Origin of the sequence: Nonomuraea antimicrobica (genome assembly GCF_039536965.1) — a bacterium.
In the GTDB taxonomy this organism is placed as follows: Bacteria; Actinomycetota; Actinomycetes; order Streptosporangiales; family Streptosporangiaceae; genus Nonomuraea; species Nonomuraea antimicrobica.
On record NZ_BAAAZP010000141.1, the window covers coordinates 1 to 56316 of the forward strand.

Genomic DNA, 56316 nt, shown 5'->3' on the forward strand with positions numbered 1-56316 from the left:
GGCCCGTACGGCGCGATGGGCCGCCTGCGCGCACCCGTTCAGGTCCTGCTCGCGGGTGCCCGCGTGCTGCGGGCGCTCCGCGACCACCGCGCCCAGCGCCAGCGCCGCCGCCGCGTGGGCCAGGTTCGTGCCACCCGCCCCGCGGGCCGCCGCGATCATCCGCTCCTGCACGACGTACGCGTCGGACGGTCTCGCGAACGCCCCATCGTACGTGCCCCCCACCGCCACCAGCCGCGGTCGCGCCGCCGGCATCCCGGCCGGCCGGCTCCCCTGCCGCCCCCTGGCCGTCATCACGGACAGACAGCCCAGCAGGAACGTGATCACGAACACGTTCATGTCATCCCCTCCCACCGCATCGCTCGCGGCACACGCGTCCCAGTACACGCTCTGACACAGGGACGCGGCTGACGGCCGTTCGGTCGTCCTGGCGGTTGACGGCCGAACGGCCGTCATGCCGCCCCGGCCGGGGACGGACAGGGTTCGGTCAGGACGGTGAACACCGCAGCCGAGTCGGCCCGAGGACAAAACAGCCATGGGACCCATGACGCCATCCACCGCAACGTCCGAAACACGCGCGAAGCCCCGCGAAACCGGGCTTCGTTCCTTCGTACGCAGGTGTCCCTGCGTTATCGTGAGACCCGTCTTGTGCTCTCATCGCGTGCGGACGGCTCATGGCTCACACCGGCCCCGGCCCCGGCCCCGGCTCCACGAGATACGACTCGGCCACCCGGCAACTGGACAGGGCCGTCGCCCGTACGGGGGCGGGCGCGCGCGGCGCGGTGGGCTCGGTGGCGGTCGTGGCGGCGTTGTCCGGAGCCGTCCCGCCGGTCTCCCTCGCCTGGCTGGCGCCCATGCTGCTGGTCCACCTCGGGTGGACGGCGCTGCACGTCCGCGTGTTCCTGCGCGAGCAGGGGCTGCCGCACTGGCTGGTGGCCGGTGATGTGGCCATCACCGTCGCGCTGTGCCTGGCACAGGCGCACCTCGTGCCTCCCGACTCGCTCGTCACGGGGTCGAGCTGGGTGGCGGGACTCGTCACGATGACCGTCGTCATGGCAGGAGTCGCCTGGCGGCCGAAGGTGGCCGTGCCCGTCGGGCTCGCGGTGGCCGGGGCGTTCGCGTCGGGCGTATGGCTGGCCGCACCCACCCAGAACGTGGCGGGCACCCTCGGCATCCACCTCGTCCAGTTGCTCGCGATCGTGCTGCTGATGACGCTGCTGCGCCGTTCGGCCGCCTCGGCCGACGCCTTCCTGCGCCAGAGAGCGCGCGCCGACATCTCGCTCATGGTCGAACGGCTGCGCCGCGAGGACGAGTTGCGCCAGGTCGGCAGCGTCCACGAGACCTTCCTGCACACGCTGACCATGGTGGGCCAGGGCACGTACGACGCCCCGTCGCCCACCCTGCGCGCCCAGGTGGCCACCGACCTGGCCGCGCTGGAGAGGCTGCGTGACCTGCCGCACCTCGCCTCCGCCTCCATCGCCCTCGACGCGCTGCTCGACGAGGTGGCCGGCCGGGCCACCGGCCTGGACGTACGCCGCCGGCTGACCCCCGAGACCGTGCCGGGCGAGGTGGCCGAACGGTTCGCCCGCGCCGTCACCGAGGCCCTGGCGAACGTCGCGCTGCACGCCGGCGTACGCGAGGCCGAACTCGTCTCCGTCAGGCGCGACGGCGAGATCCTGGTCGAGGTGGCCGACGCCGGCCGCGGCTTCGACCAGCACCGATTACCGCCCGACCGGTTCGGTGTGCGCGGCTCGATCCTCGACACCATGCGCTCCCTGCCGAACGGCGGCGCCCAGATCTCCTCCGGCGACCGGGGCACCCGGGTGAGCCTGTGGTGGCGTCCATGACCGAGGAGATCGAGCAGATCGCGCAGCGCTACGCCCGCTACACCGCGCTCGGCGCCGTGGTCATCGCGGGCGTGTGGCACCTCGGCTACGACCTGACCGTCACCCTCACCGGCTGGGGCTCCTTCCGCTGGCCGCTGCTGGCGATGGCGGCCTGGGTGGTCTACTCCGCGATCTTCGCGGTCGGCGCGCTGTCACTGGCGCGCACGTCCTGCGGGCCGGGCAGGATAAGAGAGCTGGCACTCGCCGCGCTGGCCGTGGACGTCGCGGTGATCGTGGCCTGCCGTCCAGGGGAGCTGCTCGGCATCAGCGACTGGGGATGGGGCTCGGTCGGCTGGCTCGGCGTCATGCTGACCTGGAACCGGCCGCGCTGGCGGGCCGAGATCATCGCCTTCCTGACCGCCAACGCCGCCATCATGCTCGTCGCGATGGCGGTCTCCGGCTCGCTCGACCGCGTCTCCATCGCCAAGTACCTGGTCGTCATCGCCGGGGGCGTCACCATGCAGCTCGGCTACATGGCCGGCTGTCACATGCTGCGCACCCGCGCCGAGGAGACCGTGCTGCTGGCCCGCAGGCTGGCCGCCGACGACGCCTGGCGCGAGTCCGCCCAGCGCATCCACACCGACCGGCTGCGCCGCTACGAGGCCATCCGCGGCGTGGCCGAGTCGTTGCTCCAGCGGCTCGCCGACGGCGCCGACCCCGGCGACCCGCGCGTACGCGAGGACTGTACGGCCGGGGCCATGCGGCTGCGCCGGCTCATCACCGAGCGGGAGGACGTGCCCGACGAGCTGGTGTCCGTGCTGCGCGAGCGCATCGACGCGGCCGAGCGCCGCCAGGTCCTCGTCACCGCGCCGCCCTTCGGCGAACGGCTGCCCGCGCTGCCCGACGGCGTACGCGAGGATCTGCTCAGGGCGCCCGTACGGGCCCTGGACGGGGCCAGGTCGCGGGCCAGGGTGACCGTGTCCGCGATGTCCACCATGGTGAGCGTGGCCGTCGTGGCCGACAACGACGACCTGCCCATCAGCCCGACCCCCGTACGGGAGCCCAGCGGGGTCGTCGTCAGCTACCAGCGGCTGGGAGGTGAGGTGTGGGTCAACAGCATCTGGCAGGGCCCGTGACCGTCGCGCTGGTGGAGGACCACCAGGTGGTCGTGGACGGCGTACGGTCGTGGTTCGGGCCGCCGAGCCCCGTCGTACTCGTCGCGCAGGGCCCCACCATCGAGTCGGTCCGCGACGCCTGCGCCGACGTGCTGCTGCTCGACCTCAACCTCAACGGCACCATGGTCATGGACCGGGTCGCCGAGCTGTGCGCGGGCGGCCAGCGGGTGATCGTCTTCTCGGAGCACGAGGAGCCCGAGATCGTCCGGGCCGTGCTGGACGCCGGGGCCTCCGCCTTCATCGGCAAGGGCCGGGCCACCAGGGAGTCGTGCCTGGAGACCATCCTGGAGGTGGCCGCCGACCGGCCTTCGGTGACGCCTCCGATGGCCCAGGCCATCGCCACCGCAGAGGGCCCACACCGGCCGCAGCTCTCCGACAAGGAACGGGCGGCGCTGCTCTACTGGTTCCAGTCGATGTCGAAGGCGTCGGTGGCGGCGCGCATGGGGATCAAGGAACGTACGGTCCGGCAGTACATCGACCGGGCGCGCGTCAAGTACGCGGCGGCCGGACGGCCCGCACCCACCAAGGAGAAGCTGCTCATCTGCGCGATCCAGGACGGGCTGGTACGCCCGGACGAGGTGACCGTCTACACGTCGCTGGCCGCCAAGAGCCCGCCCGAGCCGGGCTGAGCCCCCTGGACCTCGGCACTCCCAGCAGGAGGGGGCCGGCAGAGCCGGGGTCCAGGTCACTCTGCGAGCTGGCCGGGGTCGAAGCTCACGGGGAAGGGCATGGTCAGGTTGGCGACGGTGCCGGCCTTGTAGACGGTCGGCGGCCCGTATTCGTCGGCATCCTCGTCGCCGAGTTCGTAGACGTAGAGGGCCGGCCCTTCGTCGGGCTCGATCCGCAAGTAAACGGGGATGCCTGCCCTCGCATACACCTCGGCCTTGAGCTGCTCGTCACGCATCTTGGTGCTCGGGCTGCCCACTTCCACCGTGAGCAGGATGTCCTGCGGAGCGAGCATGAGATTCATGCTCCTGCCGATCTCTCTCGGCACGACAACAAGGTCGGGAATGTAATAGTCCTTGTCCGTCGCCCGCAGGTTGACAGTCGTGAGGGTCACCAGGTGCGGTGGTGCCGCACTTTGCAGAATGATCAGCAGGTTCGTGATCATTAGCTGGTGCAGGGGGGTGGGGGAAGGACTCACCAGTAGGCTCCCGTTGAAGAGCTCGTAGCGGTTCCCGTCGTCGGGGAAGTTGAGCAGGTCGTCGACAGTGAACGGCGGCCGGCCGGGAAGAACCGTGCGCTCGGTGTCGGTCGGTTCGATCGTTGCCATTGCGGTCACCCACTCAGTATCGGGAGTCACGCCCTCGCCCACATGCTACTTCCCCAAATCCGATCACTTTAAGTTTCTTCCCTATCACGCTCCGGAATTATGGTGAATGCCCGAGTCGAAACGTTCACCGCGGAATGAACCGACTCGCACGTCACGGCGACGGGCCTGGGTGCGCCGGTCCCCGGGGGACGCCTCGGCACATCGTTGCGGGCAGGCTGGGGGCGCTGCGGGCGAGGTTCCGGGGGTTGGTGCCGGGGAAGGGCTTTGTTGTGCGGGTGCGTACCGTGTGAGGCATGTTCAAGCTGAGTCAGGACATCGACGCCGAGCGGTGTGACCGCGCCCGCGCCCAATTCGCCGCCGACAGCTCGCGGCTAGCCGAGGTGATGGACAAATAATGACATTTCCTACTTTCATATCGAGCCAGACCGAGCCCCGCGCCCGCGGCAAGGAGTTCGGCACGCACCTGCGCAAGCGCGTCGCCGCCAACTTCGCCGGTTACACCGACCTGTTCAGGGTCGCCGGTGCCAGGCCCGCGCAGGTGCGCGCGTGGGGCGAGCGGGCGCTGGAACGCAGCGCCGCCTGGGCTCCCCATCTGGCCGACGAGATGGCCGGGATCGCGGCGGGCGCCGGGCTGCAGCCGTGGCAGGTGGCCGTGGTCAACGCGCGCACCGAGATCCTGGCGGCCATCGACTTCGTCGGCCACGGTGAATGCTCGACCTCGGTGGTGCTGCCCGACACCGGCCCGCCGCGTACGGTGCAGACCTGGGACTGGCACGACCACCTGCGCGACGCGCCCCTGCTGTGGGAGTACGAGCCGGACCCGGGCCGCGTGGTGCGCACGTTCACCGAGGCGGGGGCGCTGGCCAAGATCGGCGTCAGTACGGCGGGTCTGGGCGTGCACTACAACATCCTGCGCCACGAGTCCGACACCGCCGACCTCGGCGTGCCCGTGCACCTGATCGCCCGCCGCATCCTCGACGAGGCCGCCACCGTCGAGGACGCGGCCGGGATCGCCCGCTCGGCCACGGTCTCGGCCTCCACAGTGATCACGGTCGTCACCACGTCGGAGGCGGCCTCCATCGAGATCTCCCCGGCCGGAGTGGCCGTCATCCCGCCCGACTCCGAGGGCGTCCTGCAGCACTGCAACCACTTCCTGGACGAGCGGCTGGAGGCGGGGGTCCGGCACGCCAGCGGCCGCCCTGGCACCTACGACCGCCTGCGCCACCTGCGTGACCACGTCGCCGGCCTGAGCGCCCCCGACCTCCACACGCGGGCCCTGGCCCTGCTCGGCCACGCCCCTGAAGACGCTCCCGTGTGCGCCCACCCCGACCTCACCCAGCCACTCAACCAGCGGTGGGAGACGCTGGCCACGATCAGCCTCGACCTGCCGGCCGGGCGGCTGCGGGTGCACCAGGGCGGGCCGTGCCAGGTCACCGAGTCGACCTGGCAGACGTTCTGAGGCGTGGTCAGCGGAGGGTCAGGGTGGAGAGCGGCCGGCCCTTGTGGTCGAGGAGGTCGGCGTGCAGACCCCGGCGTCCGGGGCGCCAGGCGAGCACCTGCATGCCGTGCTCCGGCACCGTGATCTCCCGTTCCCTGATCCGCACCGCCCCCACCTCCGCCGAGAGCCGTACGAGGCCGTAGGCGACCCATCGGAACGGCCGGCGCAGCCACGGCACCGGGCTGGCGTTGAAGCGGGACCGCTCCCCGGCGCGTACGTGCCCGTTGAGCAGGGCCGCCTCCGGGCGCGGGAGTAACACGTCCGCGCCCGGCGGGTCGACCGGCGTGGTGGCGCCGCTGCGCAGGCTCCAGGTCCCGCCCCGCCGCGGTGACAGCAGCCACACGTCCAGCCAGAACCGCCCGACGTCGTCCAGCCGGGCGAAGGCCGCGGCGGCCAGCCGTTCGCCGACGTAGAGGGAGAGCGGGGTGCAGCGGTGCCGCCCGCCGAGCGTCTCCGGCAGCGCCTTGGGCAAGCCGTGCTCGATGAGCCGCAGGCTCTCGGCGGCAGGGGTGTAACCGAGGTATTCAGCGCGGTCCACGGGTCTCATCGTCGACACCTCGCCTTCCGGAACGGACCGGCGTGGCCTGCGGTCACCTGGTCGCCGACTCCGTTGTCGGCGCCGCCCACACGGGTCGCGCCGCCTGTGCCGACCGCGCCGCCGATCCGCACAGGGCCACCTCGGGATAGTACGGCGGCTCGGGGTCCCCGGCGATGCCGTGGAGGACGAACTTCGGCTTACGGTCCGCTGAAAAGGCCGGGCGGAGCACGCGCGCGGGAGCCGTGAGAGGTCACGCGGGGATCGCGGCTCAGGGCGTCCGGCGGATTCGGTCGGCCAGTTCCACCACCGCGCCGACCAGCTCCCGGCCGTCCAGCAGCGCCAGGTCGTTGTGCCCGGCACCGGCCACCTCCACGGTCGTGGCGTCGGCGGCCTCGGCGACCGCGCGGCTCAGGCGGGGCGGGACGATCGTGTCACCGGTGCCGTACACGACGACCACCGGCGCGCGTACCCGGCCCACCTCGCGGGCGACGGGGAAGCGGTCGCGCAGCAGCAGCCGTACGGGGAGGAAGGGGTAGGCGACCTGGCCCGCGTCGGCCAGGTCGGTGAACGGCGAACGCAGCACGAGCCCGCCGGGCGGGCGCTCCAGCGCGAGCCGGGTCGCCACCGCCGCGCCGAGGCTCTCGCCGAAGTAGATCACGTGTCGGCTGCGGACCTGGTCGCGGGCGGCCAGGGCGTCGAGGAGCAGGCCCTCCTCGGTGGGGCTGCCCGGGTTGCCGCCGTAGCCGCGGTAGTCGACGAGCAGCACCCCCAGCCCGTACGATGCCAGCGCACGGGCCAGCGGCGCGCGGTGCGACCGGTTGCCCGCGTTGCCGCCCGTGACCAGCACGGTCACGTCGAGCCGGCCGGGCACGTACCAGGCGGCCAGCCGCAGCCCGTCGCGCGTCGTGAACGAGAGGTCGCGCGCCCCCGGCAGCACGGCGGCGGCCGGTGGCACCGGCTCGCGGTCGGGCAGGTAGATGAGCCGCCGCTGGAACACCCACAGCAGCCCCACCAGCAGGATCAACACCGCGACCACGACCAGGGCGGTGCGCGCGAGCGTCGTCACGCCGCCCACGGTACGCGACCCCCCGGACCCGGGCGCGAGAGGTCAGACGAGGGCACCCGCCTGGACGACGTGGCGTTTGTGCGCGGCCAGCAGCCTGTTGCGTAGCAGCCCGTTGCGCGGCAGCAGGCTCACGCGGCACCACCGGCGGCCGGCCGTCCCGTGACCGGGCGGGTCACAACCAGCTTGCCCGCACGCTGGTGCCCGCCGGGCCCTCGGGGGACTGGGCGCGTACGGTGTCGAGCAGGCGGCCGACCGTTTCGACGATCTCCGGGGCCCGCTCGCGCAGCCCCGCCACGTCGGCCGGGCTGACCTCGTCACGCTGCACCCCGGCCCGGTCGAGCACCCCCTCCAGGTCCGCCAGGTGCTCCGCCAGCCACTTCAGCGGCTCCTGCGACAGGCCCTTGTCGAACACCCGCCGGCCCGGCTCCCACCCGTCGAGCCCGGGGTGGTGGTGGGTGCGGTCGAAGCTGCCCGGCGTCCCCTCGACCGACTCCAGCAGGTCCACCCGCCAGAGCGGCCGGTCGACGGCGATGGGGCGGGCCGAGTAGATCGAGCCCTTCAGCTCTCCCGCCTCCAGATAGCGCAGCTCCAGCCGTACTCCTCGCTCGGCGCCCTCCTGGCCGGGCAGCGGCTCCGGGTCGACGAAGTAGATGTCGCTCACGGCCACGCCGATCCGGTCGAATCCGAAGAGGTAGAGCACGGTCAACCACGTCCTTCACCAGGTGTCGGGCACAAGCCTCTTTCAACGTAACACCGGCCCTCGGACGATCAACCCCCGCCGCACTCCGGCCGGGGTCCTTCGAGGAGGAGGTACGGGGTGGGGTCTTTCGGGGGAGAGACTACGGGGGCGGGGGTGCTTCGGGCCCGCCGCGCGTGCCCGGTGGCCGGGATCCTTTGAGGGGAGGGCCGAGGGGTGGTCAGGGTTCGACGAGGCCCGCGCGGATGGCGTAGCGGGTGAGGTCGAGGCGGTCGCGCATGCCGAGCTTCTGCAGGATGTTGGCCCGGTGCCGGTCGACCGTCTTCACGCTGATCACCAGCGTCTCGGCGATCTCCTTGGCCGAGTTCCCCTCCGCGATCAGCTTCACGATCTCCTCCTCCCGCGGTGTCAGGATGCTCTCCGGCATGCGTTCCCCCTCGCGGGCCCGCTGCAGGTAGTCGCGGATGAGCGCGGTGACCGCCCCCGGGTACAGGAACGGCTCCCCGCGCATCGTGGCCCGGCACGCCTCCAGCAGGTCCTGGTCGGCGACCGACTTGAGCACGTAGCCCGACGCCCCGACCTTGAGCGCCTCGAAGAAGTACTGCTCGTTGTCGTACATCGACAGGATCAGGATGCGCACCCCGGGCGCCCGCCGCGAGATCTCCCTGGCCGCCTGGAGGCCGGTCATGCGGGGCATCGCGATGTCGAGGACGGCCAGGTCCACCTCCACCTCCGAGGCCGCCGCCACGGCCTCGGCGCCGTCGGCGGCCTCCGCGACCACCTCCAGGTCGGGCTCGGCGTCGAGGATCAGCCGCAGCCCTCTCCGTACGAGCGCGTGGTCGTCGGCCAGCAGGATCCGGGTCTTTTTCACAAGGGTTCGCTCCGATTCGCGGTGTCCGGGATGACCAGGGTCACACGGGTGCCCTCGCCCGGCGGGGAGTCGACGGTCAGGCGGGCGCCGACGAGCAGCGCGCGCTCACGCATGCCGCGGATCCCGGCCCCGTCCTGGCGCGCGCCGCCCCGCCCGTCGTCGGCGATGCGCAGGACCAGGCGGCCGTCCTCGACCGTGAGCGACAGCTCGGCGCGGGTGGCCGCGGCGTGCCGGGCGATGTTGGTCAGGCTCTCCTGCGCGATCCGGTACAGGACCAGCTCGACGTCCGCGCCCAGCCGGGGCAGGTCAGGACGTACCGACCGGGTCACCGGGATGCCGCTCATCTGCGAGAGGTCGCCCGCCAGGGCGCTGAGCGCGCTGTGCAGCCCGAGGTCCTCCAGTACGCCGGGGCGCAGGCGGCGGGCGACCTGGCGTACCTCGTCGAGGCTGGCGCGTACGGTCTCCTGCACTCCCTGCAAATCCTCCCGCAGGTCGGCGGGGGCGCGGTCGACCACCCGCTTCAGTCCGAGCAGCACCACGGTCAGGCTCTGGCCGACCTCGTCGTGCAGCTCGCGGGCGATGCGCTTGCGCTCGCCCTCCTGCGCGGCCAGCGCGTGGGCGCTGCTGGCGCTGCGCTCGGCCTCCAGCCGGTCGAGCATCGCGTTGAACGTGCCGATCAGATGGGTGAGGTCGCTGTTGCCGCCGTCGGGCAGGCGGTCGCCGCCGCGCAGCAGGTCCACCCGTTGCATGAGCGCGGTCAGCGCGTCCAGCGGGGCCAGGCTGCGGCGCAGCAGCACCGCGTTGGCGGTCAGCATCACCGCCAGGCCCACCACCAGCACCGGCACCTCGGCCCACATGATCGGGGAGGAGACCGTGGCGGGCGACAGCGCGAGCACGAGCGTGCCCGCCGCGAACACCAGCCCGTTGATCACGACCAGCCGCAGGAACAACGCCTGGGCGGGTGGCCGTGGCGCGCTCCTCGCCGTACGCGAGCCTCCCAGGCCGGTCGGGCCCGACGGCGCGTCGCCGGGCGCGTCTGCGCGGTCGTCCATCTTTCCAGCCTCTTCGTTAGACAGTGCGGTTGTCTATGCGGTCTGACCCCCATTAGTGGAGTTAGTCCTACATGTTCTCTTCCTGCCCAGATGGGTGCCTGACCCGATGGTGGGTGGGTTCGTCCCCCGGGAGACTGGAGCGGAGCCGGATTGGAGTCAGCGACATGGACGTCACCCGCACGACCGTGCCAGGCAGTGGCACCGTGCCCCACCTCGTCACCGGGACGCCGCGTCGCTCTGATCGCCAGAGCGGCGCCATGACCTCGCCGGGGGCACCCGGTCGTCCAGACGAACGGGATGATGCCATGAACGCCGGCGACATCGCCGTGAACCTGCCCACCGTGAGAGTCCACGACCCCGTCACCAAGGCGGTACGTCTCATGGCCCTGGGCCGGATGCCCGGCCTGATCATCGTGGACGACCTGGGCAGGCCGGCGAGCGTGCTCCCGGGAACGCAGGTCCTGCGGCTGGCCGTGCCGGGCGCCTACCAGGAGGATCCGGCCCTCTGCCGGGCGATCGACGAGGCCCACGCCGACCTGTTCTGGGGTGAGCTGGGCGAGCTGACGGTGGGCGACTGCCTGCCGCTCCAGCCGTCCTCACCGGCGACCGTACGGCCCGACGCGACGCTGCTCGAAGTGGCCGCGCTGATGGCCCGCCTGCGCAGCCCGCTGGTCGCGGTGGTCGGCCGCGACGGCGTACTCGCCGGGGCCATCACCCTGGAACGGCTCCTGACCAGCCTGACCCTGGCGGCCCCTGACGCCTGAAGCAGACGCCTGAAGCAGACGCCTGAAGCAGACGCCTGAAGAAGACGCCTGAAGAAGAAGCGCTCCCAGATTTCGCGAAAGATCCCAACTCACCTGAAAGATCCCCAGCTCGCCGGGCGTGTGCCGCGCGGCCCGCCCCGTGCTCTCACCTCGCCGGGCAGGTGCCGCGCGGCCGCGTCCCGCCGCAGCGTGCTCACGTTCGGAGGCATTTCCGTGTTCCCCCTTCACCTCGTCCTGCCGTCATGCCATGACCACCGGCGATCATCCGCCGCGCCCGCCGGGCAGCCGGGTCCGCCGGGGCAGGACGGATGAGCGCGCTCGCCGCGCTGGCGATCTTCCTGGTGGCCTTCTTCTTCATCGCCACGGAGAAGGCCGACAAGGTCAAGGTGGTGCTCGTCGCCTCCGGGCTGATGGCCGTGCTCGGCCTCATCCCGGGCGCCGAGGTGTTCTTCTCCGAGCACGAGGGGATCGACTGGAACGTCATCTTCCTGCTGTTCGGCATGATGGTCATCGTCGGGATCATCAAGCAGACCGGCGTCTTCGACTACCTCGCCATCTGGGCGGCCAAGAAGTCGAGGGGGCGGCCGTACCGGCTGATGGTCATGCTGATGGCGATCACCGCGATCGCCTCGCCCGTCCTCGACAACGTCACCACGATCATGCTGGTCGCGCCCGTCACGATCGTGGTGTGCAACCGGCTGCGGATCGCCGCGCAGCCGTACCTGATCGCGGAGGTCCTCGCCGCGAACATCGGCGGGGCGGCCACGCTCATCGGCGACCCGCCCAACATCATCATCGGCAGCCGCGCCGGGCTGACGTTCAACGACTTCCTCGTCCACATGGCGCCGGCCGTGGTGGTCATCTTCGCCGTGTTCGTGCTGTTCACGAGGGTGCTGTTCCGCAGCGCGTTCCAGTACCACGCCGAGCACGTGGCCGAGGTGATGGCGCTGCAGGAGCGGCGGGCCATCACCGACCCGAAGCTGCTCGTACGCTGCCTGGTGGTGCTGGGCGGGGTCGTGGCCGGGTTCGGGCTGCACGCGGTGGTGCACGTCGAGCCGTCGATCGTGGCGCTGGTCGGCGCCGGCGTGATGCTGCTGGTCGCCCGCGCGAACGTCTCCGAGGTGCTGAGCGAGGTCGAGTGGCCGACGCTGGTGTTCTTCATGGGACTGTTCGTCATGGTCGCGGGCCTGGTGCACACAGGCGTGATCGCGGCGATCGGCACCTGGGCGCTGGACACCCTGGGCGACGACTACTTCCTCGCGGCGACGGCCCTGGTGTTCGGCTCCGCCACGCTGGGGGCGTTCTTCGACAACATCCCGTACGTCGCCACGACCGCCCCCATCGTCGAGGGCGTCGTCGCCGCGGCCCCCGACCCGCAGGTGGGCCAGGCGCTGTGGTGGGCCTTCGCCCTGGGGGCCGACTTCGGCGGGAACGGCACCGCGGTCGCGGCCAGCGCCAACGTGGTGGCCATCGGCATCGCCGCGCGCAACGGGCACAAGATCAGCTTCTGGCAGTTCACCCGGTACGGCATCGTCGTCACCGTGCTGAGCAGCATACTGGCCTGGCTGTACGTGTGGATGCGCTACTTCACCTGACCGCGTACTCGCCCGTCCGGGTCCCTGAAGCGGAGCCAGGGGAAAATCAGGGATGTTCACCGATGATCCGGACGGGCCGCACCGGGCATCGTTGATCACATGAACCCCGCGAACCGCCTGGCCCAGCTCTCCTTCACCGCCGGACCGGCCGCCCTGCTCGGCGGCTGGTTCCTCATGCGTCCCATCGACGGAGATCCGCAGCCGGGTCCCTGGTGGACGTCCGCGCATGTGGTCTGGCTGATCGGGTTCCTCATGCTCGGCCTGATGACGCTGGCCATGCGCGGTCTGGCCGGGCCGGTGCGGGGCGGCCGCCGGGTGGCGGTGGAGGCGGTGACCGGGATCGCGCTGTTCAGCGTGGCCGCCAACCTCACCGGACTCGTCATCGACCTGTACGCCGGGCTCACCGCTGCCGACGAGGACGCGATGCGGGCGCTGATGACGCAGGTGAAGGGCTATCCGGGGGTCGAACTGGTCGTGTACTCGCCGGGGGCGCAGCTCTTCTTCGGCGCGGTGCTCGCGCTGGCGGTCATCCTCGCAGCGCTGCGCCGGGTCACGGCCGTCAGCGCGGCGATCACCGCCGGCGGCGTGGTGCTGGTGGGGGCGGCCACCCTCATGGTGGGCAGGCACACGGCGCTGGCCGCCGTCGGCATGGCCGTCATGTGGCTCGGCACGCTGCTGCTGGGCCGGGGCAGGACCGGCGTCGTCGAGCACGATCACCCCGTCCCGCGCCTGACCGGAAGGGCATGACACGACGGCAGCCCTTCGCCGCGAGCGCGCTCAGCCCCGGCTCGCCGGGCAGGTCGGCTCGTACGGGCGGTCGGGCAAGTGGCGGCGCCACTCGGCCGCGGTGAGATCGCGGCCGGCCCGCGCGCACACCGCCCTGACCAGCGGCTCGATCGCCGTCGGCAGCCTGCTCACCCGTCCGCCCCGGCCCACGGCCACCACCTCGGCGGAGCCGGCGGTGAACGCGACCGAGCGGGCGCTGTCGGCGAGCCCGATCTCCGGCCCGATCCGCCGCCCCTGGCGTACGTCCCAGAGGCCGAGGGTCTTCTCCTGGGAGGAGACCGCGAACAGCCGCCCGTCGGGCGAGAACGCCGCGTCCCACGGGGCAGGGCCCATCCGCATCCAGTCGCCGACCTGCGCGCCCGTGGCGGTGTCCCAGACGCCGATCTTGCCGGAGAAGTTCACCGCGACCAGCTTGAGGTCGGCGCTGAACCAGACGTCCTGCGCCAGCGCGGGCAGCGGCAGCCGGGCGCCGAGCGGCTTGCCGGTCTCCAGGTCGACCAGCCGCAACTGGTCCGCGTCCAGGCCGGTCAGCCGCCCGGCCGCGCTGGTCGTCCAGGCCAGCAGCCGCGGCCTGGGCACCTGCTTGAGCTGCCGCCCGCCGGGGAGCTGCCAGAGCGTGAACGCCTTGTCCCCGGCGGTCCACAGGCCCCGGGGAGTGGGCGCGGCGTTGTTCGGCTCGCTGACCGTGGCGAAGGCAGGAGTGAGGGCCGCCAGCTCGCGCCAGGTGGCGGTGTCGCGGACGGTGACGTCCGCGCCGCGCCTGACGGCCATCAGGCGGCCGTCGCGGCTGAAGGCGAAGTCGCTGTCGTAGTCGGAGAACGCGCCGATCCGCAGGTTCCTGCCGTTCAGCGTGACGTCGGTGGAGCCGAGCGTGTGGGTGGCCAGGGTACGCCCGTCGTCGCTCAGCAGCACCGAGTCCATCGGCTCGTCGGAGGGCGGGTTCGGCCTGAGCGTGACGACGGTGTCCTCGCTGAGGTAGCGCAGCCCGCCGGGGCCGAACGCGGCCGCGCTGACCCGGTCCTCCAGCTCGCGCCTGAGCAGCAGCGGCTCGTCGGCGTCCGGCCGCCAGACGGTGATCGCCGAGCCGATGCCCGCGACCAGCTCACCGTCCGCGCTGAACACGGGCGTCGCCCGGGCCTCCCAGCCGGAGATCGTGGTGATCTCCCGCCGGGTACGGGTGTCGTACACGGTCAGGCCGTCGTCGTCGCTGACGGCCAGCCGCCCGCCGTCGGGGCTGAAGGCGAGGTTGCCGTAGCAGTCGGCGCAGATGTCCCGGTAGCCGGGTCGCCGCTCGCCTGAGGGCAGGAGGTAGAGGTCGGGCCCGGCCACCGCGTAGCCGCCCCCGGGGTGGACGGCCGTCCCGGTCATCACGGGTATCGAGACCGACTTCCCGGTACGCCAGTCGTAGACCTCCCTGCCCTGCCCAATGGTCACGACCAGCCGCCCGCCGCCGAACTCGACGCCCACGTCCACCTGGCTCGCGGCGGGCACGCTCCGGCCCACCGGCCGCCCGGTGGCCAGGTCGAAGAGCCGGATGGCCCGGTCGTCGGCGATGGCCACCAGGTCGCCGTCCTGGCTGACCGCGACCTGGCGCAGCTCCCTGCCCTCGGTGGCCTTCGTGGTGAAGCCGCCGCTGCGCCGCCCCGTCGCCACGTCCCATACCCGCACCTCGCCGGGGTCGGCGCTGATCAGCGAGCGGCCGTCGGCGCTGAGCGCGCGGACCACGTCCGGCCCCGTGTCCGGGTCGCGGAAGGCCCCGCCCCCCGGGTCCGTCGCCGAGGCGACCAGGCTCGACCTGGCCTCGTCGGTGGCCGACAGCCGTCCGGCGGCGGCGCTGAGCAGCATGCCGAGCACGGGGTCGCGGCCGCGTACGGAGTCGGCGGCCCGCGCCAGCCCGGCCGACTCTGTGGCGTCGCGCTGCCTGGCCAGCGTGGCGACCTGCTCGGCCAGCGTGACGCTCTGCCGCCAGGCCAGCCCGCCCGCCGCCAGGGCCAGCGCCAGCAGCACGGCCAGGCCCATCGACACCAGCCGCGTCCGGCGGGAACGCCGCCGGGTGAGCGACGCCCCGGCCGTCAGGAAGTCCCGCTCGGCCGGGGTGAGCGTGATGTTCCTGCGTTCGGCCGCGGCCCAGCGCAGGGCGTCGTCCAGCGGGCCGCCGTGGAACAGGTCGCCGTCCCGCCGGCCGTGCTCCTGCCAGCGGCGGGCCGCCGCGCTGATCCTGCGGTGCACGGCCAGCCCGTCGCGGTCGGCCTCGATCCAGCCGCGCATCCGGGGCCAGGCCAGGGGGAGGGCGGGCCGCAGGAGGCGTACCGGGTCGCTGCCGGACACCAGGTACGTGAACGCCCCCAGCACCCGCTCCACCCCGTCGGGCAGCTCGGACCTGCGCGGCTCGCGCAACGCCAGCTCGCCTTCGTCGGTCACCGTGATCAGCCGCAGGAACAGCTCGGGCACCAGCTCCCTGTCGGCGGGCGCGAGCGCGCTGTAGGCGTCCTCGGCGATCACGCCCAAAGCGGGGTCGTCGCCGGGGGTACCGACCCGGCGGCCGTCGTCGGCGCCGAGGGCGAGCAGCCGCGGCGTGTTCAGGCCACCGCCACCGCTCACCAGCCCGAGCAGCAGCTCACGGGCGGCCGGGCGATGGGCCGGGTCCTTGGCCAGCGCGGCGCGTACGGGGGCGCGCAGCGGCTCGGGCAACATGGACAGGTCGGGCTCGTGGGAGAGCACGCGGTGCATGACCGCGCCGAGCGCCTCGCCGGAGAACGGGTCGTGGCCGGTGGCGGCGTACAGAACGACCGCGCCCCAGGCGAACACGTCGGCGGCCGGGCCGGCCCGCTCGCCGGAGAACACCTCGGGCGCCATGTAACCGGGGGTGCCCGTCACCACGCCGGTCGAGGTGAGCGACATCTCCAGGGTGCGGGCGATGCCGAAGTCGATCACCCGGGGGCCGTCGGGGCCGAGCAGCACGTTGTCGGGCTTGAGGTCGCGGTGCACGACTCCGGCGTCGTGGATGGCGGTCAGCGCCGTGGCGATCGCGGTGGCCAGCCGGTGCAGGTCGTCCCCGTGGAACCGCCGGTCCGCCGTGCGCAGGCTGGGGCCCTCGACGTACTCGCTGACGATGTACGGCCTGGGCCCGTCCAGGTCCGCGGCGAGCACCCGGGCGGTGCAGAACGAGGCCACCCGCTGCGCGGCGACCGCCTCCCGGACCATCCGGTCGCGCAAGGAGGGCTGCGCGACCGGGTCGCCGCGCAGCACCTTGATCGCCACTCGCGTCCCGGCCCGGTCGTAGCCCTCGTACACGACGCCCTGGCCGCCCGCCCCGAGCCGGCCGGCCAGCCAGTAGTCGCCCAGCCGCTGCGGGTCCCCGTCGAGAAGTGCGCTCACCATGCGAGGTAAGACGACCGCTGCGGTGATCCAGTTGCGCGAAGTTCCCCTGCTTCTCTCCTCCGGGGGGTTTCCACCGCTTTGTTCCCTGGGGAAGACATAGGAGGTCTGCTAGCTTGCGTGCTGTGAGTCGCATCGATGCCCACCACCACGTCTGGGACCCGTCCGCCCGCCCCCACACCTGGCTCGACCCCGCCGCGATGGCGCCGATCCGCCGTACGTTCACGCTCGGCGACCTGGCCGGCCCCGCCGCGGCGGCGGGCGTCGACGGGACCGTGCTGGTGCAGGTGCTGCCCGACCTCGCCGAGACCCGCGAGTTCCTGGCCATGGCGGCCGGGTCCGAGCTGGTGGGCGGAGTGGTCGGATGGATCGACCTGACCGCGCCCGACGCCGCCGACACGCTGGCCGCCCTGCCCGCCGGGCTGGTGGGCGTGCGTCACGGCGTGCAGTCAGAGCCCGACCCCGCCTGGCTCAACCGGCCCGACGTGCGCCGGGGCCTGGCCGCCGTGGCCGCCGCCGGCCTGGCCTACGACCTGCTGACGCTGCCGCACCAGCTTCCCGCCGCCATCGAGACCGTGGCCGCGCTGCCGGAGCTGACGTTCGTGCTCGACCACCTGTCCAAGCCGCCGATCGCCACCGGCGAGCTGGAGCCGTGGCGGAGCGGGATCCGCGAGCTGGCCGCGCGTCCCAACGTCTACTGCAAGCTGTCCGGCCTGGTCACCGAGGCCGACTGGGCGTCGTGGCGGGTGGCCGACCTGCGGCCGTACGCGGAGGTGGTGCTGGAGGCGTTCGGGCCCGAGCGGGTGATGTTCGGCTCCGACTGGCCGGTCTGCCTGCTCGCGGCCTCCTACGAGCAGGTCACGGGGGCCGCGGAGGAACTGTGCGCCGGGCTGTCGGACGGCGAGCGCGCCGACGTCTTCGGCGACACGGCACGGCGCGCGTACCGCCTCTGACGCCCGCCCGCCCGGCCGCCGCGGGGTGAGGAAAACGGCTGCCGTGCGGCGCGGCCGGTCGGGCATCATGGCGCGATGCGACTGCACTCCGTCGACCGCCCAGCCGGGGCGTTCCAGCGCCCCGTGACCGCGGACCACCTCCGGCGGATCAGCCGGCGCGTCTTCGGCCGCGACGCCGTGTCCGCGGTGGAGCTGGGCCTCGGCATGTACAACAGCACCTACAAGGTCACCGTCGAGGGGTTGGAGCGGCCGGTGATCATGCGGTTCGCCCCGGAGCCTGCCCGGCAGTTCCGCTCCGAGCGGGAGCTGATGCGCAACGAGCACGCCACGGTGCCCTACCTGTCGGCGATCGCCCCCCTGATGCCGCGCGTCATCGCGGCCGACTGGTCGCACGAGCTGATCGGCCGCGACTACCTGGTCCAGACGCTTCTCGACGGGGTGCCCGCCCCCGAGCGGCTGCCCGGCTACCCGCGTCCCGCGTGGACGTCCTACTTCCGGCGGCTGGGCGAGATCACCCGGACCGTGCACGGCGTACGCGGCCCGCGCTTCGGCCCGGTCGGGGCGCCCGCGTACGACACCTGGAGCCAGGCCGTGGCGGGCTCGCTGAACGAGATCGCGGCCGACGTGGAAGCCGCCGGGCTCGACGGCGCCGACCTGCGCGCGGCCGCCGACCTGGCCGTGGAGCGGCACGCCGTGCTCGACGAGGTCACCGAGCCGCGGCTGCTCACCGGCGACCTGTGGACGGTCAACGTCATGCTCGCCGCCGACGCCCCCCAGCCCACCATCACCGGCGTGCTCGACCTCGACCGCACCTGGTGGGGCGATCCCGCCGCCGACTGGACGATCCGCCTGGCGGCGGCCAGGCAGGACGAACGGCTGTCGTTCTGGGAGACGTACGGCGAGCCGGACCGCACCCCCGAGGCGGTCTGGCGGTCGATGATCTACGAGATCCGCCACCTCGGCGCCGTCCGCCTGGAGCGCCACCGGCTCGGGCAGGCCGGCCGGGTGCGTGAGTCGTACGGCGACGTGGCGGCGGTGCTCGCGAAGATCATTTGACGCTCACACTCGCGCTCTAGCAAGTATGATGTGGATCACTTTGCTGATGCGTCAATTTATGTCCGGATTCTGTGACATAAGCGCATCTGTGGCGGGCTTGCCAGCCGCTCCCCGGAACCGTGTTTCCGCAGGTGGAGACCGGCGTTTGAGGGGGTCCGGTGGGGGTTGCCGATCTATTGCGAGTGATCCGACCGTTATATCGCAGCGTTTCCCGCTGTTATATTTTTGCTTATATTCTGCGCGTTGATCGCCATCCCGATGTCACGTGAAATTTCACGATGCGAGATGGGTTTTCGTTGAGGGGGCGCTCCGCCGTCCGGTCGTCCGCGCCCTCGGTCAGCGCGAACGGAGAGTGATGGGCAAGTACCTGCTCCGCAGGTTGGCAATAAATGTGATCTTGGTCGCGATCGCGGCCAGCTTGGCGTACATGCTCGCGGCCACCACCATGAACCCGCGGGCCACGTACGAGGGCCGACAGCCGCCGGTGCCCGAGGCGGTCATCGACGCCACACTTGATGCCTACAACCTGAACGACAAGACCCCCGTGATCCAGCGGTACGCGACCTGGGCGGCGGGAGTCGTCACCGGCGACTTCGGCAAGACCTGGAACGGCGCCTCCGTCAACGAGGAGATGGGCCGCCGGATCATGGTCAGCCTCCGGCTGCTGCTCATCGGCACGCTCGTGGGCTTCGCCCTCGGAGTGGTGCTGGGTGCGATCTCGGCGGTGAAGCAATACAGATTCAGCGACCGGTTAATAGGCGTCGGATCATTCGTGATCATGGCGATCCCCGTGTTCGTGCTGGCCACCCTGCTCGCGATCGCGACCTACAACCTCAACAGAGGGCTGGGGTTCACGCTGATCGAGTACACCGGCGAGTACAACCCCCGGCTCACCGGCTGGGACCAGTTCTTCAACCGGCTGAACCACCTCATCGTGCCGACGGTCTCCCTCAGTCTCGGTTCGATCGCCTTCTACAGCCGGATCCAGCGCAACATGATGCTCGACGTGCTGGGCCAGGACTTCGTCCGCACCGCGATGGCCAAGGGCCTGCGGCGCAGGACGGCGCTGGTCAAGCACGCGCTGCGGACCGCGCTGATCCCCTCGGCCACGTACTTCGCCTTCGCGTTCGGGACCATGTTCACGGGCGCCACGTTCACCGAGAAGATCTTCTCCTGGCACGGCATGGGCGCCTGGCTGGTCGACTCGATCAACCAGAACGACGTCAACTCCGTGGCCGCGGTGACCTTCTTCGCCGCCGTGTGCGTCCTGGCCGCGGCGTTCCTGTCGGACCTGCTGGTCGCGGCCCTCGATCCTCGGGTGCGGGTGAGCTGAGATGCGGTCGAAAGTCGTCTTCAGGCGCCTGCTCCGCAACAAGCAGGCCCGATACGGGCTCCTCGCCCTGGTCGTGCTGGTCGCGCTGGCCTACGTGGGCCCGTTCTTCGGCGCGTACGAGTGGACCGACAAGGACTTCATGTCCTTCCTGTCGGCCCCCGGCGCCGACCACTGGTGGGGCACCACCTCGATCGGCCAGGACATGTACGCGGTCACCCTCCGCGGCATGCAGAAGTCGATCATCATCGGCCTGCTGGTGGCGCTGATCTCCACCGGCCTGGCCGCGCTCGTGGGCGCGTTCGCCGGATACTTCGGCGGGTGGCCGGACCGGCTGCTCATGTGGGGCGTGGACCTGCTCCTCGTCCTGCCGAGCTTCCTGATCATCGCCATCATCTCGCCGCGGCTGCGGGAGGCGTCGTGGCTGTGGTTCGTGGTGCTGCTGGCCGCGTTCTCCTGGATGATCACCTCCAGGGTCGTGCGCAGCATGACGCTCTCGCTGCGCGAGCGTGAGTACGTGCTGGCCGCCGTCTACATGGGCATCCCGCGCTGGAAGATCATCCTGCGGCACATCGTCCCGAACCTGTCCTCGTTGCTGATCATCGACGCGACGCTCAACGTCAGTGGCGCCATCATCGGCGAGGCCGCGCTGTCCTTCTTCGGCTTCGGCATCCAGCCGCCCGACGTCTCGCTCGGCACGCTGATCGCGGAGGGCTCGCGCAACGCCACCGGCTACCCGTGGTTGTTCGCCTTCCCCGCAGGTCTCCTGGTCGCCCTGGTGCTCAGCGTGAACCTCATCGGCGACGGCCTGCGCGACGCACTCGACCCGGGGAGCAACTCGTGAGCATCTTGGAGGTCAGAGACCTCACCGTCACCTTCCCCGGCGGCATCGAGGCCGTACGCGGCGTCAGCTACGAGGTCGAGCGCGGCGAGGTGCTCGGCATCGTGGGCGAGTCGGGCTCCGGCAAGTCCGTGACCTCGCTGGCCGTCATGGGCCTGCTGCCGCGCAACGCGGTCGTCAGCGGCTCGGCCCGGCTCCACGGTCAGGAACTGCTCGGCATGCCGGAGGACGAGCTGGTCAAGGTGCGCGGCAAGGCGATCAGCATGATCTTCCAGGATCCGCTGTCGGCCTTCACGCCCGTCTTCACCATCGGCGACCAGATCGCCGAGGCCGTACGCGTGCACCAGAAGGTGGCCAAGGACAAGGCCGCCAGACGGGCCGTGGAGCTGCTCGACCTCGTCGGCATCCCGAACCCGGACCTGCGGGCCAAGGCGTTCCCGCACGAGTTCTCCGGCGGCATGCGGCAGCGCGCGATGATCGCCATGGCCATCGCCAACGACCCCGACCTGCTGATCTGCGACGAGCCGACCACCGCGCTCGACGTGACCATCCAGGCGCAGGTCCTGGAGGTGCTCAAGACCGCGCAGCAGGAGACGGGCGCGGGCATCGTGATGATCACCCACGACCTCGGCGTCATCGCCGGCATGGCCGACCGGGTGCTCGTCATGTACGCGGGCCGCCCGGTCGAGCAGGGGCCCGTGGACGACATCTACTACCGGCCCCGGATGCCGTACACGATGGGGCTGCTCGCCTCGATCCCCAGGGTCGACGGCGAGGAGGGCCCGCTGGTGCCGATCGAGGGCAACCCGCCCTCGCCGGCCTCGCTGCCGCCGGGCTGCCCGTTCGCACCGCGCTGCCCGATGAAGGTGGACATGTGCGACGACGAGGAGCCGCCGCTGACCTCCTTCGGCGGCGGGCGCCACGTGGCCTGCATCCGCGCGCACGAGATCGAGCACAAGGGCCTGACCGGCGCGGACGTGTTCCCGGTGCCGGTCATCCCGCCGAGCGACGTCGTACGCGTGCCGCGCGCCGAACGCGCCACCGTGCTGGAGCTCGACGACATGAAGCGGCACTACCCGCTCATGAAGGGCGCGATCTTCAAGCGCCAGGTCGGCACCGTGTACGCGGTGGACGGCATCAGCTTCGACATCGCAGAGGGCGAGACGCTCGCCCTGGTCGGCGAGTCGGGCTGCGGCAAGACCACCACGCTGCAGCAGATCATGCAGCTCCGGCCGCCGCAGAGCGGGCGTGTGGTGGTGCTCGGCAAGGACAGCTCCGCGCTCGACGGCGCCGGGCGCAAGGCGCTGCGCGGGGACCTGCAGATCGTCTTCCAGGACCCGATGGCCGCGCTCGACCCGCGCATGCCGGTCGGCGACATCATCGCCGAGCCGCTGCGCGCGCACGGCAAGAAGGACGTGCAGGCCAAGGTCGCCGAGCTGCTCCAGCTCGTCGGCCTGGCGCCGGAGCACGCCGAGCGTTACCCGCAGCAGTTCTCCGGCGGTCAGCGCCAGCGCATCGGCATCGCCCGCGCGCTGGCCCTGGAGCCGAAGGTGCTGGTGCTGGACGAGCCGGTCTCCGCGCTCGACGTGTCCATCCAGGCGGGCGTGATCAACCTGCTGGAGGACCTGAAGAACAGGCTGGGCCTGTCCTACCTGTTCGTGGCGCACGACCTCGCGGTGGTCCGGCATCTGGCCGACCGCGTGGCCGTCATGTACCTGGGACGGATCGCCGAGATCGGGACGGTCGAGAAGGTCTACGACCATCCCGCGCACCCCTACACGCAGGCGTTGCTGTCGGCGATCCCGTTGCCCGACCCCGAGATGGAACGCACGCGCAAGCGGATCCTGCTCGAAGGCGACCTGCCCAGTCCGGCGAATCCGCCGTCGGGCTGCAGGTTCCGTACCCGGTGCCCGAAGTTCGCCCGACTTGGCGAGGCCGAGCGGCAGCGGTGTGTGGACGAGGAGCCCTCGGTCGCCCGGTTGGTGAACGCCGCAGACCACGGCGCCGCCTGCCATTACGCGGAGGAAGTCGAGGTCATCACGGCCTCGGAAAATCAGGAGGAAGAGTGAAGGTTCATCACCGTGCGGCCGCTGGGCTGGCGGTCCTGGCCATGGCCGTGGCGGCCTGCGGCGGAGGCGGCGGGTCCGAGAACAAGCAGCCGAGCGCCGAGCAGTCGAAGCAGGCGCAGCAGCAGATGGCGGAGACTCCGGCCATCAACATCAACCCCGTCCCGTACGAGCAGGTGAAGGACGGCGGCACGCTCACCCTCGCAGTCGGGCAGTGGCCGAGCCAGTGGAACACCAACCACGTCGACGGCAACCAGGCCGACACGGCGACCATGGTCGACGCGTTCATGCCGCAGCTCATGATGGCCGACGAGCAGGCCCAGTTCACGCCGAACCCCGACTTCGTCACCGACGTGAAGAACGAGACGGTGGACGGCAAGCAGGTCGTCACCTACACGCTCAACGACAAGGCCAACTGGTCCGACGGCTCGCCGATCACGTGGGAGGACCTCGCGGCGAGCTGGAAGGCCAACAACGGCTCGGACAAGAAGTACAAGCCGGCCTCTATCGACGGCTGGAACAAGATCGAGTCGGTCGAGAAGGGCGCCACCGACAAGGTCGCGGTCATCACCTTCTCCAAGCCGTACCCGGAGTGGCAGGGCCTGTTCAACCGCACCACCTCGGCTCTTTTCCCGGCCAAGTACCTCGAAACGCCCGAGAAGTACGACAACGACTACAAGCAGAAGATCCCGGTCACCGCGGGTCCCTTCAAGGTTGAGTCGATCGACGAGGGCACCAAGACCCTCACCCTCGTGCGTGACGACAAGTGGTGGGGCAAGAAGTCCAAGCTCGACAAGCTCATCTTCCGGACGATCGCCGACGCGACCGCCGAGGTGAACGCCTACGCCAACGGCGAGCTGGACGCGGCCTACATCGAGGCGGGCGCCCCGGCGAACCTGCAGCGGGCCAAGGGCGTGCCGAACACCGAGATCCGCAAGGCGCTCAGCCCGAACTGGCGGCACATCACGGTCAACAACTCGAGCGAGTTCCTGAAGGACAAGTCGGTCCGCCAGGCCATCCAGTACGCGATCAACCGTGACGTGATCACGCAGTCGGACCTGAAGGACATGGAGTGGCCGCTGCAGACGCTCGGCAACCACGTCTTCATGAACAACCACAAGGGCTACGTCGACAACTCCGGTGACCTGGGCAAGTACAACCTGGAGAAGTCGAAGCAGCTCCTGGAGGCGGCCGGCTGGAAGCAGGAGGGCGAGTACCGCAAGAAGGACGGCAAGGAGTTCGCGCTCGACTTCGTCATCCCGGCCTCCGTGCCGACCGCGAAGACCGAGGGTGAGCTGACCCAGGCCATGCTCAAGGAGGCCGGGATCAAGGTCACGATCCGCCCGGTCCCCGATGACAAGTTCTTCAACGACTTCATCATCAAGGGCGACTTCGACCTGGTGCCGTTCTCCTGGATCGGCACGCCGCTGCCGATGGGCAGCCTGCCCCAGATCTACAAGACCGGCTCCGAGAGCAACTTCCCCAAGGCCAGCGACCCGGCTGTCGACGCCGCCATCGACGCGGCGGTCGACGAGACCGACCCGGCCAAGGCGATCGAGCTGGCCAACGCGGCCGACAAGCTCATCTGGGACATGGTGCACACCATCCCGCTGTACCAGCGTCCCGACATCTGGGCCGTGAAGAAGACGGTCGCCAACTACGGCGCCCGTGGCTACAAGTTCTACAACTGGGCCGAGGTCGGCTTCACCGGCTGATCCCGCCCCCATGACGAACCCCCGGCCGGTTTCCGGCCGGGGGTTCGGCGTATGAGGCAGGTTCCCCGTGGCGCTCAGAGGGTGATCAGCCGTGCGAGTCGGTGATGACCGTGCCCTTGTCAGCGCCCTTGAGCGTGGCGAAACAGGACGGGCCGTTGGCGCCGTCGAAGCGGACGGAGTCGAAGAAGTCGCGGAAGTCGATGTAGAAGTTACCCTTGCCGCGCGGGGTGGTGACCGCCGAGCAGCCCTCGTAGTTCGCCTCCGAGAACAGGTGGATCCAGGAGCCGGTACGGTTCCAGTCGGACTTGGCGCGGTCGGCGATGCCGAGCGCGGCCAGGTCGGGGGTGTCGCTCTTGATCTGGACGATGTCGCCCGTGCCGTCGAGCCCGGAGAACAGGCAGTAGTAGCCGTCCTGGCACCGGTCGTAGCCGTCGGCCGCCTGGGCGGGGGTCGCCAGGACGGTCAGGGCCGCGGCGGCAGCCAGCGGTAATGCCCACTTGTGAAGCTTCTTGCCCACTGTTCCTCCATGGGTGAAACTTTCTTTCGGGTCGAACATACCTCGCGCGATCATGTCAAGAAAGGGCTTGACTAAACCGCCCCGGTGAGCGATACCTCCACGCCGCCCCGGGTGCCCCAGCGGTTGACGCGGCGGCAGGTCAGCAGCGCGTACACGTACATCGGGCGCAGCACCAGCAGCCGCCAGAGCGCGGCCAGCGGGGCCAGCGCGAACGCCCGCAGGCGCGACGCCGCGCTCTCGTCGCAGCGTCGCACGGTGAACAGCCGCAGCGCCATCAGGTAGTTCATACCCAGCCCGACCTGCGCCACCGCCAGGCAGAGCGGGCCGAGCCGCGCCGGGTCGGCCACCACCACCACCACAGGGACGGCCAGCGCGAGCAGCAGGTGCAGGTACTCCGCCACCGTGGCCCAGAAGACCACCCCGGTCAGCGGCATGTACCGCAGCCACCAGAGCTGCCGCACGGCCGTGCCGCGCATCCAGCGCACCTGCTGCCTGGCGTAGTGGCCGAACCGCTCGGGCACCAGCGTGAACACCATGGCCGACGGCTGGTGCACGGTGTCACCGGCCAGCAGCGCGTGGAAGGTGAGCATCGAGTCGTCGTTCATCTGCATGGGACGCCCGCCGAACCGCTCGTTCTCGTACCCGCCCGCGCACCGGCGCACGACGTCCGCCCGGTAGAAGGCCAGCGCGCCGGAGTTGAGCGTCACGCGCCGCAACACCGACTGGGCACTGCGCAGGCCGCACGTGAAGGGCAGGTACGTCAGCTCGGTCAGCCGGGTCAGCAGGTTGGCGCCGCGGTTGAGCACCAGCACCTGCCCGGCCACCGACTGCACCCGCGGGTCCGCGAACGGGGCCAGCCCCTCCCTGACGGCGTGCCGGTCGAGCACGGAGTCGCTGTCGAGGGTGAGGAAGACGTCGCCGTCGTCCTCGGCCAGCGCGTGCATCTGGGCGAAGCGCTTGCCCCGGTTCGGGGTGCGGTCCCAGGTCGTCTCGATGCCCAGCGTCGCGGCCTCGGCCTCGAACTCGCGGCGTACGGCGTCGTACGACACGGGCCGCCCGGTCACCGCGTCGGCCGAGCCGTCGTCCACCACCCGCACCCGGTCGACCCGGCGGCTCTGCGTCAGCACCGAACGCAGGCACGCCCGCAGCGCCCGCGGGTCCTCGTTGTAGACGGGCACCTGGACGGTCACCCTGAGCGCGCCGACCCGCGCCCGCGCGCCCGGCGGCACCCGGATCGGGCGTTCGAACCAGCACAGCGGCACCCACCACAGCAGCGCGAGGCCGACGAGCCAGGCCCACGGCGGGCTCGACGCGTGGCCCGCGACCTCGCCGAGGCGGGCGATGCCCCAGGCGGCGAAGGCGGCGATCGGGAGCGCGCCGAGGGCGAGGAGCCCGCCGGCGCCGACGTGGCGGGCGGTAGGCGGGCTCACGGGCACAGCGGACCCCGGCCGCGCCGGAACCTCGACCGCACCAGGAAGGCGGCGCCCAGCGCGAGTGCCAGGCACAGCCCGGCCAGCCACAGGTGCCCGCCCGCCAGCGCCGCCACCGCGACGCCGCCGCCGAATCCGGCCAGGGATCCGTACGCCATGTGGCTCCTCCTCGGAGAGAGTCGGGACGACGCGGCGAATCTCGCCCGGGGGCGGTGCCGGTAATCCCCGCGCCGCCCAAAGGTTCGGGCATCCGCTCCCTGCCGGGGCCACCGGCCGACGGCCCGTGCGGCGGGTCAAGCCGGGATGAAGGTTTCGCCGCTGTTTTCGCTGGTACGGGGTGGCGTCGACGTGCTGGTCCCAGTGGGGGCGGAAGACTCGGGAAACGTCATCTGGGGTGCCTTTTGGAGCGTTCCTATCCTTTCGAGCCGAGCCGGAGCAGCGTGCGATGAGCAGCAACCCGAGCGGGACCTTGACGGGCAGAGACCGGGCGGGCGGGACACGGGCGGGGAGGGCGTGGCAGGGGAGGACCTGGGCGCGCGGGGCCGCCACGCTGTCGCTCGCCGGTGCGTGCCTGGCCGTGCCTTCGACGGCCCCGGCGTCCGTCCTGGCCGCCCTTCCTTACCAGGATTCCGGCCTGCCCGTCGCGGAGCGGGTGGCCGATCTGATGTCCCGGATGTCGCTGGACGAGAAACTCGGCCAGATGACCCAGGGCGAGCGCGGCTCGGTCGGCTTCTCCGACGTCACCGCGTACCGGCTCGGCTCGGTGTTGTCGGGTGGCGGCTCGGCCCCGTCGCCCAACACGGCGACGAGCTGGGCCGACATGTACGACAAGTATCAGAACGCGGCCCTGGCCACGCCCCTCAAGATCCCGCTCATCTACGGCGTGGACGCCGTGCACGGCCACAACAACGTCGCCGGAGCCACGATCTTCCCGCACAACATCGGCCTCGGCGCCACCTACGACCCGGCCATGGTCGAACGCATCGGGCGGGCCGTGGCCGAGGAGATGTCAGGGACCGGCATCGACTGGAACTTCGCCCCCTGCCTGTGCGTGGCGCGCGACGACAGGTGGGGCCGTACGTACGAGTCGTTCGGCGAGACGCCGGACCTGCCCGCCGCGATGACCTCGATCATCACCGGCATGCAGGGGACGGCGCTCAGCGGTCCCGCCTCCGTGCTGGCGACCGCCAAGCACTACGTGGGCGACGGCGGCACGGGCGGCGGCGTCGACCAGGGTGACACCCGGCTCGACGAGGCCGATCTGCGGACGTTGCACCTGCCGCCGTTCCAGGCCGCCGTCCAGCGCGGGGTGGGCTCGGTGATGGTCTCCTTCAGCAGTTGGAACGGCGCCAAGCTGCACGGACACCGATACCTGATCACCACGGTGCTCAAGGGCGAGCTGCGCTTCGACGGCTTCGTGGTCTCCGACTGGAACGGCATCGACCAGATCGACGGCGTCAAGGGCGCCTCCGCGCTCGACGTGCGCACCGCCGTGAACGCCGGCATCGACATGGTGATGGCGCCCACCGAATGGCGCCGCTTCATCGACCTGCTGCGCGCCGAGGTGCAGGAGGGCCGGGTCTCCATGGCCCGGGTGGACGACGCGGTGCGGCGGGTGCTGACCAAGAAGTTCGAGCTGGGGCTGTTCGAGCGGCCGCTCGCCGACCGGTGGTACACCGCGAGGGTGGGCAGCCCCGAGCACCGGGCGCTGGCCCGCGAGGCCGTGGCCAAGTCGCAGGTCGTGCTGAAGAACGACGGCGGCCTGCTGCCCCTGGCCACGTCCGGCGGCAAGATCTTCGTGGCCGGCAAGAGCGCGGACGACATCGGCAACCAGAGCGGCGGCTGGACGATCTCCTGGCAGGGCTCCTCCGGCGACATCACGCCCGGCACGACCATCCTGGAGGGCATCAAGGAAACCGTGGGCTCGGGCGCGACCGTCACCTACAGCCGCGACGGCACCGGCATCGACCCCTCCTACCGGGTGGCCGTCGCCGTGGTGGGGGAGACCCCGTACGCCGAGGTCCGGGGCGACCGGCCGGCCGGCCTCGGGCTGGACGCCGCCGACCTGAAGACCCTCGCCACCCTGCGCGCCTCGGGCGTGCCGGTCGTCGTGGTCCTCGTCTCAGGCCGGCCTCTCGACATCGCCGCAGAACTGCCCGGGTGGAACGCCCTGGTCGCCGCGTGGCTGCCGGGCTCCGAGGGGCGGGGTGTGGCCGACGTGCTGTTCGGGGCCGTACGGCCGACCGGCAGGCTGCCCATGACGTGGATGAGCAGCGCGTCCCAGCAGCCGATCAACGCGGGTGACGGGAAGACGCCGCTGTTCGCGCAGGGGTTCGGGCTGACGTACGGACCGCCGCGCGGCGACACCGCTCCGGCACCGGCGCGCGACAGCGCACCGGGACCGGCCTGACACCTCGCCCGCCGAGGGGGCGGCCCGGCGCTCACGCGGCGGGCCGCCCCCGGGCGTCTCACCTGTCCACGTGCAGCGTGCCGAACTCGACCAGCGGTGTGGCGCCCGCGAAGTTGCCGTCCACCTCGGCCCGTTCGGCGGCGCTCGGGTTCGCGTTCGTGCAGCTCACCGGTGCGCTGGAGCCCGACATCAGGTCCGAGCAGAGCCCCGTGCGGCGGTCGGGCAGGCCCAGGATGTGGCCGATCTCGTGGGTGGCGATCCGTACGCGGTCGTAGCCCTGGTTGACGGCCTGGCGTCCCATCCAGATCGTGCCGCGTCCCAGGCTGGTCGGCAGTGCGCGGGGCCAGCCGTTGTCGGCCAGCACGACGAAGTGGGCCGGGGTGCCCTGGACCAGCCGGACGTTGGTGACGCTGGAGTTCCAGATCTGGGCCGCCTGGTTCACGTTCGCGACGAACTCGGCGGCCCGGCTCGCGTCGTACCTGAGCACCGTGACCAGTGCGGTGGCCTGGGCCGGTGCGGTGACCAGCAGGAACGCGAGGCTGAGGGCGACGGAGAGGATGAAGCGAAGGGGTCTTGACACGAAGCCTCCTCCGAGAGTTGGGGGTGTTGTGAACGTATGCGCACTCCCGCCCTCTGGAGACGTAGCAATTTGCCCCTATCACGGTGATATGGCCGGGCGAGGCCGATCGCCTGCGCCGCCCGTGCGGGCGGCGTACCGGAAGTCGCCCGGCCCGGGGACCTGCGCCGCGAAAACCGGGTCGAAACTGTCGGTGTCCGCGTGCACACTCAATGCATGCAGAACGAGCCACTCGAACTCGGCGAGATCTCCATTTCCAGCTGGAACGCTCACACCGACAAGTTGGCGGAGGTCGGCTTCCTGACCATCGCCAGAAGGCTCCCGGCGCTCGTCGGCCAGGCGCTGCGCATGGCCTGGCAGGCGAGCCCGCGCGACACGGCGGCCACGGTCGCGCTCAACCTGCTCGGCGGCGTGTTCACCGCCTTCGGCCTGCTGGCCACCACCGGCGTGCTGACGGCGCTGTTCAGCGAGGGCCCCACCCCCAACCGCGTCGTCGCGGCGCTGCCCAGCCTTGTCATGGTCGGCGCGGCGGCCGTGCTGCGCACGACCACGCAGGCCGCCGCGGGCTGGGCGCAGTCCCGCCTCACCCCGCAGATCACCCGGCTCACCGAGGAGCGCCTCTACGGCCTGACCAGCCAGGTGGAGCTGGTCGCCTACGACGACCCCGAGTTCCACGACGCGTTGGAGCGCGCCAACGGCCGCGGGGTCACGGTGGCCGACTCGGTGGTGTCCACGGCGGTCGACGTGGTCACGTCGGTCGTTGGCATCGCGGCCGCGGCGGGTGTCCTGGGGGTGCTGCACCCGGTGCTGCTCCCGTTGCTCCTGCTGGCCGTGCTGCCCGACGCCTGGGCGGCCGTGCGCAGCGCGCGCATGCGCTACTCCACGATCTACTCCCTCGTCCCGGCCCGCCGCCGTAAATGGATCATCGCCGACCTGCTCGCCGAGCGCGAGTCGGCGGCCGAGGTGCGCTCGTTCACGATGCGCGGCTTCCTGCTGCGCATGTACGACGCGGTGGCCAGGGCCGAGCAGGAGGAGATGCTCGGCCTGGCCCGGCGGCAGATGGTGGCCAGGCTCGTGGGCGAGGCGCTCGGCGGCGTGGGCACCGCGCTCGTTTACGTCGCCCTCGGCGTCCTGCTCGCCGCCGCGGCCATCCCGCTCGCGGTGGCGGGCACGGCGGTCCTGGCCATCCGCTCGGGCCAGACCTCACTCTCCAGCCTCATGTACGCCACCAACCGCCTCTACGAACAGGGCCTCTACTTCACCGACTTCCTCGACTTCTGCGCCCAGGCCGAGCGGCGCCTGGCCGGCCCGCGCCCGGTCGCCGCGCCCGACGGGTTCGAGTGCATCACGGCCGACCAGGTCACCTTCACCTACCCCGGCGCCGACGAGCCCGCCCTGCGCGGAGTGTCCGTCGAGGTCAAACAGGGCGAGGTGATCGCGCTCGTCGGCGAGAACGGCTCAGGCAAGTCCACCCTCGCCAAGATCCTCTCCGGCCTCTACGAGCCCGACACCGGCACCGTCCGCTGGGACGACACCGACCTGCGCCAGGTCAGCCCCGACGACCTGCGGCTGCGCACCGCCGTCATCGCACAGGACCACACCCGCTGGCCCCTCACCGCCCGCTACAACATCACCATGGGCACCGGCAAGGGCGAGCCGGCCCTGCACACCGCCGCCGCGGTGGCCGGTGCCGACGAGGTCATCGCCGAGCTCCCGCACGGCTACCGCACGCTGCTCGACCGGCGCTTCAAAGACGGGCACGAGCTGTCGGGCGGTCAGTGGCAGCGCATCGCCGTGGCCCGCGGCTTCCACCGCGACGCCGTGCTGCTCATCTGCGACGAGCCCACCGCCGCCCTCGACGCTCGCGCCGAGCACGGCCTCTTCGAACGCATCCGCGCCCACGCCGACGGCCGCACGGTCCTGCTCATCACCCACCGCCTGGCCAGCGTCCGCTACGCCGACCGCATCTACGTCCTCGACCACGGCACGGTCATCGAGCAGGGCGACCACGACACCCTGATGTCCCTCGACGGCCTCTACGCCGACCTCTACACCCTCCAGGCAACCGCCTATCGATAGCCCTTCGAGCGGGAGGGCCTGCGTTTCCGTGAGCAAGTCCGGCTGATCATGAGCACTGTCGGGGCAGAATCCACGTGATCACGAGCTTTGACAACGCTCTGTGATGCCGGACTTACGGGACTTTCGCTCGCCATCTGTTCGGCGGTCATCCGCGGGGCCGGGCCCGTGGGGCGCAGCAGCGGCAGGAAGCAGTCCAACCGCCGAAACGGCTTCCGGATTCGCTGCCATCAAGTCAAGCAGCCTCGTCCGTCGGGTCGGGAGTGGGAGCCAGCCGCACGCGGCCGGGGTGGGCCTTCTCGTCGGGGAAGACCCACTTCCGGAGCGCCCAGAAGCGGAAGACCATGGCGATCAGCGTGCCGATGATCTGCGCGCTCATGAAGTCGGCGATCTCCTGGGTCACCAGGCTCACGTCCGGGGTCTCCAGGCGAAACACGTACCGGGAGATCCATAGTGGTGCGGAGCTGAGCACCAGGCCGACGCCACTGACCAGGAAGAACAGCGCCGCCTCGTGACGGCGCTCGCGGCCGCCCCTGGTCCGGAACGACCATTCGCGATTCAGCACGTAGGACACGATCGTCGCCACGAGCACCGCGATGACCTTCGCGGTCACCGGCTTCGGCTCCAAAATGGTGAGCTTCAGCCCATAGAACACCGCGTTGTCCACTAAGAACGCCGTTCCACCCACCACCGCGAACTTCAGCAGTTCATGGTGCTTCAGCGCAAGTGCGTGCAGCGGTTCCGGCAATCTTGCGAGTACCGCGTTTGCTATTCGGAGCACCCCCGATCTTCTCACCAGCCGAACACCCTGGTAACAGGATTCACGGACACGGCTTGTCCGGCTGGAACCGCACCTGACGACAAATCCGCGTGATCATGAGATTTGGTAACGCTCCGAGATATCGGACTTACGGGACTTTAGCGATCCGTGGGGGGCGTGCCGTAGGTTCGTACGCTCCGGATCACGCGTGCTGACCTCCATCGATCCCGAACTCACCCGCGACCCGCCATGCCGTGTGGTCGGCGTACTCGGTGCAGGCGACCGCCGGAACTCCGGGCTCCAGGGTGCGTTCGCAGGACGCTCGCATCGATCCGTTCGGGGCGTCCCGGGACCACTCGGTGTGGACATGGCTGTCGGCCGGGCGCGATCACGAGGCCACGCTGAGGGCCACCGACGGGGGCGAAGTGCGCCGGGGCGGGCGCGGGCCGTTCGACGCCACGGCTCACAGGGGACGTGCCGCGAGAGACCTCCGCAGAGCGAGGGCCCAGTTCTCGTTCACCTCGTCGGCCTGCTTCCGGTGGGGCGACCTGGGTTGCCACCCTGGGGGTACGGCAATTCGCAGTCGAGCGGCGATCCCTTCGACGACCGCGCCCGGATCGCCCACCAACTGCTCGTATGTGACCTCGTGCGGTGAGACTCCCTGAGAGCGGAACCAGGACTCCCATGCCTGGTTGTGTTGACCGACGGTCTCCAGCAACTGGCGCATCTGATCGATGTTCTCGTGCGGCTGCCGCAACGCTTCGTCGCCCTGTTGCCAATAGCCCGTCTGTTCTGCCCGAGACCAAGAGACTGCCTGGGCGACCAGATCCTCGCGCCGTAGGTGGATCAACGTCAGGGGCCCGAGTCCGCGTTCCAGAGTCGCGAGGTCCGTCTCGTCGCGGGACTCCCGGAGTCCGTCCGTGACCCGCTCCAGCGAACCCCACATGATTCGGATACCGAAGACGCCGTTCTCGGTCCTGGCTGCGTCGGAAACGGCCCTGACGAAGCCTCGGTAGTCGCGTGCCCTTGCGCCCTCGATCGGCACACCGAGGCGCTGAGCCCAGGTCGCTTCGTCCGGTTCGCGAAAATAGGACTCGGGTCGGCCGAGTACTCCCGTTGAGCCCAGCAGGCTGCACAACAAGGTGCTTCCGGTCCGTGGGGTCCCGCAGAGGATGTAGCCGGATCGCACTGCCATGGTCGGAGGCTACGGCAATGGCGCGCACGGATTCAATGATCATTACCGTCCTCGCCCCGGTGAGTAGCCTCATGTCGACCGTCCGGCAGTTGTCGGGCCGCCGGACGACGCGCACGCCAGGCACAGCGTCCGCCCACCCTCGGCGCCCTGTTCCACCTGCCAGGACGGCGGCCACTCCCGCGTCACGCCTGCGGGCACGGGTTCGACCCGCGTGCCGATCAGCTTCGCCGTCTCCACTCCTTGCACCTCGCCGAACCCGAGTCCGGACAATGGCTTGTACTTAGTTCAAGAGCTGCCTAGGCTGGTCTTGAACTAAGTACAAGGCCGCGATCTCGCGTGCTCTACTCTGTGGAGGGCTCCCCCGTGCCTGTCTCCGTCGTCGTCGCCTCGATGCTGCAGTTCATGCTCGCGGCGACCTTCCTCGCCCTCGCGCTCGCCGTCCACACCCACGGCGCACGCGCGCAGCGGGCCGCCGAAGCGGTCGTGACGGGGAAAGGACTGGCGGTCGACGTCCTCGCCCGGCATCGGATCAAGTTCGCCGAGAGCGTGGCGGAGCTGATGTTCCCCGTCTCCATCGCGGTGGTGCTCGCGGTGCTGGGCGTGCTCGGGCTGGCCGGTGCCGGGGCCGGGCGGATCCTGTCGTGGATCGTCGCGGGGATCCTGATGACCGCGGGCGGGCTGGTGACCGGGAGTCAGGTGTTCGCGGTCCGGGTGGTGGTGGCGGCGTTCAGGAAGTCGTCCGATCCGGCCGTACGCGCGCTCGACGGCCGGGCGGTGGCCGAGGCGGCGGAACGTGCGTTCCCCGGCTGGCTTCGGCCCGTGATCGTGATCCGGTTCGTGCTGACGACGCTGGGCTCCCTCGCGGTCATCGTCCTGCTGGCGACTCCGGGCGCGAGCGCGTACTTCGGGGGGCCCGGCTTCGGGTAGTGCGGGTTGTCAGCCGGGCCTCCAGGCCGTCGAGGATGACGTCGAGGCCGAACGCGAAGGTGTCCTCGTCGGGCAGCGACGCGACCTCGTACACCGAGGGTGTCATGCGGGCGCGCAGCCGGGGGAAACGTCCCGCGATCTCGCCGATCCACGCCACGGTGTCGCGCAGGCGCTCCTCCTCGTCGGCGCCCGCCCGGCGCAGGCGGGCCCGCAGGGCCAGTTCCCCAGCCTCGCCGTGGGCGGCGCCGATCACGTACATGAGCACCGTGGCCGCCGCCTGGTCGGCGTCGGCGGCGCTGAACCCGGCCGACTCGTAGACGGCCAGGCAGTGATCGTCGTAGCGGGCCTTGCCCGGGCCGTACACGAGGTGGGTGCTCATCGCGGGCAGGAGCCAGAAGTGGCGGCCGATCATGCCGTGGGCGCCCGAGGCCAGCGCGGCGGCGGCCGCCCGCCACCCGATCCCGGCGGGGTCGGGCAGCTCGATCTCGTCCCATACGTGGTCGGCGGCCAGCACGATCAGCTCGTCCTTGCTCTTGACGTGCCAGTAGACCGCCGTGGCCGCCGCGCCGAGCTGGGTGCCCAATCGCCGCATGTTCAGGCCGTCGACCCCCTCGGCGTCGAGCACCGCCACAGCGGCCCGGACGATCTGGTCACGGGTCAACGTCTCGCGCGGCATGAGGACAACCTAGCGGCACGCGCCGACCCCGCAGAAACCTCGGCGGCCGGGTCGGGAGGGGATGCGGGGCGGCCCTCAGGACCCGGCCCTCGGGCCGGCCCTTGGGCTCGGATTCGCGGACCGTCACGGGCAGTCGCGCACCCGGGCGTCCCCCCAGCCTTCCGGCGAGGCGACGAGAACCGGCCTCTCGACCACCGAACTCACCGACGCCCTGCATTCCGTACGCCAAGGCCGGGCCCTGACACCTGATCACCTGGCCGCCAAGCGAGAGGTGCATGAGAGTCTCGGGGGCCGGTGGGAGGGGCGGCCCTTCGCCGTGCGGGAGCAGGATGATCAGCAGTGGCGGCGCTGGGTCGCGGCGAACGCCGTCCGCCACGGCCTGCGGTCGGTCAGCGACGCGGCGGCCTCGCACCTCAGCGCGCTGACCTACGCACGAGAGGCACTGGACGGCGACTGGGCGGCCTTCCGGACCCGGCTATGTCAGTTGATCGATCGGTCGGCACGCTGACGACGGTTCGTTTGCGTCGCCGCTCGCCGCTCGCCGCTCGCCGGGGCGGCCCGGCCGGGGCGGGGCGGCCGGGCCGGGTAGGGGAGCGGGTGGTTGGTTGTCTCGCCTGGGTCAGCAGGCGGAGAGCAGGCTGTTGAGTGCCGACTTCTCCGAGCTGTCCACCGTCAGGTTCCAGTACCACTTGACCTGGATCCAGGAGCGGGCGTAGCGGCAGCGCTCGGCCGAGCGCGGCGGCTGCCACTCGGCCGGGTCCTGGTCCGACTTCGACTGGTTGACGTTGTCCGTGACGGCCCACAACTGCGGCCCGCCCAGGTCGTTGGCGAACTGCTGGCGGCGGGCGGTGGTCCACGACCAGGCGCCCGACGCCCACGCCTCGGCCAGCGGGACCATGTGGTCGATGTCGACGTCGCTGGCGGCGGTCCAGGTCGCCCCGTCGTACGGGCTGTACCAGGAGCCGGAGGTGGCCGCGCAGGAGGAGTCCGTCACCACGTTGGTGCCGTCCCGCTTGAGGACCTCCTCGCGGGTGTTGCAGGAACCGCTGACGGTGGTCCAGTGCGGGAACAGCGCCCGGTCGTACGTGCTGCCGTGCGACTCGGCCGAGACGACGAGCGAGGCCAGGCGGCTCGCGGCGGTGGAAGCGGAGGGGATGTTCGGGGGGATGGCGGTCGCGGGCTGCGCGGTGACCGTCAGGGTGAGCGCGGCGGCGCAGGCGAGGGTGAGGGCGTCGGGTAACGTCCGGTCGCGGTGCATGAGGGGTCGAGCCCTTCTGCCGCCGTCCTCGGACCGGCGCGGTTGCCGGTCAGGGGGCGAGGAGGGCGGGCACCTCGACGGTGACAGCGTCCGGTTGGTCCATATATGGCCAGTTTTGCCGAGCTGTCAGGAGGGGGTTGATGGAGTCCTGACATTGGTCGTCAGGGGGCTGCCACGGGGTTCGTCAGCGTTGGGGAGGTGTTCACCGGCACGTCAGGAGCGTCCGCCGGAGTGGCGCCGGATCGGCCTGGGCGGCTGAGAACGGCCGAGGGCGGTCGCGGATGGTCGCGAATGGCCGAGAGCGGCTCCGGGCCGGTGGATGCGGCCCGGAGTCGCCGGGGTCAGCCGAGCCAGCCGGGGACCATCAGCACGGCCCACGCCGCCACGGGAGCCACCACGACGATCACGCCGCCGTACGCCAGGAGCCTGCGGTAGAAGTCGTCCCGCTGCATGCCCCGGACGTTGGCCACCAGCAGCGCCCCCGTCGTGGAGAACGGGCTGACGTCCACGATCGCCGACGTCACCGACAGCGCCGCGATCATCGCGATCGGCCCCAGCGTGCCCTGTGACAGCAGCGGTACGGCCATCGGCACCAGCGTGCCGAGGATGCCCACGGTCGAGGCGAAGGCCGACACGACGCCGCCGACGTAGCAGATCAGCAGTGCCACCAGCAGCGGGACGCCGAGCGCGGCCACCGCGGAGCCCACGTAGTCGACGGTGCCGATCTCCTGCAGGACACCCGCGTACGTGACGACGCCGCAGATGAGCAGCACCGTCGGCCAGGCCACCTTCTCCACCGCGCCCTTGTTGGACCTGGGGGAGGTGAGGGAGAGCACGACGGCCACGGTGACGGCGGTGAGGCCGACGTCCAGCTTGAACGCCAGCACCGCCACGCAGAGCGCGAGAATGCCGAACAGCGTCAGCGCCTGGTGAGCGGTGAGGCGCAGGCTGCCGCCCGTCGTGGTGGCGGTGGTGATGGCGGGGGCGACCTCGGTCCCCACCCCGCCGGAGCCACCGGACGCGGACGTGGCGGATGGCGAACCAGCGGTGGCGGTTGCGGCGGATGGTGGTCCAGTGGTGGCGGTTGCGGCGGATGGCGAACCAGCGGGGGCGGACGTGACGGATGGCGGCTCAGCGGAGCGCGGCTCAGCGGAGGCGGAGGCGGATCTGGAGGCGGGGGCGGAGATGGATGTGGAGGTGGAGGCGGGTGCGGGCGTGCTGGGAGTGGGGGATCCGGTGGCGGGGGCGTCGGGGGTCGTGTCGGTGCCGCGTGCGCCCGGCGATGGGTCATGGCCGGGCGCGTTCGCGGTGCCCGCGTCGAGGGCGCCGCGCCGCAGCAGGTCGCGGCCGTTGAAGACGAAGAAGACGATCAGGGCCGCGGCGGCGTTGAACGCGAAGCTGGACAGGAACAGCACCAGGTCGCTGGTCGGCAGGTTCGCGTCCCTGGCGACGCCGTTCACGATCCCGCCGAGCACGCTGATCGGCGAGAACGCGCCCGCCTGCGTCCCGTGCGCCACCATGAGCCCGATCAGCATCGGGTGGATCCGGTAGTCGGCGGCGAACCCGAACGCGATCGGCGCCAGGATCGCCGCCACCGCCGGGGCAGGCGCGCCCACGGCCGTCAGGAGTGCCGAGATCACGAACACGACCGGCGGGATGGCCGCCAGCCGCCCCCGTACGAGGTGGACCGCCGCCCGTACGAGCCAGTCCACCGTGCCGTTGTTGGTGGCGATCGCGAACAGGAGCGTCACGCCGACGAGGATCACGAACAGGCTGCCGGGGAAGGCCCCGAAGATGTCGTCGGTGCTCATGCCCGTGGCCAGCGTCCCGACCAGGAAGGCGCCGACGAGGGCCAGCGCCCCCAGGTTCACGGGGAAGACGGTGGCCACCACGAACATGGCGATGAGGGCGAGAATGGACAGGAGCTCTGCGGACACTGCTTACTCCGATCTCCCCCGAGCGTCAGTGCAGTCCGGCCGCCTCATGGACGAGCTCGACCGGGTGGCGGGCCACGCGGCCCGCGCCGTGGGCGATCTGCTGGCGGCATGAGACCCCCGTGGCCGCGAGCAGCGTGTCGGGTGCGGACGCGGCGATCGCCGGGAAGAGCCGGAGACCGCCGATCTTCATGGACAGGTCATAGTGCTCGGCCTCGAAGCCGAACGATCCGGCCATCCCGCAGCAGCCGGCGTCCAGCTCTGTCACCTCCGCTCCCGGGATCCTGGACAGCAGCGCGCGGGTGGCGGCGGTGCCGGTGACGGCCTTCTCGTGGCAGTGGCCGTGCAGGAGGATCTCGCGCCCGCGCAGCGCGTCCCCCAGCTTCAGCGCGCCTTCGTCGATGGCCTCCGTGAGCAGTTCCGGGACGAGCCGGGCGCGCGCCGCCACCGCCGCCACCCGCGGATCGCCCGGGAGCAGGGCGGCGTACTCGTCCTTCAGGGTCAGCAGGCAGGACGGCTCCAGGCCGACGATCGGCGCGTCGGAGGCGGCCAGGCGGTCGACCATCTGCCCGGCCATGGTCCTGGCGCGGTCGAGCAGGCCCTTGGAGACGCTGGAGCGGCCGCAGCAGCCCTCGGCCTCCAGCCGTACCCGGTAGCCTGCGCGTTCCAGCAGTTCGACGGCGGCGCGGCCGATGGCGGGCTCGCTGTAGGTGGTGAAGGAGTCCGCGAGCAGGATGACCTCCTTCCGCCCGGACGCGGCGCCGTCCTGACCGGAGGCGGGGCGGCGGGCGTACCAGCGCAGGAGGTTGTCGCGCAGGAAGCGGGGCAGCGGACGGCGGCGGCTCAGCCCGAGAGGGCCGCGGACGGCGCCGGCCAGCCAGTTCGACAGCGGCGCGGTGGCCGAGCCGAGCCGGTTGAGCGTCCTGATCGCGCCGAACGCCCGCGACCGCAGCGGCACGCCGTGCAGCTCCTGGTACTGGTGGAGGAACTCGCTCTTGAGCGCCGCCATGTCCACCCCGAGCGGGCACTCCGACTGGCACGCCTTGCACTCCAGGCACAGGTCGAGGATCCCGTGCAGCCGCTCGTCGCCCATCGCCCGCCGCGGGTCGGGCGAGGACAGCGCCTTGACCAGGGCGTTGGCGCGGCCCCGGGTGGAGTGCTCCTCCTCGCGGGTGGCCATGTACGACGGGCACATGACGCCCGTGTCGTCCTTGCGGCACACGCCGACGTTCATGCACCGGTCGGCGGCGGCGAACATGCCGTCAGCCCCGAACGACAGAGTGGTGGCCAGCGGGCGCGGCTGCGGCATGGCCGGGTCGCGCAGGTGGTCGGTCATCGGCGGCGCGTCCACGATCTTGCCGGGGTTCAGCCGGTTGTGCGGGTCGAAGACGTGCTTGACCTGCCGCATCGCCTCGTAGATCCGCTCGCCGAACAGGCGCCGGTTGAACTCGGAGCGGGCCAGCCCGTCGCCGTGCTCGCTGGAGTTGACGCCGCCGTGCCGGGCGGTCAGGTCGGCGATCTCCTCGGCCACCGCGCGCATCGTGCCGATCTCGTCGGGCGCGCGCAGGTCCACGAACGGGCGGATGTGCAAGCAGCCGACCGAGCAGTGCCCGTAGAACCCGGCCCGCAGGCCGTGCCGGTCGAGGATCCCGGCGAACTCCTCGACGTACGGCAGCAGCCGGTCCGGCGGGACGGCCGTGTCCTCGACGAACGCCAGCGGCCTGCGGCTGCCCACGCTGGAGGCCATCAGCAGGCCGAGCCCGGCCTTGCGGACCTTGAGCACGGCGGCCTGCTGCTCGGCGGTGACCGCCCTGAGCGTGTGGTAGCCGTGGCCGGCGGCCTTCCAGGTGGCGGCCAGCTCGTCCACGCGGTCGGCCACCTCGCCCGGGGTGTCGCCGAAGAACTCCACGAACAGCAGCGCCTCGGGGTCGCCCGCCAAGATGCCGCCGAGGCCGGCGTAGTCGACCCGCTGCCTGGACAGGTCGAGGATGGCCTTGTCGAGCAGTTCGACCGAGGCGGCGCCGAAGGCCAGCGCGTCGGCGGTGGCGGCGATGGCGGCCGGGGTGGAGGTGAAATGGCCGACCGCGATGGCCTTGGCCCTGGGCAGGTCGACCAGGCCCACCGTGGCCTCGGTCACCACGGCCAGCGTGCCCTCCGACCCGACGATCAGCTTCGTCAGGTCGAGGCCGCCGTCACGGCCGGCGGCGTCGAGGCGGTAGCCGCCCGAGTGGCGCCAGAAGCGGGGGAAGCCCGACAGGTCGAGGCCGTTCAGCACCTCGTCCACCGCCGTCCGCAGCCGGGTGTCGGTGGCCAGGTCGGGGGTGGTGGCGTCGGCCAGCACCACCCGCAGCGCCTCGACGTGGTCGATCGTGGAGCCGTACAGGACGGAGTGGCTGCCGGCCGAGTTGTTGCCGATCATGCCGCCGATGGTGGCGCGGTTGCTGGTGGAGGTGTCGGGGCCGAACATCAGCCCGTGCTTGCGGGCCGCCCGGTTGAGCTGGTCCTGTACGACGCCGGGCTGCACCCGCGCGGTACGGCCGTCGATCTCGAGGATGCGGTTCATGTGCCGGGAGAAGTCCACGATCACCGCCGCGCCCACCGTCTGCCCGGCCAGGCTGGTGCCCGCCCCGCGCGGCAGCACCGGCACGCCCAGCTCGCCGCAGGCCGCCACCAGGGCCTGGACGTCGTCGGCGTGCCGGGGGAAGGCGACGGCGAGCGGCTCGATGGCGTACATGCTGGCGTCGGAGGCGTACAGGTGCCTGGTGTAGGGGTCGTCCCTGACGTCGCCGGCCAGGAGCGGGCCCAGCGTACGGGCCAGGCTCATCGACCGCCCTCCACGCCCGCCGTGTCCCCAGTGCCCCCAGTGCCCCCAGTGCCCGCACCCTCCAGGTACGCCAGCGCCGCCCGTGTGCCGCCCTCCTTGATCGGCACCCCGGCGGCGCTGAGCCCCATCTCGACCCCGCTCAGCGTGCCGGCCAGCATCAGGTCGTTGAAGTGGCCCAGGTGCCCGATCCGGAACACCCGCCCGGCCAGCCGCCCGAGCCCGGTGCCGAGCGACATGTCGTAGCGGTCGAGGATCAGCCGCCTGACCGCGTCGGCGTCGTGCCCCTCCGGCGTCAGCACGGCCGTGAGCGAGCTGGAGTGTTCGCGCTCGTCGGCGCAGAGCACCTCCAGCCCCCAGCCGCGCACGGCCCTGCGGGTCGCCTCGGCGTGCCGGTCGTGCCGGGCGAAGACCGCGTCCAGGCCCTCCTCCTCCAGCATGACGAGCGCCTCGCGCAGGCCGTACAGCAGGTTGGTGGGCGGCGTGTACGGGAAGAAGCCCTGCCGGTTGGCCGCGACGATCGGCTCCCAGTCCCAGTACGAGCGCGGCAGCCGCCCCCGGTGCGCCAGCGCCTTCTCGCTGACCGCGTTGAACCCGATGCCGGGCGGCAGCATCAGCCCCTTCTGCGAGCAGCCCACGGTCACGTCCACGCCCCACTCGTCGTGGCGGTAGTCCATCGAGCCCAGGGACGAGATCGTGTCCACCAGCAGCAGCGCTCCGTGCCCGGCCCGGTCGAGGGCGGCGCGGATCTCCTGGACGCGGCTGCGTACGCCGGTCGAGGTTTCGTTGTGCACCACCATGACGGCGGCGACGTCGGGCGTGAGGTGCTCGGCGACCAGGGCGGGATCGGCGCCGTGCCGCCAGTCGCCCGGCACCACGTCGACCACGAGACCCAGCCGCGCGGCCATCTCGCACCACAGCGTGGAGAAGTGCCCGGTCTCGAACGCCAGCACCCTGTCTCCCGGCGACAGCGTGTTGACCAGCGCCGCCTCCCAGGCTCCGGTGCCCGACGAGGGGTATACCACCACGTGGCCGGACGTGTTGAACACCGTCTTCAGCCGTTCGAGCAGCTCGCCCGCGAGCCGGGCGAAGGCCGGCCCGCGATGGTCGATCGTCGGCTGCGCGATGGCGCGCAGCACCCGGTCGGGAACGTTGGTCGGCCCCGGGATCTGCAGGAAGTGCCGGCCCACTGTCTCTCCACCTCCGTGCCATCACACGGCACGGTGTGCCGCTGTGCGGTTCATTAAGATTAAAATCACCCCGCAGAGGAGTCAATGCATGCAGAACGTGATCAACGCCCTCCGGGTGCTCGAAGAGGTCGCCGCCCGCCAGCCCATCGGCGTGGGCGAGCTGGCCCGTGGGCTGGGCCTGCCCAAGAGCACGGTGCAGCGGTCGCTGATGACGCTGCGCGAGGCGGGGTGGATCAGGCCCGCCGGGGGCGAGGTCACGCGCTGGCAGGTGACGAGCAAGGCGTTACAGGTCGCGCGCAGGACCGAGCTGGGGCTGCGCGACGCGGCCATCCCGGTCATGGAGGAGCTGCGCCGGAGCACCGGCGAGACCATCCACCTGATGGTGCCCGAGGGCGACGCGGTCGTGCTCATCGAGCGGCTGGAGACCGACAAGCCGCTGCGGATCGTGCTGCCGCTGGGCATCCGGCTGCCGCTGCACGCCTCCGCCAACGGCAAGGCCGTCCTCGCCCACGTGCTGGCCCGTACGGATCGTCCGCTCGCCGACCTGCCCGGCTACACCGACACCACGATCACCGACCCCGGCGCGCTGCGGGCCGAGCTGGCGGCCGTGCTGGCCCGCGGGTACGCCGACAACCGCGGCGAATGGCGCTCCGACATCGCCGCCGTCGCCTCCGCCGTCCTGGGCCCCGACGGCCCGATCGCCACGCTGTCCGTCTCCACCCCGGCCAGCCGCATGCCCGAGGATCTGCGCGCGGAGTACGGCAAGCTCGTCACCCGCGCGGCCGGGACGCTGACCGACTCGCTCGGCTGACGGGGCCGGCCCCGGAGGTCTACGGCTGGGGCGGTGCCGCCGGCGCCGGCGTCAGGCTCGCGAACCAGCCGATCCGCAGCTTGATCGGCACCGACACCCGCACCGGCTTGGTGTTGCGGAAGGTGAACGTCATCGGCACCGAGGTCCCGCTCACCCCGCTCAGCGTGCCGATCGGCTTGCTGCCGGTGCCGACCGGCTGGTTGGGCGGCAGCGTGAGCGGCTCGATGAGCCGCACGGTGCCGCCTCCGGGGACGCTGATCCGCTCCACCTGGTCCGTCCGCGGACCATCGTTGATCAGCACGGCGAACAGGCTCATCTGGGTCGAGGGCGAGGCCGGGTCGGTGTTGCTGAGCAGGAAGGCGTTGCGCAGGTAGAGAGTGCCGCCCACGTCGGCGTTGGCCCCGTCGTTCTTCGGGGCCCTGTTCTCCTTGCTGAACTCCACGGTCGCGCAGCCGCAGGTCACCAGGACCACGGCGATCGCGGCGGAGACGATGGGACGCATCGCTCAAGCCCTCCTCTCGGCGTGACCATCCCGCTACCCTCCGGAACCGCCTCCAACCAGCCCGCATCACAGCCCCCGCGGGCACGGGGCTGCGCTCGTTTCGAGCTGGTTTCCAACTGGTGACCGTAGATCATGCATGATGTACCGTCGCCGTTGACGCGTGACCTACCCCCTGGAGCGGTAGATGGCTGAGCAGCAAGGACTCGACGCGACAGGTCAGCAGAAGAGACGGCAACTGGTCCGGGCGGTGGTCGCCTCCGCCGTGGGCACCTCGATCGAGTGGTACGACTTCTTCCTCTACGGCTTCGCCGCCAGCACCATCTTCGCGGAGCTGTTCTTCCCCAACAGCGACCCGACGACCGGCCTCCTGCTCGCCCTGGGCACCTACTTCGGCGGCTTCGCCGCCCGCCCCATCGGCGCGGCGATCTTCGGCCACTACGGCGACCGCATCGGCCGCAAGGCCACCCTGATCATCACCCTGATGACCATGGGCATCGCCACCGCCCTGGTCGGCCTCGTGCCCACGTACGAGCAGATCGGCATCTGGGGCGGCATCCTGCTCACCGCCCTGCGGCTGCTCCAGGGCATCAGCGTCGGCGGCGAATGGGGCGGCTCCGTGCTGCTGGCCACCGAGTGGGGCAAGACGCGCGGCGGCAAGCGCGGCTTCCTCGGGAGCTGGCCGCAGTTCGGCGTGCCCGTCGGGCTCGTGCTCGGCTATCTGGCGCTGCAGATCTTCGAGCCGCTGCACCCGTACTGGGGGTGGCGCATCCCGTTCCTGCTCAGCATCGTGATGGCGGCCGTCGGGCTCTACATCCGGCTCGGCATCCTGGAGACGCCGGTCTTCGCCAAGGTCGTCAGGGAGAACAGGGTCGAACGCGTGCCCGTCCGCCAGGTGCTGGCCAGGAACTGGCGGGAGATCGTGCTGAGCGCGCTGCTGCGGACGGGTCAGCAGGCGCCGTTCTACATCTTCACCGTCTTCATCCTGACCTACGCCACCAAGACGCTGGGGTTCGAGGCGAGCGACGTGTACACGTACGTGATCGCGGCCGGGGTGGTGTCGCTGTTCACGGTGCCGTTCTGGGGGTACATCTCGGACCTCGTGGGGCGCAGGCGCCTCTACATGGTGGGCGCGGCGCTCATGGTGGTCTGGTCGTTCGTCTACTGGCCGCTGCTCGACACCCGCGTCCCCGCGCTGGTGTTCCTGGCCATCGTGCTGTCGGCGCCCATCCACGACATCCAGTACGGGCCGCAGGCCACGTTCATCGCGGAGAGCTTCACCGGGCGGCTGCGCTACAGCGGCTCCTCGCTGGGCTACCAGCTCGCCTCGCTGACGGCCGGCGGGCCCGCGCCGCTGATCGCGGTTTGGCTGTACGCGACGTACCAGAGCTCGTTCTCCATCGCCGTCTACATGGCGATCTGCGCGGCGATCAGCGTCGTGGCCGCGTACGCGCTGAAGGACCGTTCGCAGCAGGACTACGCCGTCGAGTACGACGAGGCCCGGCCCTCGTCCGGTTAGGCACCCAGACCCCGAAACTTTCGGAGACTCTCGCGCCCGGCCGGTCCGCGGACCGGCCCAGGGCCCGGCTGGGAACGCCGTCGGCGAACGCCGCAACGTGGCAGGTTGGCGGCGCTCTTGACATGCCCGCGAACGGGCTCGTATCTTGCCGCAAGATTAGACAGATCCTCTTGAAACTTTCGGCGTCGCCCGCGCGACACCCCCCGCTCGCGCCGCGGGCCGACGCCGTGAGCCGTGACGGGGTGAAGGGACGGCATGAGGAGCCAGGAACCGATCGACACCAGCTCGACGTCCGGAGAGAGCGGGCGGTGGCGGGACGCCCGGCTGCCGCCCGCGGAACGCGCCGGCGCGCTCATCCCGCTGATGACCCTTGAGGAGAAGGTCGCCCAGCTCGTCGGCTTGTGGGCGGGCGCCGACGCCTCGGGAGGCGGCGTCGCCCCGCACCAGACCGACCTGGGCGGCGGCCCCGAGTGGGCGGACGCCATCCGGCAGGGGCTGGGCCAGCTCACCCGGCCGTACGGCACCGCGCCGGTCGATCCCGTCGCGGCGGCCCGCTCGCTGGCCGCCTCCCAGGGCGAGATCGTGCGGGCGAGCCGGTTCGGGATCCCGGCCCAGGTGCACGAGGAGTGCCTGACGGGGTTCGCCGCCTGGCGGGCGACGGTCTACCCGGCGCCGCTGAGCTGGGGCGCCTCCTTCGACCCCGAGCTGGTCGAGGAGGTCGCCGGGCGGATCGGACGGTCGCTGCGCGCCGCGGGCGTCCACCAGGGCATGGCCCCGGTGGTGGACGTGACCAGGGACTACCGCTGGGGGCGTACCGAGGAGACGATCGGGGAGGACCCGTACCTGGTGGGCACGGTCGGGGCGGCGTACGTACGCGGGCTGGAGGGCGCCGGGGTCGTCGCCACGCTCAAGCACTTCGCCGGTTACTCCGCCTCGCGTGGCGGACGCAACCTCGCGCCCGTCGCGATGGGGCGGCGGGAGCTGGCCGACGTCGTGCTGCCGCCGTTCGAGATGGCTCTGCGCCTGGGCGGCGCGCGTTCGGTCATGAACTCCTACGCCGAGATCGACGGCGTGCCCGTGGCCGCCGACGAGGGCCTGCTGACCGGCCTGCTGCGCGAGGAGTGGGGCTTCACCGGCACGGTGGTCGCCGACTACTTCTCGGTCCGCTTCCTGGAACGGCTGCACGGCGTGGCCGCGGGCGCAGCGGCGGCCGCCGGGCTCGCGCTCAAGGCCGGGATCGACGTCGAGCTGCCCACGGTCGACACGTTCGGCGCCCCGCTCGTCGAGGCGGTCAAGGCGGGGGCCGTGGCCGAGGCCCTGGTCGACCGCGCCGTGCTCCGCGTGCTGACGCAGAAGGCCGAGCTGGGCCTGCTCGACGAGGGGTGGCGGCCGTTGCCGGGACCCGCCGATGAGGTGCGGCTCGACGACGAGGAGAATCAGGAGTTCGCCCTGCGGCTGGCGCGCGAGGCCATCGTGCTGCTGCGGAACGATGACGACCTCCTGCCGCTGGCCGCGGGGCGGCGGGTGGCCCTGGTGGGGCCGGTCGCGGGCGACCCGATGGCGATGCTGGGCTGCTACGCCTTCCCCGCGCACGTCGGCCCGCACCCCGAGCACGGGCTCGGGGTGGACCTGCCGTCGCTGCGCGAGGCGCTCGCCAGGCTCGTCCCCGACCTGGCGTACGCGCCGGGCTGCGGCATCACCGGCGACGACACCTCCGGCCTCGCCGAGGCCGTCGAGCTGGCCGGGCGCAGCGACGTGTGCGTGCTGGCCGTCGGCGACCGGGCCGGACTGTTCGGGCGCGGCACCTCCGGCGAGGGCTGCGACGCCACCGACCTGCGCCTGCCCGGCGTGCAGCCCGAGCTGGTCAGAGCCGTGCTCGCGACCGGCACGCCCGTGGTGCTGGTGCTGCTGGCCGGACGTCCGTACGCCCTGGGCCCCGAGGTGGCGGCGGCCAAGGCCGTCGTCTGCGGGTTCTTCCCCGGCCAGCGCGGCGGCCAGGCGCTGGCCGAGGTGCTGACCGGCGCGGTGAACCCGTCAGGACGCCTGCCGGTCAGCGTGCCGCGCGACGCGGGCGGCCTGCCCGCGACCTACCTGGCCCCGCCGCTCGGCCACCGCTCCGAGGTGTCGTCCGTGGACCCGACGCCCGCGTACCCGTTCGGGCACGGCCTGAGCTACACGACGTTCGAGTGGAGCGACGCGCACGTGCCGGGCGGCGCCGCTCAGAGCGTCGTTCCCGGCGTCGCTTCCGGCGTCACGGAGTGGGCGGTGGACGGCGAGGTGGCCGCCGAGGTGACGGTCCGCAACACCGGCTCGCGCGCCGGGGCGGAGGTGGTCCAGCTCTACCTGCACGACCCGGTCGCGCAGACGACCAGGCCGGTGGTCCGCCTGATCGGGTACGCGCGTGTCCCGCTGGAGGCGGGGGAGAGCGCGCGGGTGAGCTTCACCGTCCCGGCGGACGTCACGTCGTTCACGGGGGTGTACGGGCGGCGCATCGTCGAGCCGGGGGACGTCGAGCTGCGGCTCGGCCGTTCGTGCGCGGAGGTCGTGGCGACCCTGCCGCTGCGCCTGACCGGTGGGGAACGCGAGGTCGGCCACCGGCGGCACCTGCTCGTGACGGCGCGCATCGACCGCGTTCGGGGTGAGGGCCGAGGCTGAGCACCCCCGGGAGGCCGCCACGGCGGCGGGGTTCCTAAGGCGTGGCGAGCCCCGGCAGCGCGCCGGTCGTGGCGCCGCCGCTCCGCGGCGTCGTGCTCTGGCCGCCGGTCGCCGACTTCTTCCGCGCCCGGCCGGGCGCCACCTGCCCGGGGGTGGAGCCCGATCCCGGCGTGCGGGTCACGGTGGGACGGACGGGGACGATGACCCGGCCGAGCTGCGGCACGTTCCCCGGGATGGCCTTCGACAGCTCCCGCGGCGGCGACGTACGCGCCCCGCTGGGCGGTACGGCCCCCCGCTCCCGTACGCGGGTGGGCGTCGGCCGGGGCGTCGCCGCGGAGGCGGAGCCCTCCGGAGCCGTGACGGGGGCGGGCGGTGCCGTCGGGTGCCCGTGGGCGGGGGTGGCGGCGGCGCGGCGGCTCAGGGCGGAGCCGGGCCGGGGGTCGGCCTGCTTCTGCTGCTCGGGGACGGGCAGCGGGTCGAGCGTGGGCGAGCTGCCGGGGATGCCGATCAGGATGCCCGCGAGCACCAGGTGCACGACGCCGGCCAGCACCGTGGAGATGCGCAGCGCCCTGCCCCGTCGGTCGCGCCGCTCCGTGGCGTGGTCGTACTGCTCGGTCAGCACGGCGGACACGTCCCTGCCGATGCCATGCGACTGTCCTCCGGGGGGTGAAGTGGCGGGCGAACGTGACTGATCTAGGCACGTATGGGCACCGAGGTCAAGCCCAACCGCCGAAGATCACGAACGGTGACCGCCGGGCACGCTCACCTGGCGGCACACCGTCGCGAACGGTACCAGAACCCGTCTCGGCCCACGGCGCGGACGATCAGCCGCCGTGCCCGTGATGCGCGGGGACGTCGAGCGTCGGGTTGCGGTCGAAGAACCCGACGGGCCTGAGCCGGAACCCCGCGTGGTCCACCGGCATGACCGGCCACTCCTCGGGGCGTGGGGCGTGCGTGAGCCCGAAGACGTGCCAGACCACCAGCGGCCGGCCGTCGAGGTCGCGGTCGGCGGCGGCGAAGGCGGGCAGACCGGCCCCGCCCGGGTGCTGGTTGACGAAGTCGCCCGCCGGGTAGCGCTCGGCCGGATCGTACGCGGTGACCCACAGGTGCCGGGTGGCGAACCCGGCCCGCGCCGCGATCGACGAGCCCGGGTCGGCCAGCAGCAACGGCCCGCCCTCCGGGCAGAGCGCGTACGCGACCGGGTCGCCCAGCGCGTTGCGCGAGCCCGGGTTGGTGATGTGCCAGACCCGGTCCACGGTCGCGTCGGCATCGCGCTGCGCCTGGCTCTCCCTGGTCAGCGGCGTACGCCGGTAGGTCCAGGCGTTGCCGCGCGGGTTGTCCGGCCCCTTCGGGATCCGCTGGAGGTCCACCTCCTCCACCCGGTTGTCCGGCCCGTCCACCGCCATGTCCAGCCGGGCGCAGAACAGGTGCTGGTGGTAGGGGGCGGCCAGGCCGGGCGCGACCTGGGCCGCGTACGGGGAGCCGCCCTCGGGGTGGGCCGAGGTGAACAGCACGCCGGTGGCCTTGACCTCGAACCCGATGCCGCCGTCGAGGTAGAGGTACCAGTAGAAGCCGTAGTCGTAGTTGCCGACCGTGGCGAAGAAGGACAGCACCATGCGGCGCTGGCGGCGCACCTGCGCGGAGCCCGTCCACAGGTCCGTGTGCTTCCACAGGATGCCGTGGTCCTCCTCGTGCAGGCAGATCGCGTTCGGCAGCGTGCGTGGTGCGCCGTGCGCGTCGGCGATGACCGCGTCGAGGTAGGTGATCTCGCCCACGCAGTCGCAGCCCAGCTCCAGCGCGTTGGCGTACTGGCCGACCTGGTACTCGCCGGTGTCGAAGTAGTTCTGCCACGACCGTACGGGGGAGGGGTCGGCGTAGGGGACGACCATCTCGGCGATCGAGGCGCGGTGGACGATCGGGCGGCGGCGGCCCGCGTCCCGGTCGTCGAAGGCGATCTGGTGCAGGATCAGCCCTTCGCGGGCGTCGAAGCCGATCCGCAGCGACCAGTTCTCCCAGCGCAGCAGGTTGCCCTCCAGGGTGAAGCTGGGGCCCTGCGGCTGGGTGATCTCGATGGGCCGCTGCGTGGTGCGCGGCGGGCCCGCGTAGGCGGGGTCGTCGTAGTTGCCCGACACGTCCGGCACCGGCACCGGGCCGAAGTCGAGCACCTGGTCCACCGAGCGGTTGACCACGTCCACGTACGCGACGAGCCCGTCCACCGGGTGCGCCCACGCGTGGTCCCGCTCGTGCTCCTGGACGAAGGCGAGCCCGCGCAGGATGCGGCGGCCCGCCTCGCCCGGGTACTCGTCGGCGTACACGCCAGCCGACAGCGGGGCGACCCGGACCTTGGCGACGTCCAGGCCTCGGCTCTTGAGCGCGGCTAGCCACCGCTCGTCGGTGGACAGCACCTCCTCGACCACCCCGAACTCCGCGTCGAGCACGGGCGGCTGGCCGTCGGTGGCGGGGTCGAGCGTGCGGTCGGCGTCGATCGTGCCCCGCGTGATCGAGACGACCAGGTCGCGCGGGGCCGCCCCGGCGGTGTCGAGCAGCAGGACCCGGGCCCTGCGCTCGACCGGCTCGCCGGGCGCGGGGGAGAGGGTCTCGCCGGGCGCGGGGGAGAGGGTCTCGCCGGGCGCGGGGGCCGGCAGCGCGTCCCTGGGCGGCTCCTGCAGCCCGGCGTACGCGACGCGGGTGGTGTCCTTGACCAGCCCGGCGGCGGTCAGCACGGCGTGGGCGGCTGTGATCTCGCCGGGCGTCAGCGGGTCGAGCGGGTGCGGCGTGGCGTTCATGGCGTCTCCCTCGGACGGTGCGCCTCCCGGCGGGCGCACCGCCAGCGAACACCACACACCCGCCGATTACCAGCGCCCGCCCGGCGTCGGCACGTCGGTGGCGCGAGGTCCACCGCCCGCCGGGCCGGTCGTCAGCCGAGGCGGACCGGCAGCTTACGCGGCCCGCGTACCTGGCCGGTGGACCACGTCACCGCCTCCGGGTCGGCCAGCCCGAACTCAGGGACGCGCGCCAGCCACACCTCCAGCGCCACCCGCAGCTCCATCCTGGCCAGATGCGAGCCCACACACCGGTGGATGCCGAGGCCGAAGGCCGCGTGCCGGTTCACCTCGCGGTCGATGACCACCTCACCGGCCCGCTCGAACTGCGCCGGGTCGCGATTGGCCGCCGGGAACGACAGCAGGATCCAGTCGTCGGCCCTCATGTCCACGCCGTTCCACCGCATGTCGTCCTTGACCAGGCGCGCCATGGTCACCGGCGCGTACGCGCGCAGCAGCTCCTCCATCGCCGTCGGCAGCAGCCCAGGCTCGGCCACCAGCCGCTCCCGGTCGGCCGGCGTCCTGGCCAGATGCCACAGCGAGGCTCCGATCGCGCTCCACGTCGTGTCGATGCCCGCGATGAGCAGCAGCGCCATCGTGCCCGCCACGTGCGACGGCTGCAGCTTCTGCCCGCCCAGTTCGGCGTCGAGGAGGAAGCCGGTCAGGTCGTCGCGCGGGTGGTCGATGTGGTCGCGGATCTGGATCTGCAGGTAGTCGAACAGCTCGTCCATCGCCGCGATGCGCTGCTCCGGCGGCAGGTTGACGCCTTCCAGCACGTTCTCGATGAACCGGCGGAAGCGCGGCCCGTCCTCCGGCGGGAAGCCGAGCATGTCGGCGATCACCCGGGCCGGGATGTGCTGGGCGTAGTCGCGGGCCGCGTCCACGACCGGCCGTCCCTCGAACGCGTCGATGAGCGCGTGGCAGAACTCCCGCGTGGCCGCCTCCCGCCGGGAGACGGCCGTCTTGGTGAACGCCGGCAGCAGCAGCCTGCGCGCATGGTGGTGGAAGGGCGGATCGGACGAGATCGGCGGCGACCCGCCGATCGGCGCGTGCTCGCGCGGCGGCCGGAAGTTGCCCATGATGATCGAACGCGAGGAGAATCGGTCGGTGTCGTAGGCGATCGAGGCGACGTCCTCGTAGCGGGTCGGCAGCCACCCGCCGCCGAACCGCTCAGTACGCGCGATCGGGCACCGCTCCCGCAGGTCCTCCAGGATCGGGTACGGATCGGCGGCCCACTCCGGCTCCAGGTGCGAGAAGTCGGTCGCCCAGTCGGAGACCGGGCCGGTGACGATCTCGTTGCGCGTGCCCAGGGGCGTGTCCTGCTGGGCGTCGCGGAAGTTCTCCGTGAAACGGTCGTCGACGCTCATGTCAGGCGTCCCCACCCGTGTCGATCGCGTGCTCGGGGCAGTTCGCCACCGCCAGGCGGGCGGCCCGCTCCTGGCCGGGCGCCACCAGGCCGTCGCCGAGCACCTGGCCGTAGCCCTCGTCGTCCTCGCCGAACAGCTCGGGGGCCAGGGTGTAGCAGCGGCCGTGTCCTTGGCATCGTTCCGGGTTGATCTGCAGTTTCACGGCGTGCTCTCCGTCTTTGCGGTGGGGTCGGGGGTGGTGGTGGGGGCGGCGGCGGTGGGGGCGAGGGCGGTGACGACCCTGGTGAGGAGCTTCGACCACTCCACGTCGTTCACCGGGTGCAGTTCGGGGGTGACCAGCGCGCTGCCCATCGCGAGCAGGAGGCAGAAGTGCGCCAGGGCGTCCGGCGACAGACCGGTGTCGACCTCGCGGTCGCCCTGCGCGACGCGTACGAGGTCGGCGATCCAGCCGGCCCGCTCGCCGATGTAGTCGCGCATCGGCCCGGCCACGTCCTCGTCCCGGCGGGCCGCGACCAGGGCCTCGACGATGAGGTAGCGCTCGGCCTCGCCCCGGTGCGGCAGGCGGCGGCCGATGGCCAGCAGCAGCTCCGTGGCCGACCGGTCGGGGTCGGCGGCGAACAGGCCGGCCAGCAGGCGTCTCCCGTGCGCGCGCAGCGCGGCCACGAGCAGGTCGGCCTTCGAGCCGAAGTGGGCGTACAGGGCCCCGTTGCTCACGCCCGCGGCGGCGGCGATGTCGGCCACGCGGGTGCCGTCGTAGCCGCGCTCGGCGAAGGCGTCGGCGGCGGCGCGCAGCAGGCGCTCGCGGGTCTCGGCCGCGGTCACTCCGGGGATGCGTCCCATGAACGAATTAAAAAGTCGTTCAATTGGGTCGTCAAGGGCACGACCGTGCCGGCCGCGGAAAAACCGTTCGGCCAGGGGACGGGGCGCGGCCTACCATGCGGACGCGTGAAAGAGAAACTACGGGCGATCGCCGCCGCCAACGAGGAGATCGTCGCCGCGGGCGAGTACGCCACCGGCGACGGCGTCGTCGTCCGCGTCGGCCCGGCACTGGAGGCGGCCCTCGCCGGCACCGTGAGCTACCCGCCCGACGCCACCGTCAAGCCGCCGCGCCCGCGCGCCGGGGCACGCACGTCCTTCGAGGTCACCGGGGAGGGCACCCTCCAGGCCGCCCGCCGCCTGCACCTGTCCGGCGTCCAATCGGATGGCGTCCAACCGGATGGCGTGTGGGCGGATGGCGGTCGGATCGCGGTGCTGAACTTCGCCTCGGCGCGTAACCCCGGCGGCGGTTACCTCGGCGGTGCCCGAGCGCAGGAGGAGGACCTGTGCCGCAACTCCCTCCTCCACCCCTGCCTCCTCCAGGCCCCCGACTACTACGCCGCCCACCGGGCCTCGTCCGACCTGCTCTACAGCCACCGGGTCATCTGGTCCCCCGACGTGCCCGTGCATCGGGGTGACGACGGGCGGCTGCTGGACGAGCCGTACGCGGTCTCGTTCCTGACCTCCCCGGCCCCCAACGCGGGGGCGGCGCTGCGCCGTGACCCCGGTCTGGGCGAGCGCATCCGCGAGACGCTGCGCGAGCGCGCCGGGCGGGTGCTGGCCGTCGCCGCCCGCCACGACGCGCGCCGGCTCGTGCTCGGGGCGTGGGGCTGCGGCGTGTTCCGCAACGACCCGCACGAGGTCGCCGATGCCTTCCACGGCCACCTCACCGGCTACGGCGCGTTCTCGGCGGTGTTCGACCAGGTCGTGTTCGCGGTGTGGGACCGTTCGCCGGTCTCCGCCAACCGGGAGGCGTTCGTCCGCCTCTTCGGCTGACGCCTGGTCGTGACCCCCGCGCCGTGCTGGGCCGGTTAGTGGGAGGCGCGGGCCTGGAGCAGGTCGGCCAGGAAGTGGAGCAGCGCGGCCGACGTGGTGGCCGAGGTGATCGCCTGCTCCTCGATCAGCCCCTGGACGCGCAGCATCGGCACCCACCCGGCCCGCTCCCCGTCGCCCTCTGGCTCGTCGTCAGGCGGGACGGCACCGGGATAGGTGGGGTGGTGGGCGACGAAGACGAGGTGTTCGCAGTCGGCGACGTCACCGGCGGGCCGGGTGCGGATCAGGGGCAGCAGCGGCCCCGTGTGCCAGCCCGTCCGCTCGGCCACGTGCCGGGCCGCCGCCTCCTCGGGCTCCTCGCCCGGCTCGATCTCGCCGAGCGGGATCTCCCAGCCCCACGTGTCGGTGATGGGACTGTGACGCCACAGAAGCAGCACCCTGCCGCCATGGAAGACCACCGCTCCGGCGGCCCGCGGCGTACGGATGAAGGGCCGCTCCTCGCGCCCCCCACCGGTCAGCTCGACGTCCGCGACCCGGAGATCGACCCCGTTCGCCGCGTAGAGCAGCCTCTCCGACCGCCGCATGCGATGCTCCTCACCCGTTCGCTGGGAAGTATTCCTCCGGTTACCGCAGGGCCTGCTCTCCCGAGAATACGCACATGGTCGGCCTATGAGCGGCGGGGCCGGGAATCGTCAGTGAAGGAGATTAGCCTGGGCGGTGTCGTCCCTGAGTGGGGCGACCGGGCTCCGGCTCGGCTCCGAGTGTCCCAGCGTTCGACCGGAGGGGGAGCGATCGTGGGGTCTTTCGCGGGCGGAGGGCTGCCGCCGGATGACGCCGTCGTCACAGCCCTGCGCGCCGGCGATGAGGCGATGTTCGCGGCGCTGCTCGACACCTGGTCCAGGGGCATGTTGCGGGTGGCCAGGTCTTACGTGTCCACCGACCACTCGGCCGAGGAGGTCGTCCAGGACACCTGGCTGGCCGTGATCGACGGGATCGACGCCTTCGAGCAGCGTTCGTCGGTCAAGACGTGGGTCTACCGCATCCTGGTCAACACCGCGAAGAAGCGCGGCGTGCGGGAGAGCCGCACGCTCCCGTGGAGCGCCTTCGACCGGGAGGGCGGCTCGTCCGTCGACCTCGGCTCGGTGCCGGGTGGCTGGCGCGATCCGGCCGCGGTGTGGCCGACGCCCGAGGGCGAGGCCCTCGCGGCGGAGGTGCGCGGGCTGATCGCCGAGGCCCTGGCCCGGCTGCCGCCCCGGCAGCGGGTCGTCATCACCCTGCGTGACGTGGAGGGCTGTTCCTCCGACGAGGTCTGCGAGATCCTCGAGATCTCCGCGGCCAACCAGCGGGTGCTGCTGCACCGCGCCCGCACGGCCGTACGCGGCTGGCTGGCCGACTACTACGAGTGCGTTAAACAGCCGGAATAGTCCGAGGGTCCCATCGGGTCCGTTCAGCGGCGACAATAAGTGAAACGGTTCATCTCAGAGACAAGGGCGGTCCACGTCGTGAAGCGGTTCACGTGCGGCGAGCTGGCGGAACTTCTCACCGCCTACCTTGAAGACGCCCTCGACCAGCCGTCGCGCGATGGCGTACGGGAGCATCTGGCCGGCTGCGAGGGGTGTGAGCGTTATCTCGGCCAGTTCCGTGCCACCATCAGGGCACTGGGCGACCAGCCGCCCGAGAAGCTGTCCGCCGGGGTGCGCGACCGGCTCATGTCCGCCTTCCGCCAGCACCGCCATCCGTAGCACCCACCCCCACCCGTAGCACCCCCACCCGTAGCACCCCCACCCGTAGCACCCCCACCCCGTTGCACCCCCACCCCGTTGCACCCCCACCCGTAGCGCTGCCACTTGTTGCGCAGCCGCTCCTGGCACCGCCACTCGTTGCGCCGCCATCCGTAGCGCCTCCGCTATTTCGCGGCGCCGCCCACCGCGCCCGAGCCGAAGCTGTGTCGCAGTGCCGCCAGGACCGAGGGCGGGAGGGAGCCGTCGCGCAGGCAGCCCAGGGCCGCGATCGTCGCCCTGACCTGCGCCAGCCACGCCGCGCACGCCGGGCACCCGCCCAGATGGTCCGCGACGACGCGGTGCCGGGCGGCCGGGAGCGCCTCCTCCAGATAGTCCGTGAGCAGCGCGAGCACGTCGGCGCAGCTCACCGGTCCCAGCTCCATGTGAGCTAGTGCCCGCCCCGCCTCATCCGTTACACACAAATTCGTCTGTAACGTTCGCGGCTTTCGTGGGTCTATAGCCCCGTACGAGCGCATTTGTGCGGGCTGGGCGAGGAGGAGAGGATGATCGGGGTCACGGCCGAGAGCACACCGCCGTTGCGCGACGCTTCGGAGGTGGCGGACTTCGCGGGCCGCTGCTTCCGTCCCGCCGCCTCCGCCGACCGGGTGGGTGTCGAGCTGGAGTTCCTGGTCTTCGACCGTACGGACGCCGCCAGGCACGTCCCGCTGGCCAGGGCCGAGCGCGCGCTGCCGGCCGAGCTGCCGGGCGGGAGCCGGGTGACGTTCGAGCCGGGCGGCCAGCTCGAACTGTCGGGGCCGGCGAGCCCGCTGCCCGGCGCGGTGACCCGCCTGGCCGCCGACGTGGC

General features: G+C 71.8%; 50 protein-coding genes and 1 pseudogene. 24 read left to right on the forward strand and 27 right to left on the reverse strand.

The features are described from left to right. Nucleotides 1–336, reverse strand: a 336-nt coding sequence (locus tag ABD844_RS35175) for a hypothetical protein (RefSeq protein WP_344887597.1), incomplete at its 3' end; no start/stop codon positions are given. Nucleotides 337–671: 335 nt separating this feature from the next. Here ABD844_RS35175 and ABD844_RS35180 point away from each other — a divergent pair. Genes ABD844_RS35180 through ABD844_RS35190 form a run of 3 tightly spaced genes read left to right on the forward strand, consistent with a single transcriptional unit; the run spans nt 672 to nt 3627 of the window. Continuing rightward, a complete protein-coding gene (locus ABD844_RS35180) occupies nt 672–1844 on the forward strand; it encodes a sensor histidine kinase (protein WP_344887600.1) in 1173 nt (390 codons plus the stop codon). Next, complete coding sequence (locus ABD844_RS35185; protein ID WP_344887603.1) at nt 1841–2959, forward strand: hypothetical protein; 1119 nt, start codon at nt 1841–1843, stop codon at nt 2957–2959. Before ABD844_RS35180 ends, ABD844_RS35185 begins: the two co-directional genes overlap by 4 nt. After that, nucleotides 2929–3627 carry a helix-turn-helix transcriptional regulator gene (locus tag ABD844_RS35190; RefSeq protein WP_344887606.1) on the forward strand — a complete coding sequence of 233 codons (699 nt, stop codon included), beginning with the start codon at nt 2929–2931 and terminating at the stop codon, nt 3625–3627. The genes ABD844_RS35185 and ABD844_RS35190 overlap by 31 nt, the downstream gene beginning before the upstream one ends. Nucleotides 3628–3683: 56 nt before the next feature. Here the strand turns inward: ABD844_RS35190 and ABD844_RS35195 are convergent, their stop codons facing one another. Further along, on the reverse strand, nt 3684–4271 hold the full coding sequence (locus ABD844_RS35195; RefSeq protein ID WP_344887609.1) for a Uma2 family endonuclease: 588 nt from the start codon (nt 4269–4271) through the stop codon (nt 3684–3686). 394 nt (nt 4272–4665) lie between these two features. On the opposite strand from ABD844_RS35195, the gene ABD844_RS35200 reads away from it, so the two are divergent. Beyond that, entirely contained in the window at nt 4666–5730 is a 1065-nt protein-coding gene (locus tag ABD844_RS35200; RefSeq protein WP_344887612.1) for a C45 family autoproteolytic acyltransferase/hydrolase, read from the forward strand. A 7-nt stretch (nt 5731–5737) separates the two neighbouring features. On the opposite strand, the gene ABD844_RS35205 is transcribed toward ABD844_RS35200, so the two are convergent. From ABD844_RS35205 to ABD844_RS35225, 5 genes are all read right to left on the reverse strand, one after another. After that, on the reverse strand, nt 5738–6316 hold the full coding sequence (locus tag ABD844_RS35205; RefSeq protein ID WP_344887615.1) for a hypothetical protein: 579 nt from the start codon (nt 6314–6316) through the stop codon (nt 5738–5740). Nucleotides 6317–6575: 259 nt separating this feature from the next. Further along, a complete protein-coding gene (locus tag ABD844_RS35210; protein WP_344887618.1) occupies nt 6576–7373 on the reverse strand; it encodes an alpha/beta hydrolase in 798 nt (265 codons plus the stop codon). A 172-nt stretch (nt 7374–7545) separates the two neighbouring features. After that, complete coding sequence (locus tag ABD844_RS35215) at nt 7546–8073, reverse strand: hypothetical protein (RefSeq protein ID WP_344887742.1); 528 nt, start codon at nt 8071–8073, stop codon at nt 7546–7548. A gap of 217 nt (nt 8074–8290) precedes the next feature. Then, nucleotides 8291–8941 (reverse strand): response regulator, encoded by a 651-nt coding sequence (locus tag ABD844_RS35220; RefSeq protein WP_344887621.1) that lies wholly within the window; start codon nt 8939–8941, stop codon nt 8291–8293. Beyond that, a complete protein-coding gene (locus ABD844_RS35225; protein ID WP_344887624.1) occupies nt 8938–9993 on the reverse strand; it encodes a sensor histidine kinase in 1056 nt (351 codons plus the stop codon). The genes ABD844_RS35220 and ABD844_RS35225 overlap by 4 nt, the downstream gene beginning before the upstream one ends. Before the next feature lie 305 nt (nt 9994–10298). Between ABD844_RS35225 and ABD844_RS35230 the strand changes: the two genes are divergently transcribed. The 3 genes from ABD844_RS35230 (at nt 10299) to ABD844_RS35240 (ending at nt 13099) form a co-directional block, all read left to right on the forward strand. Continuing rightward, entirely contained in the window at nt 10299–10757 is a 459-nt protein-coding gene (locus ABD844_RS35230) for a CBS domain-containing protein (RefSeq protein WP_344887627.1), read from the forward strand. 308 nt (nt 10758–11065) lie between these two features. Further along, nucleotides 11066–12352: an ArsB/NhaD family transporter gene (locus ABD844_RS35235; RefSeq protein ID WP_344887630.1), complete on the forward strand. Its 1287-nt coding sequence runs from the start codon at nt 11066–11068 to the stop codon at nt 12350–12352. A 99-nt stretch (nt 12353–12451) separates the two neighbouring features. Then, entirely contained in the window at nt 12452–13099 is a 648-nt protein-coding gene (locus tag ABD844_RS35240) for a hypothetical protein (RefSeq protein WP_344887633.1), read from the forward strand. A gap of 30 nt (nt 13100–13129) precedes the next feature. Here ABD844_RS35240 and ABD844_RS35245 read toward each other — a convergent pair whose 3' ends face one another. Beyond that, complete coding sequence (locus ABD844_RS35245) at nt 13130–16519, reverse strand: WD40 repeat domain-containing serine/threonine-protein kinase (protein WP_344887636.1); 3390 nt, start codon at nt 16517–16519, stop codon at nt 13130–13132. A 122-nt stretch (nt 16520–16641) separates the two neighbouring features. Here ABD844_RS35245 and ABD844_RS35250 point away from each other — a divergent pair, with 122 nt between their 5' ends. The 6 genes from ABD844_RS35250 (at nt 16642) to ABD844_RS35275 (ending at nt 24477) form a co-directional block, all read left to right on the forward strand. Beyond that, entirely contained in the window at nt 16642–17469 is an 828-nt protein-coding gene (locus ABD844_RS35250; protein WP_344887638.1) for an amidohydrolase family protein, read from the forward strand. Nucleotides 17470–17544: 75 nt separating this feature from the next. Then, nucleotides 17545–18525: a phosphotransferase family protein gene (locus tag ABD844_RS35255; RefSeq protein ID WP_344887641.1), complete on the forward strand. Its 981-nt coding sequence runs from the start codon at nt 17545–17547 to the stop codon at nt 18523–18525. Nucleotides 18526–18880: 355 nt separating this feature from the next. Beyond that, a complete protein-coding gene (locus ABD844_RS35260; protein WP_344887644.1) occupies nt 18881–19858 on the forward strand; it encodes an ABC transporter permease in 978 nt (325 codons plus the stop codon). Between the two features lies 1 nt (nt 19859). Then, on the forward strand, nt 19860–20699 hold the full coding sequence (locus tag ABD844_RS35265; RefSeq protein ID WP_344887647.1) for an ABC transporter permease: 840 nt from the start codon (nt 19860–19862) through the stop codon (nt 20697–20699). After that, the gene (locus ABD844_RS35270) at nt 20696–22765 is read left to right on the forward strand and encodes an ABC transporter ATP-binding protein (protein ID WP_344887650.1); all 2070 of its coding nucleotides are present in this window, start codon (nt 20696–20698) and stop codon (nt 22763–22765) included. The genes ABD844_RS35265 and ABD844_RS35270 overlap by 4 nt, the downstream gene beginning before the upstream one ends. Next, nucleotides 22762–24477, forward strand: a complete 1716-nt coding sequence (locus tag ABD844_RS35275; protein ID WP_344887652.1) for an ABC transporter family substrate-binding protein — start codon at nt 22762–22764, stop codon at nt 24475–24477. Before ABD844_RS35270 ends, ABD844_RS35275 begins: the two co-directional genes overlap by 4 nt. Nucleotides 24478–24562: 85 nt before the next feature. On the opposite strand, the gene ABD844_RS35280 is transcribed toward ABD844_RS35275, so the two are convergent. The 3 genes from ABD844_RS35280 to ABD844_RS35290 form a co-directional block, all read right to left on the reverse strand. After that, nucleotides 24563–24994, reverse strand: a complete 432-nt coding sequence (locus tag ABD844_RS35280; protein WP_344887655.1) for a peptidase inhibitor family I36 protein — start codon at nt 24992–24994, stop codon at nt 24563–24565. 71 nt (nt 24995–25065) lie between these two features. Next, complete coding sequence (locus ABD844_RS35285; RefSeq protein ID WP_344887658.1) at nt 25066–26424, reverse strand: glycosyltransferase; 1359 nt, start codon at nt 26422–26424, stop codon at nt 25066–25068. Next, entirely contained in the window at nt 26421–26582 is a 162-nt protein-coding gene (locus ABD844_RS35290; RefSeq protein ID WP_344887661.1) for a hypothetical protein, read from the reverse strand. The genes ABD844_RS35285 and ABD844_RS35290 overlap by 4 nt, the downstream gene beginning before the upstream one ends. Nucleotides 26583–26869: 287 nt before the next feature. Between ABD844_RS35290 and ABD844_RS35295 the strand changes: the two genes are divergently transcribed. Beyond that, nucleotides 26870–28834 (forward strand): glycoside hydrolase family 3 protein, encoded by a 1965-nt coding sequence (locus ABD844_RS35295; protein WP_344887664.1) that lies wholly within the window; start codon nt 26870–26872, stop codon nt 28832–28834. A 58-nt stretch (nt 28835–28892) separates the two neighbouring features. Here the strand turns inward: ABD844_RS35295 and ABD844_RS35300 are convergent, their stop codons facing one another. Beyond that, nucleotides 28893–29414 carry a snapalysin family zinc-dependent metalloprotease gene (locus ABD844_RS35300; protein WP_344887667.1) on the reverse strand — a complete coding sequence of 174 codons (522 nt, stop codon included), beginning with the start codon at nt 29412–29414 and terminating at the stop codon, nt 28893–28895. A 213-nt stretch (nt 29415–29627) separates the two neighbouring features. Here ABD844_RS35300 and ABD844_RS35305 point away from each other — a divergent pair, with 213 nt between their 5' ends. Continuing rightward, nucleotides 29628–31490 carry an ABC transporter ATP-binding protein gene (locus ABD844_RS35305; protein ID WP_344887670.1) on the forward strand — a complete coding sequence of 621 codons (1863 nt, stop codon included), beginning with the start codon at nt 29628–29630 and terminating at the stop codon, nt 31488–31490. A 232-nt stretch (nt 31491–31722) separates the two neighbouring features. Here ABD844_RS35305 and ABD844_RS35310 read toward each other — a convergent pair whose 3' ends face one another. Both ABD844_RS35310 and ABD844_RS35315 read right to left on the reverse strand, forming a co-directional pair. Beyond that, the gene (locus tag ABD844_RS35310) at nt 31723–32235 is read right to left on the reverse strand and encodes a GtrA family protein (RefSeq protein ID WP_344887673.1); all 513 of its coding nucleotides are present in this window, start codon (nt 32233–32235) and stop codon (nt 31723–31725) included. Nucleotides 32236–32710: 475 nt separating this feature from the next. Beyond that, nucleotides 32711–33442, reverse strand: a complete 732-nt coding sequence (locus ABD844_RS35315) for a Stf0 family sulfotransferase (protein WP_344887676.1) — start codon at nt 33440–33442, stop codon at nt 32711–32713. Between the two features lie 363 nt (nt 33443–33805). Between ABD844_RS35315 and ABD844_RS35320 the strand changes: the two genes are divergently transcribed. Then, complete coding sequence (locus ABD844_RS35320; RefSeq protein WP_344887679.1) at nt 33806–34369, forward strand: hypothetical protein; 564 nt, start codon at nt 33806–33808, stop codon at nt 34367–34369. Here ABD844_RS35320 and ABD844_RS35325 read toward each other — a convergent pair. Then, a complete protein-coding gene (locus tag ABD844_RS35325; RefSeq protein ID WP_344887682.1) occupies nt 34308–35045 on the reverse strand; it encodes a TetR/AcrR family transcriptional regulator in 738 nt (245 codons plus the stop codon). The genes ABD844_RS35320 and ABD844_RS35325 overlap by 62 nt on opposite strands. Before the next feature lie 271 nt (nt 35046–35316). On the opposite strand from ABD844_RS35325, the gene ABD844_RS35330 reads away from it, so the two are divergent. Beyond that, nucleotides 35317–35553, forward strand: a complete 237-nt coding sequence (locus ABD844_RS35330) for a hypothetical protein (RefSeq protein ID WP_344887685.1) — start codon at nt 35317–35319, stop codon at nt 35551–35553. A 111-nt stretch (nt 35554–35664) separates the two neighbouring features. Here the strand turns inward: ABD844_RS35330 and ABD844_RS35335 are convergent, their stop codons facing one another. From ABD844_RS35335 to ABD844_RS35350, 4 genes are all read right to left on the reverse strand, one after another. Then, complete coding sequence (locus ABD844_RS35335; RefSeq protein ID WP_344887688.1) at nt 35665–36303, reverse strand: HNH endonuclease family protein; 639 nt, start codon at nt 36301–36303, stop codon at nt 35665–35667. 341 nt (nt 36304–36644) lie between these two features. Beyond that, nucleotides 36645–38240, reverse strand: a complete 1596-nt coding sequence (locus ABD844_RS35340) for an SLC13 family permease (protein WP_344887691.1) — start codon at nt 38238–38240, stop codon at nt 36645–36647. 25 nt (nt 38241–38265) lie between these two features. Next, on the reverse strand, nt 38266–41061 hold the full coding sequence (locus ABD844_RS35345; RefSeq protein ID WP_344887694.1) for an FAD-binding and (Fe-S)-binding domain-containing protein: 2796 nt from the start codon (nt 41059–41061) through the stop codon (nt 38266–38268). Continuing rightward, entirely contained in the window at nt 41058–42248 is a 1191-nt protein-coding gene (locus ABD844_RS35350) for a pyridoxal-phosphate-dependent aminotransferase family protein (protein WP_344887697.1), read from the reverse strand. Before ABD844_RS35350 ends, ABD844_RS35345 begins: the two co-directional genes overlap by 4 nt. Nucleotides 42249–42336: 88 nt before the next feature. Between ABD844_RS35350 and ABD844_RS35355 the strand changes: the two genes are divergently transcribed. Continuing rightward, entirely contained in the window at nt 42337–43059 is a 723-nt protein-coding gene (locus tag ABD844_RS35355; protein WP_344887700.1) for an IclR family transcriptional regulator, read from the forward strand. 19 nt (nt 43060–43078) lie between these two features. Here ABD844_RS35355 and ABD844_RS35360 read toward each other — a convergent pair whose 3' ends face one another. After that, a complete protein-coding gene (locus ABD844_RS35360; RefSeq protein WP_344887703.1) occupies nt 43079–43561 on the reverse strand; it encodes a copper chaperone PCu(A)C in 483 nt (160 codons plus the stop codon). Between the two features lie 184 nt (nt 43562–43745). On the opposite strand from ABD844_RS35360, the gene ABD844_RS35365 reads away from it, so the two are divergent. Both ABD844_RS35365 and ABD844_RS35370 read left to right on the forward strand, forming a co-directional pair. Then, entirely contained in the window at nt 43746–45077 is a 1332-nt protein-coding gene (locus tag ABD844_RS35365) for an MFS transporter (protein WP_344887706.1), read from the forward strand. 255 nt (nt 45078–45332) lie between these two features. After that, nucleotides 45333–47732 (forward strand): beta-xylosidase/alpha-l-arabinosidase, encoded by a 2400-nt coding sequence (locus tag ABD844_RS35370; RefSeq protein WP_344887708.1) that lies wholly within the window; start codon nt 45333–45335, stop codon nt 47730–47732. Between the two features lie 34 nt (nt 47733–47766). On the opposite strand, the gene ABD844_RS35375 is transcribed toward ABD844_RS35370, so the two are convergent. The 5 genes from ABD844_RS35375 to ABD844_RS35395 all read right to left on the reverse strand — a co-directional run bounded on the left by ABD844_RS35375 (nt 47767) and on the right by ABD844_RS35395 (nt 52761). Beyond that, on the reverse strand, nt 47767–48363 hold the full coding sequence (locus ABD844_RS35375; protein ID WP_344887711.1) for a hypothetical protein: 597 nt from the start codon (nt 48361–48363) through the stop codon (nt 47767–47769). Nucleotides 48364–48556: 193 nt separating this feature from the next. Next, the gene (locus ABD844_RS35380) at nt 48557–50518 is read right to left on the reverse strand and encodes a primary-amine oxidase (RefSeq protein ID WP_344887714.1); all 1962 of its coding nucleotides are present in this window, start codon (nt 50516–50518) and stop codon (nt 48557–48559) included. A gap of 131 nt (nt 50519–50649) precedes the next feature. After that, entirely contained in the window at nt 50650–51921 is a 1272-nt protein-coding gene (locus ABD844_RS35385; RefSeq protein ID WP_344887717.1) for a cytochrome P450, read from the reverse strand. A gap of 1 nt (nt 51922) precedes the next feature. Next, nucleotides 51923–52123 (reverse strand): ferredoxin, encoded by a 201-nt coding sequence (locus ABD844_RS35390; protein ID WP_344887720.1) that lies wholly within the window; start codon nt 52121–52123, stop codon nt 51923–51925. Next, nucleotides 52120–52761, reverse strand: a complete 642-nt coding sequence (locus tag ABD844_RS35395) for a TetR/AcrR family transcriptional regulator (protein ID WP_344887723.1) — start codon at nt 52759–52761, stop codon at nt 52120–52122. The genes ABD844_RS35390 and ABD844_RS35395 overlap by 4 nt, the downstream gene beginning before the upstream one ends. A gap of 105 nt (nt 52762–52866) precedes the next feature. On the opposite strand from ABD844_RS35395, the gene ABD844_RS35400 reads away from it, so the two are divergent. Then, complete coding sequence (locus ABD844_RS35400; RefSeq protein ID WP_344887727.1) at nt 52867–53733, forward strand: TIGR02452 family protein; 867 nt, start codon at nt 52867–52869, stop codon at nt 53731–53733. Between the two features lie 35 nt (nt 53734–53768). Here the strand turns inward: ABD844_RS35400 and ABD844_RS35405 are convergent, their stop codons facing one another. Next, a complete protein-coding gene (locus ABD844_RS35405; RefSeq protein WP_344887730.1) occupies nt 53769–54314 on the reverse strand; it encodes an NUDIX domain-containing protein in 546 nt (181 codons plus the stop codon). Nucleotides 54315–54524: 210 nt separating this feature from the next. Between ABD844_RS35405 and ABD844_RS35410 the strand changes: the two genes are divergently transcribed. Next, nucleotides 54525–55154: an RNA polymerase sigma factor gene (locus tag ABD844_RS35410; RefSeq protein WP_344887733.1), complete on the forward strand. Its 630-nt coding sequence runs from the start codon at nt 54525–54527 to the stop codon at nt 55152–55154. A gap of 78 nt (nt 55155–55232) precedes the next feature. After that, entirely contained in the window at nt 55233–55472 is a 240-nt protein-coding gene (locus tag ABD844_RS35415) for an anti-sigma factor family protein (protein ID WP_344887736.1), read from the forward strand. 164 nt (nt 55473–55636) lie between these two features. Here the strand turns inward: ABD844_RS35415 and ABD844_RS35420 are convergent, their stop codons facing one another. After that, nucleotides 55637–55894 (reverse strand): anti-sigma factor family protein, encoded by a 258-nt coding sequence (locus tag ABD844_RS35420; RefSeq protein WP_344887739.1) that lies wholly within the window; start codon nt 55892–55894, stop codon nt 55637–55639. A 120-nt stretch (nt 55895–56014) separates the two neighbouring features. On the opposite strand from ABD844_RS35420, the pseudogene ABD844_RS35425 reads away from it, so the two are divergent. Then, nucleotides 56015–56316: pseudogene (locus ABD844_RS35425) on the forward strand (hypothetical protein); the annotation flags it as partial.

Bases quoted from the DNA above. Each gene is read 5' to 3' on its own strand.
- ABD844_RS35180 (WP_344887600.1), top strand. From the start codon at position 672: ATGGCTCACACCGGCCCCGGCCCCGGCCCCGGCTCCACGAGATACGAC.
- ABD844_RS35385 (WP_344887717.1), bottom strand. From the start codon at position 51,921: ATGAGCGTCGACGACCGTTTCACGGAGAACTTCCGCGACGCCCAGCAG.
- ABD844_RS35185 (WP_344887603.1), top strand. From the start codon at position 1,841: ATGACCGAGGAGATCGAGCAGATCGCGCAGCGCTACGCCCGCTACACC.
- ABD844_RS35230 (WP_344887627.1), top strand. From the start codon at position 10,299: ATGAACGCCGGCGACATCGCCGTGAACCTGCCCACCGTGAGAGTCCAC.
- ABD844_RS35360 (WP_344887703.1), bottom strand. From the start codon at position 43,561: ATGCGTCCCATCGTCTCCGCCGCGATCGCCGTGGTCCTGGTGACCTGC.
- ABD844_RS35405 (WP_344887730.1), bottom strand. From the start codon at position 54,314: ATGCGGCGGTCGGAGAGGCTGCTCTACGCGGCGAACGGGGTCGATCTC.
- ABD844_RS35205 (WP_344887615.1), bottom strand. From the start codon at position 6,316: ATGAGACCCGTGGACCGCGCTGAATACCTCGGTTACACCCCTGCCGCC.
- ABD844_RS35315 (WP_344887676.1), bottom strand. From the start codon at position 33,442: ATGGCAGTGCGATCCGGCTACATCCTCTGCGGGACCCCACGGACCGGA.
- ABD844_RS35355 (WP_344887700.1), top strand. From the start codon at position 42,337: ATGCAGAACGTGATCAACGCCCTCCGGGTGCTCGAAGAGGTCGCCGCC.
- ABD844_RS35295 (WP_344887664.1), top strand. From the start codon at position 26,870: ATGAGCAGCAACCCGAGCGGGACCTTGACGGGCAGAGACCGGGCGGGC.
- ABD844_RS35290 (WP_344887661.1), bottom strand. From the start codon at position 26,582: ATGGCGTACGGATCCCTGGCCGGATTCGGCGGCGGCGTCGCGGTGGCG.
- ABD844_RS35255 (WP_344887641.1), top strand. From the start codon at position 17,545: ATGCGACTGCACTCCGTCGACCGCCCAGCCGGGGCGTTCCAGCGCCCC.
- ABD844_RS35245 (WP_344887636.1), bottom strand. From the start codon at position 16,519: ATGGTGAGCGCACTTCTCGACGGGGACCCGCAGCGGCTGGGCGACTAC.
- ABD844_RS35265 (WP_344887647.1), top strand. From the start codon at position 19,860: ATGCGGTCGAAAGTCGTCTTCAGGCGCCTGCTCCGCAACAAGCAGGCC.
- ABD844_RS35365 (WP_344887706.1), top strand. From the start codon at position 43,746: ATGGCTGAGCAGCAAGGACTCGACGCGACAGGTCAGCAGAAGAGACGG.
- ABD844_RS35420 (WP_344887739.1), bottom strand. From the start codon at position 55,894: ATGGAGCTGGGACCGGTGAGCTGCGCCGACGTGCTCGCGCTGCTCACG.
- ABD844_RS35305 (WP_344887670.1), top strand. From the start codon at position 29,628: ATGCAGAACGAGCCACTCGAACTCGGCGAGATCTCCATTTCCAGCTGG.
- ABD844_RS35370 (WP_344887708.1), top strand. From the start codon at position 45,333: ATGAGGAGCCAGGAACCGATCGACACCAGCTCGACGTCCGGAGAGAGC.
- ABD844_RS35260 (WP_344887644.1), top strand. From the start codon at position 18,881: ATGGGCAAGTACCTGCTCCGCAGGTTGGCAATAAATGTGATCTTGGTC.
- ABD844_RS35395 (WP_344887723.1), bottom strand. From the start codon at position 52,761: ATGGGACGCATCCCCGGAGTGACCGCGGCCGAGACCCGCGAGCGCCTG.
- ABD844_RS35325 (WP_344887682.1), bottom strand. From the start codon at position 35,045: ATGCCGCGCGAGACGTTGACCCGTGACCAGATCGTCCGGGCCGCTGTG.
- ABD844_RS35380 (WP_344887714.1), bottom strand. From the start codon at position 50,518: ATGAACGCCACGCCGCACCCGCTCGACCCGCTGACGCCCGGCGAGATC.
- ABD844_RS35240 (WP_344887633.1), top strand. From the start codon at position 12,452: ATGAACCCCGCGAACCGCCTGGCCCAGCTCTCCTTCACCGCCGGACCG.
- ABD844_RS35335 (WP_344887688.1), bottom strand. From the start codon at position 36,303: ATGCACCGCGACCGGACGTTACCCGACGCCCTCACCCTCGCCTGCGCC.
- ABD844_RS35235 (WP_344887630.1), top strand. From the start codon at position 11,066: ATGAGCGCGCTCGCCGCGCTGGCGATCTTCCTGGTGGCCTTCTTCTTC.
- ABD844_RS35225 (WP_344887624.1), bottom strand. From the start codon at position 9,993: ATGGACGACCGCGCAGACGCGCCCGGCGACGCGCCGTCGGGCCCGACC.
- ABD844_RS35200 (WP_344887612.1), top strand. From the start codon at position 4,666: ATGACATTTCCTACTTTCATATCGAGCCAGACCGAGCCCCGCGCCCGC.
- ABD844_RS35195 (WP_344887609.1), bottom strand. From the start codon at position 4,271: ATGGCAACGATCGAACCGACCGACACCGAGCGCACGGTTCTTCCCGGC.
- ABD844_RS35345 (WP_344887694.1), bottom strand. From the start codon at position 41,061: ATGAGCCTGGCCCGTACGCTGGGCCCGCTCCTGGCCGGCGACGTCAGG.